This window comes from Umezawaea beigongshangensis (genome assembly GCF_016464305.1).
GTDB lineage: Bacteria > Actinomycetota > Actinomycetes > Mycobacteriales > Pseudonocardiaceae > Umezawaea_A > Umezawaea_A beigongshangensis.
The window spans coordinates 1-56,952 of sequence record NZ_JAEIOJ010000018.1 but is presented as its reverse complement, the minus strand read 5'-3'; the positions used below and the strand labels follow the sequence as shown (position 1 = coordinate 56,952).

Annotated in this window: 60 protein-coding genes and 1 rRNA gene (1 of these 61 only partly in view); 16 read left to right on the top strand and 45 right to left on the bottom strand. The window is 73.0% G+C overall.

Annotated features, from left to right (window positions below; genetic code table 11):
- Positions 1–8, top strand: partial view of an ATP-binding protein gene (locus tag IMZ35_RS28355; protein WP_199444267.1) — the 3' portion only. The gene continues 361 nt to the left of window position 1, outside the view; only the last 8 of its 369 coding nucleotides appear in the window; its start codon lies beyond the left edge, outside the window; its stop codon occupies positions 6–8.
- Positions 5–805 (top strand): SigB/SigF/SigG family RNA polymerase sigma factor, encoded by an 801-nt coding sequence (locus IMZ35_RS28350; protein ID WP_199444266.1) that lies wholly within the window; start codon positions 5–7, stop codon positions 803–805. The genes IMZ35_RS28355 and IMZ35_RS28350 overlap by 4 nt, the downstream gene beginning before the upstream one ends.
- 33 nt (positions 806–838) lie before the next feature.
- Here the strand turns inward: IMZ35_RS28350 and IMZ35_RS28345 are convergent, their stop codons facing one another.
- The 8 genes from IMZ35_RS28345 to IMZ35_RS28310 form a co-directional block, all read right to left on the bottom strand.
- On the bottom strand, positions 839–1,147 hold the full coding sequence (locus tag IMZ35_RS28345; RefSeq protein ID WP_199444265.1) for a WhiB family transcriptional regulator: 309 nt from the start codon (positions 1,145–1,147) through the stop codon (positions 839–841).
- A 100-nt stretch (positions 1,148–1,247) separates the two neighbouring features.
- Positions 1,248–1,637, bottom strand: a complete 390-nt coding sequence (locus tag IMZ35_RS28340; RefSeq protein ID WP_199444264.1) for a hypothetical protein — start codon at positions 1,635–1,637, stop codon at positions 1,248–1,250.
- A gap of 44 nt (positions 1,638–1,681) precedes the next feature.
- Positions 1,682–2,386, bottom strand: a complete 705-nt coding sequence (locus IMZ35_RS28335) for a M50 family metallopeptidase (protein ID WP_307868953.1) — start codon at positions 2,384–2,386, stop codon at positions 1,682–1,684.
- A gap of 126 nt (positions 2,387–2,512) precedes the next feature.
- Positions 2,513–3,154, bottom strand: a complete 642-nt coding sequence (locus IMZ35_RS28330) for a DUF4383 domain-containing protein (protein ID WP_199444263.1) — start codon at positions 3,152–3,154, stop codon at positions 2,513–2,515.
- Between the two features lie 592 nt (positions 3,155–3,746).
- On the bottom strand, positions 3,747–4,451 hold the full coding sequence (locus IMZ35_RS28325; protein ID WP_199444262.1) for an anti-sigma factor: 705 nt from the start codon (positions 4,449–4,451) through the stop codon (positions 3,747–3,749).
- Positions 4,448–4,999 (bottom strand): sigma-70 family RNA polymerase sigma factor, encoded by a 552-nt coding sequence (locus tag IMZ35_RS28320; RefSeq protein WP_199444261.1) that lies wholly within the window; start codon positions 4,997–4,999, stop codon positions 4,448–4,450. The genes IMZ35_RS28325 and IMZ35_RS28320 overlap by 4 nt, the downstream gene beginning before the upstream one ends.
- Before the next feature lie 76 nt (positions 5,000–5,075).
- Positions 5,076–6,014 (bottom strand): DUF1996 domain-containing protein, encoded by a 939-nt coding sequence (locus IMZ35_RS28315; RefSeq protein ID WP_307868950.1) that lies wholly within the window; start codon positions 6,012–6,014, stop codon positions 5,076–5,078.
- Between the two features lie 165 nt (positions 6,015–6,179).
- On the bottom strand, positions 6,180–6,659 hold the full coding sequence (locus IMZ35_RS28310; RefSeq protein ID WP_199444260.1) for a hypothetical protein: 480 nt from the start codon (positions 6,657–6,659) through the stop codon (positions 6,180–6,182).
- A gap of 173 nt (positions 6,660–6,832) precedes the next feature.
- On the opposite strand from IMZ35_RS28310, the gene IMZ35_RS28305 reads away from it, so the two are divergent.
- On the top strand, positions 6,833–7,717 hold the full coding sequence (locus IMZ35_RS28305) for a dihydrodipicolinate synthase family protein (protein WP_199444259.1): 885 nt from the start codon (positions 6,833–6,835) through the stop codon (positions 7,715–7,717).
- A gap of 13 nt (positions 7,718–7,730) precedes the next feature.
- On the opposite strand, the gene IMZ35_RS28300 is transcribed toward IMZ35_RS28305, so the two are convergent.
- The 4 genes from IMZ35_RS28300 to IMZ35_RS28285 form a co-directional block, all read right to left on the bottom strand.
- A complete protein-coding gene (locus IMZ35_RS28300; RefSeq protein ID WP_307868949.1) occupies positions 7,731–9,539 on the bottom strand; it encodes an AMP-dependent synthetase/ligase in 1,809 nt (602 codons plus the stop codon).
- Between the two features lie 217 nt (positions 9,540–9,756).
- Positions 9,757–10,071 (bottom strand): hypothetical protein, encoded by a 315-nt coding sequence (locus tag IMZ35_RS28295; RefSeq protein ID WP_199444258.1) that lies wholly within the window; start codon positions 10,069–10,071, stop codon positions 9,757–9,759.
- A gap of 49 nt (positions 10,072–10,120) precedes the next feature.
- The gene (locus IMZ35_RS32015) at positions 10,121–12,955 is read right to left on the bottom strand and encodes an ATP-binding protein (RefSeq protein WP_199444257.1); all 2,835 of its coding nucleotides are present in this window, start codon (positions 12,953–12,955) and stop codon (positions 10,121–10,123) included.
- A 13-nt stretch (positions 12,956–12,968) separates the two neighbouring features.
- The gene (locus IMZ35_RS28285; protein WP_199444256.1) at positions 12,969–13,124 is read right to left on the bottom strand and encodes a hypothetical protein; all 156 of its coding nucleotides are present in this window, start codon (positions 13,122–13,124) and stop codon (positions 12,969–12,971) included.
- 52 nt (positions 13,125–13,176) lie between these two features.
- Between IMZ35_RS28285 and IMZ35_RS28280 the strand changes: the two genes are divergently transcribed.
- From IMZ35_RS28280 to IMZ35_RS28255, 6 genes are all read left to right on the top strand, one after another.
- Positions 13,177–14,175 carry a PHP domain-containing protein gene (locus IMZ35_RS28280; protein WP_199444255.1) on the top strand — a complete coding sequence of 333 codons (999 nt, stop codon included), beginning with the start codon at positions 13,177–13,179 and terminating at the stop codon, positions 14,173–14,175.
- Between the two features lie 21 nt (positions 14,176–14,196).
- Positions 14,197–15,156, top strand: coding sequence for a pentapeptide repeat-containing protein (locus IMZ35_RS28275; protein ID WP_307868946.1), 960 nt, complete (start codon positions 14,197–14,199; stop codon positions 15,154–15,156).
- 282 nt (positions 15,157–15,438) lie between these two features.
- Positions 15,439–15,888, top strand: coding sequence for an ATP-binding protein (locus tag IMZ35_RS28270; protein WP_199444254.1), 450 nt, complete (start codon positions 15,439–15,441; stop codon positions 15,886–15,888).
- Positions 15,885–16,625, top strand: coding sequence for a SigB/SigF/SigG family RNA polymerase sigma factor (locus tag IMZ35_RS28265; protein WP_307868943.1), 741 nt, complete (start codon positions 15,885–15,887; stop codon positions 16,623–16,625). The genes IMZ35_RS28270 and IMZ35_RS28265 overlap by 4 nt, the downstream gene beginning before the upstream one ends.
- 60 nt (positions 16,626–16,685) lie before the next feature.
- Positions 16,686–17,117 carry a DUF4383 domain-containing protein gene (locus IMZ35_RS28260; protein WP_199444253.1) on the top strand — a complete coding sequence of 144 codons (432 nt, stop codon included), beginning with the start codon at positions 16,686–16,688 and terminating at the stop codon, positions 17,115–17,117.
- 296 nt (positions 17,118–17,413) lie between these two features.
- Entirely contained in the window at positions 17,414–18,313 is a 900-nt protein-coding gene (locus IMZ35_RS28255) for a baeRF2 domain-containing protein (RefSeq protein ID WP_307868941.1), read from the top strand.
- 5 nt (positions 18,314–18,318) lie between these two features.
- Here IMZ35_RS28255 and IMZ35_RS28250 read toward each other — a convergent pair whose 3' ends face one another.
- Positions 18,319–19,320 carry a DNA topoisomerase IB gene (locus IMZ35_RS28250; RefSeq protein WP_199444252.1) on the bottom strand — a complete coding sequence of 334 codons (1,002 nt, stop codon included), beginning with the start codon at positions 19,318–19,320 and terminating at the stop codon, positions 18,319–18,321.
- Between the two features lie 181 nt (positions 19,321–19,501).
- On the opposite strand from IMZ35_RS28250, the gene IMZ35_RS28245 reads away from it, so the two are divergent.
- Complete coding sequence (locus IMZ35_RS28245; RefSeq protein WP_199444251.1) at positions 19,502–19,888, top strand: STAS domain-containing protein; 387 nt, start codon at positions 19,502–19,504, stop codon at positions 19,886–19,888.
- 7 nt (positions 19,889–19,895) lie between these two features.
- Here the strand turns inward: IMZ35_RS28245 and IMZ35_RS28240 are convergent, their stop codons facing one another.
- From IMZ35_RS28240 to IMZ35_RS28230, 3 genes are all read right to left on the bottom strand, one after another.
- Positions 19,896–20,264: a hypothetical protein gene (locus IMZ35_RS28240; protein WP_199444250.1), complete on the bottom strand. Its 369-nt coding sequence runs from the start codon at positions 20,262–20,264 to the stop codon at positions 19,896–19,898.
- A 74-nt stretch (positions 20,265–20,338) separates the two neighbouring features.
- Positions 20,339–20,791 carry a nucleoside deaminase gene (locus tag IMZ35_RS28235; protein ID WP_199444249.1) on the bottom strand — a complete coding sequence of 151 codons (453 nt, stop codon included), beginning with the start codon at positions 20,789–20,791 and terminating at the stop codon, positions 20,339–20,341.
- Between the two features lie 68 nt (positions 20,792–20,859).
- Positions 20,860–23,535 (bottom strand): CHAT domain-containing protein, encoded by a 2,676-nt coding sequence (locus IMZ35_RS28230; RefSeq protein ID WP_199444248.1) that lies wholly within the window; start codon positions 23,533–23,535, stop codon positions 20,860–20,862.
- 256 nt (positions 23,536–23,791) lie between these two features.
- Between IMZ35_RS28230 and IMZ35_RS28225 the strand changes: the two genes are divergently transcribed.
- The 3 genes from IMZ35_RS28225 (at position 23,792) to IMZ35_RS28215 (ending at position 26,018) form a co-directional block, all read left to right on the top strand.
- Positions 23,792–24,841 (top strand): S8 family peptidase, encoded by a 1,050-nt coding sequence (locus IMZ35_RS28225; RefSeq protein ID WP_307868940.1) that lies wholly within the window; start codon positions 23,792–23,794, stop codon positions 24,839–24,841.
- A 132-nt stretch (positions 24,842–24,973) separates the two neighbouring features.
- Positions 24,974–25,591: an RNA polymerase sigma factor gene (locus tag IMZ35_RS28220; RefSeq protein ID WP_199444246.1), complete on the top strand. Its 618-nt coding sequence runs from the start codon at positions 24,974–24,976 to the stop codon at positions 25,589–25,591.
- Entirely contained in the window at positions 25,566–26,018 is a 453-nt protein-coding gene (locus tag IMZ35_RS28215; protein WP_307868938.1) for a hypothetical protein, read from the top strand. The genes IMZ35_RS28220 and IMZ35_RS28215 overlap by 26 nt, the downstream gene beginning before the upstream one ends.
- 148 nt (positions 26,019–26,166) lie before the next feature.
- Here IMZ35_RS28215 and IMZ35_RS28210 read toward each other — a convergent pair whose 3' ends face one another.
- The 6 genes from IMZ35_RS28210 to IMZ35_RS28185 form a co-directional block, all read right to left on the bottom strand.
- Positions 26,167–26,709 (bottom strand): snapalysin family zinc-dependent metalloprotease, encoded by a 543-nt coding sequence (locus IMZ35_RS28210; protein WP_307868937.1) that lies wholly within the window; start codon positions 26,707–26,709, stop codon positions 26,167–26,169.
- A gap of 141 nt (positions 26,710–26,850) precedes the next feature.
- Positions 26,851–28,011, bottom strand: a complete 1,161-nt coding sequence (locus IMZ35_RS28205; RefSeq protein ID WP_199444243.1) for an alkaline phosphatase PhoX — start codon at positions 28,009–28,011, stop codon at positions 26,851–26,853.
- A 123-nt stretch (positions 28,012–28,134) separates the two neighbouring features.
- Positions 28,135–28,731: a GTP-binding protein gene (locus IMZ35_RS28200; RefSeq protein WP_199444242.1), complete on the bottom strand. Its 597-nt coding sequence runs from the start codon at positions 28,729–28,731 to the stop codon at positions 28,135–28,137.
- Positions 28,732–28,766: 35 nt separating this feature from the next.
- A complete protein-coding gene (locus IMZ35_RS28195) occupies positions 28,767–29,189 on the bottom strand; it encodes a roadblock/LC7 domain-containing protein (RefSeq protein ID WP_199444288.1) in 423 nt (140 codons plus the stop codon).
- A 5-nt stretch (positions 29,190–29,194) separates the two neighbouring features.
- The gene (locus tag IMZ35_RS28190; RefSeq protein WP_307868935.1) at positions 29,195–32,179 is read right to left on the bottom strand and encodes a nitrate- and nitrite sensing domain-containing protein; all 2,985 of its coding nucleotides are present in this window, start codon (positions 32,177–32,179) and stop codon (positions 29,195–29,197) included.
- A 459-nt stretch (positions 32,180–32,638) separates the two neighbouring features.
- Complete coding sequence (locus IMZ35_RS28185) at positions 32,639–33,685, bottom strand: ABC transporter substrate-binding protein (RefSeq protein ID WP_199444240.1); 1,047 nt, start codon at positions 33,683–33,685, stop codon at positions 32,639–32,641.
- A gap of 186 nt (positions 33,686–33,871) precedes the next feature.
- Between IMZ35_RS28185 and IMZ35_RS28180 the strand changes: the two genes are divergently transcribed.
- The gene (locus IMZ35_RS28180) at positions 33,872–35,038 is read left to right on the top strand and encodes a 4-hydroxybenzoate 3-monooxygenase (protein WP_307868933.1); all 1,167 of its coding nucleotides are present in this window, start codon (positions 33,872–33,874) and stop codon (positions 35,036–35,038) included.
- A gap of 410 nt (positions 35,039–35,448) precedes the next feature.
- Here IMZ35_RS28180 and IMZ35_RS28175 read toward each other — a convergent pair whose 3' ends face one another.
- The 9 genes from IMZ35_RS28175 to IMZ35_RS28135 form a co-directional block, all read right to left on the bottom strand.
- Positions 35,449–36,327, bottom strand: coding sequence for an ABC transporter ATP-binding protein (locus tag IMZ35_RS28175; protein WP_199444238.1), 879 nt, complete (start codon positions 36,325–36,327; stop codon positions 35,449–35,451).
- Positions 36,327–37,157, bottom strand: a complete 831-nt coding sequence (locus tag IMZ35_RS28170; protein ID WP_199444237.1) for an ABC transporter permease — start codon at positions 37,155–37,157, stop codon at positions 36,327–36,329. The genes IMZ35_RS28175 and IMZ35_RS28170 overlap by 1 nt, the downstream gene beginning before the upstream one ends.
- Positions 37,154–37,921, bottom strand: a complete 768-nt coding sequence (locus tag IMZ35_RS28165; RefSeq protein ID WP_199444236.1) for an ABC transporter permease — start codon at positions 37,919–37,921, stop codon at positions 37,154–37,156. The genes IMZ35_RS28170 and IMZ35_RS28165 overlap by 4 nt, the downstream gene beginning before the upstream one ends.
- 145 nt (positions 37,922–38,066) lie before the next feature.
- On the bottom strand, positions 38,067–38,813 hold the full coding sequence (locus IMZ35_RS28160) for a pseudouridine synthase (RefSeq protein ID WP_229373537.1): 747 nt from the start codon (positions 38,811–38,813) through the stop codon (positions 38,067–38,069).
- Entirely contained in the window at positions 38,806–39,495 is a 690-nt protein-coding gene (scpB, locus tag IMZ35_RS28155) for an SMC-Scp complex subunit ScpB (RefSeq protein ID WP_307868929.1), read from the bottom strand. The genes IMZ35_RS28160 and scpB overlap by 8 nt, the downstream gene beginning before the upstream one ends.
- Complete coding sequence (locus IMZ35_RS28150; RefSeq protein ID WP_199444234.1) at positions 39,492–40,331, bottom strand: segregation and condensation protein A; 840 nt, start codon at positions 40,329–40,331, stop codon at positions 39,492–39,494. Before IMZ35_RS28150 ends, scpB begins: the two co-directional genes overlap by 4 nt.
- On the bottom strand, positions 40,328–40,657 hold the full coding sequence (locus IMZ35_RS28145) for a hypothetical protein (protein ID WP_199444233.1): 330 nt from the start codon (positions 40,655–40,657) through the stop codon (positions 40,328–40,330). The genes IMZ35_RS28150 and IMZ35_RS28145 overlap by 4 nt, the downstream gene beginning before the upstream one ends.
- Positions 40,654–41,607 (bottom strand): ParA family protein, encoded by a 954-nt coding sequence (locus IMZ35_RS28140; protein ID WP_438816914.1) that lies wholly within the window; start codon positions 41,605–41,607, stop codon positions 40,654–40,656. Before IMZ35_RS28140 ends, IMZ35_RS28145 begins: the two co-directional genes overlap by 4 nt.
- Positions 41,608–41,760: 153 nt before the next feature.
- Entirely contained in the window at positions 41,761–42,081 is a 321-nt protein-coding gene (locus IMZ35_RS28135; RefSeq protein ID WP_199444231.1) for an ArsR/SmtB family transcription factor, read from the bottom strand.
- A 154-nt stretch (positions 42,082–42,235) separates the two neighbouring features.
- Between IMZ35_RS28135 and IMZ35_RS28130 the strand changes: the two genes are divergently transcribed.
- Positions 42,236–42,856: a DUF1707 domain-containing protein gene (locus IMZ35_RS28130; protein WP_307868928.1), complete on the top strand. Its 621-nt coding sequence runs from the start codon at positions 42,236–42,238 to the stop codon at positions 42,854–42,856.
- 9 nt (positions 42,857–42,865) lie between these two features.
- On the opposite strand, the gene IMZ35_RS28125 is transcribed toward IMZ35_RS28130, so the two are convergent.
- Positions 42,866–43,267 carry a DUF2752 domain-containing protein gene (locus IMZ35_RS28125; protein WP_199444230.1) on the bottom strand — a complete coding sequence of 134 codons (402 nt, stop codon included), beginning with the start codon at positions 43,265–43,267 and terminating at the stop codon, positions 42,866–42,868.
- A 93-nt stretch (positions 43,268–43,360) separates the two neighbouring features.
- Between IMZ35_RS28125 and IMZ35_RS28120 the strand changes: the two genes are divergently transcribed.
- Positions 43,361–44,143: an SDR family oxidoreductase gene (locus tag IMZ35_RS28120; RefSeq protein ID WP_307868927.1), complete on the top strand. Its 783-nt coding sequence runs from the start codon at positions 43,361–43,363 to the stop codon at positions 44,141–44,143.
- 29 nt (positions 44,144–44,172) lie between these two features.
- Here the strand turns inward: IMZ35_RS28120 and IMZ35_RS28115 are convergent, their stop codons facing one another.
- From IMZ35_RS28115 to rrf, 13 genes are all read right to left on the bottom strand, one after another.
- A complete protein-coding gene (locus tag IMZ35_RS28115; protein WP_199444229.1) occupies positions 44,173–44,796 on the bottom strand; it encodes an NUDIX domain-containing protein in 624 nt (207 codons plus the stop codon).
- Positions 44,793–46,493: a CTP synthase gene (gene pyrG / locus IMZ35_RS28110; RefSeq protein ID WP_199444228.1), complete on the bottom strand. Its 1,701-nt coding sequence runs from the start codon at positions 46,491–46,493 to the stop codon at positions 44,793–44,795. The genes IMZ35_RS28115 and pyrG overlap by 4 nt, the downstream gene beginning before the upstream one ends.
- 149 nt (positions 46,494–46,642) lie before the next feature.
- Positions 46,643–47,578, bottom strand: coding sequence for a copper transporter (locus IMZ35_RS28105; RefSeq protein ID WP_199444227.1), 936 nt, complete (start codon positions 47,576–47,578; stop codon positions 46,643–46,645).
- Complete coding sequence (steA, locus tag IMZ35_RS28100) at positions 47,575–48,759, bottom strand: putative cytokinetic ring protein SteA (protein ID WP_199444226.1); 1,185 nt, start codon at positions 48,757–48,759, stop codon at positions 47,575–47,577. The genes IMZ35_RS28105 and steA overlap by 4 nt, the downstream gene beginning before the upstream one ends.
- Before the next feature lie 265 nt (positions 48,760–49,024).
- On the bottom strand, positions 49,025–49,657 hold the full coding sequence (locus IMZ35_RS28095) for a hypothetical protein (protein WP_199444225.1): 633 nt from the start codon (positions 49,655–49,657) through the stop codon (positions 49,025–49,027).
- A 210-nt stretch (positions 49,658–49,867) separates the two neighbouring features.
- Positions 49,868–51,649, bottom strand: coding sequence for a DNA repair protein RecN (recN, locus tag IMZ35_RS28090; protein ID WP_199444224.1), 1,782 nt, complete (start codon positions 51,647–51,649; stop codon positions 49,868–49,870).
- A gap of 110 nt (positions 51,650–51,759) precedes the next feature.
- Positions 51,760–52,668, bottom strand: a complete 909-nt coding sequence (locus IMZ35_RS28085; RefSeq protein ID WP_199444223.1) for an NAD kinase — start codon at positions 52,666–52,668, stop codon at positions 51,760–51,762.
- Positions 52,665–53,474 (bottom strand): TlyA family RNA methyltransferase, encoded by an 810-nt coding sequence (locus tag IMZ35_RS28080; RefSeq protein WP_199444222.1) that lies wholly within the window; start codon positions 53,472–53,474, stop codon positions 52,665–52,667. Before IMZ35_RS28080 ends, IMZ35_RS28085 begins: the two co-directional genes overlap by 4 nt.
- Positions 53,475–53,478: 4 nt before the next feature.
- Entirely contained in the window at positions 53,479–53,652 is a 174-nt protein-coding gene (locus IMZ35_RS28075) for a hypothetical protein (RefSeq protein ID WP_199444221.1), read from the bottom strand.
- A gap of 17 nt (positions 53,653–53,669) precedes the next feature.
- The gene (locus tag IMZ35_RS28070; protein WP_199444220.1) at positions 53,670–54,482 is read right to left on the bottom strand and encodes an HAD-IIA family hydrolase; all 813 of its coding nucleotides are present in this window, start codon (positions 54,480–54,482) and stop codon (positions 53,670–53,672) included.
- Positions 54,479–55,555: a tetratricopeptide repeat protein gene (locus tag IMZ35_RS32360; protein ID WP_438816912.1), complete on the bottom strand. Its 1,077-nt coding sequence runs from the start codon at positions 55,553–55,555 to the stop codon at positions 54,479–54,481. Before IMZ35_RS32360 ends, IMZ35_RS28070 begins: the two co-directional genes overlap by 4 nt.
- Complete coding sequence (locus tag IMZ35_RS32355) at positions 55,483–56,757, bottom strand: hypothetical protein (RefSeq protein ID WP_438816911.1); 1,275 nt, start codon at positions 56,755–56,757, stop codon at positions 55,483–55,485. The genes IMZ35_RS32360 and IMZ35_RS32355 overlap by 73 nt, the downstream gene beginning before the upstream one ends.
- 125 nt (positions 56,758–56,882) lie before the next feature.
- Positions 56,883–56,952, bottom strand: a 5S ribosomal RNA gene (gene rrf, locus IMZ35_RS32350); the annotation flags it as partial.

The window sequence follows — 56,952 nt, the reverse complement described above, 5'->3', positions numbered from 1 at the left end:
ATGAGTGACGGGATCGGACGAGGGCGCCAAGCGGCCCACCGGATCCGGTTCGCACGGTGACTACGACCACCTGGCACCGCTGTTCGCGGAACTCGCCACGTTCGACGCGGGCGACCGTGCCAGGGAGCCGCTGCGCGATCGTCTGGTGACCGAGCACCTGCCGGTCGCCAAGCACATCGCACGACGGTTCGGACACCGGGGCGAGCCCTACGACGACCTGGTCCAGGTGGCCACGGTCGGCCTGATCAACGCGGTGGACCGCTTCGACCCGGAGCGGGGCAGCGACTTCCTGTCGTTCGCCGTGCCGACGATCATGGGCGAGGTGCGGAAGTACTTCCGCGACTCCAGCTGGTCGGTGCGGATGCCCAGGCGGCTCAAGGAGCTGCACCTGGCGATCAACGGCGGGTCGTCGCGGTTGTCCCAGCAGCTCGGCCGGGCGCCGACGCCCAGCGAGCTGGCCGAGCACCTGGGGCTGACCCGCGAGGAGGTCCACGAGGGACTGGCGGCGGGCAACGCCTACCACAGCTCGTCGCTGGACGACCTGCTGCTCGACGAGGACAGCTCGATCTCGCTGGGCAGCACGCTGGGCGAGGAGGACCCGGAGCTGGAGATGATCGAGCAGCGGGAGGCGTTGCACCCGCTGCTGGAACAGCTGCCGGAGAGAGAACGCAAGATCGTCGTCATGCGGTTCTTCGGGAACATGACGCAGACGCAGATCGCGCAGAAGATCGGTATCTCGCAGATGCACGTGTCGCGACTGCTCGCGAAGACGCTGCGCCAGCTGCGAGACGTGCTGGAGGAGTGACGAACGCCCGTCCCGGCGTTCGCCGCGGGGCGGTCACTGCATCGTCGTGACCGTCCTGAGGCGACGCCGGGACGAGGCGATGAGCCGACGGCGCTCGTCCTCGCCCATGCCTCCCCAGACGCCGTAGGGCTCCTGCGCCTCCAGCGCGTGAGAACGGCACTGGGCGAGCACCGGGCAGTGGTTGCAGATCTCCTTGGCCCTGGACTCGCGGGCGCTGCGAGCGGAACCGCGCTCGTTGTCCGGGTGGAAGAACACGGCGCTGTTCTGCCCTCGGCACAGGCCGTCCATCTGCCAGTCCCAGGACTCGGACACGGGCTTGGGGAGACGGGTGGTGCTGGTCATCGTGATCTCCTAGGACTGGTTGCCTCTGATCACGGCGTACCCGCACCCTCCGGAGGAGCAAACCTCACCACCACCGGTTTTCTCCCCGACTTGACAACCATCACTCGATCGACGCCCGGCGGTCCTCCACGACGGGATCGAGGTCGACGTCGTCCAAGGGGTCGTCGATCGGCTCGTCCACGGTCTGGTCCAGCTCCTCCAGCGGGGTGCTCGCGACCGGCGGGCGCGCGGAGTCCTCCGGCACGACGTCCGGCACCTCCTCGGCCAGCTTGTCGTCCAGGGTCTCCCCCGTGCGCTGCTCGTTCGCCGTGGTGCCGAACCGGGTGGCGGCCGACCAGTGCTCGGCCGGGTCCATGACGTCCTCCGGGTCGTCGACGCCCAGCACCTCCTCGTCGACGAACTCCGCGGCCGAGAGCGCCGAGGCGTCGTCCTCGACGGAGTCGGGTCCTCCCGCGTCCTGCGGGCTGTCGGGCGTGGGGATGTCGTTCATGACCATGCGCCTCGTCTACCCACCCGCGCCGAAGATCAACCGGACTACCGGGAGAGCAGGAGACCGCCGCCCAGGAACAGGGCGCCCAGGGAGATCGCGCCGAACAGCGCCACCCAGAGCAGGCCGGGCACGCGGGTCAGCCGGGCGAGCTGGTCCGCGTCGGAGTCGGGAGCGCGTCCTCGGCGGCGCTTGCGCTGGAGCTCGCCGACCGGTTTCACACCGCCGAGGAGCAGGAACCAGCTGAACAGCGAGGCGAAGGCGGCCTGCCACGGCGGGTCGGCGTAGAACGACACGACGAACACGATCGCGCCCGTGGCGACGACGGAGATCACGCCGAAGACGTTGCGGATCACCACGAGCATCGCGGCGAGGAAGCCGATGCTGATCCAGAGCAGCAGCCGCACCTGCCCGTTCGACGCGAGCGCGGCCGCGCCCAGGCCCAGCAGCGACGGCGTGACGTACCCGGCGAACGCGGTCACCACCATGCCCGGCCCGGTGGGCCGTCCGGCGGACACGGTCACGCCGGAGGTGTCGGAGTGCAGGCGGACGCCGGACAGCCGCCGTCCGGACAGCAGGGCGAACAGCGCGTGCCCGCCCTCGTGGGCGATGGTGACGACGTTGCGGCTGTACCGCCAGACGCCGTGCACGACCACGCCGAGCAGGGCCAGCAGGCCGGTGGCCCACGCCACGGCCGCGTTCTCACCACCGGCCAGTTCGGCGAGGCGGTCCAGGATCTCGTTGGTCGACACCGGCCCCAGGATGCCAGTCCTCGCGATCCTCCCGCGCCAGCGATGCGCGTCGAGCGGCCGGGCACCGCGAGACGCGTTCGGGACACGGCCGGACCGCTGCCGTGTCCCGAACGCTCGACCGGTGGATCAGGAGTTGTGGGGGTGCCGGGTGCTCCGGTGGGTGGGGACCTGCTCGGTGAGCGGCTCCTCGCGGGTGGCACCGTCGCGGATCGAGCTGTCGCGGTGGGCGTTCTCCCCGGTGTGCAGCGGGGCGGTGCGGTCCGCGGTCTCCTCCGGAGCGGTCCGGGTGGCCGGCTCGGCGGGCGCGTCGATCGGAACGATCTTGCGGCGCGCGGGCAGCACGGCGATCAGCAGGCCGAGCGCCGCGAAGCCGAGGTGCAGCCACGTGTCGGCGGAGTTGAGGTTCAGCGGATTGCCCAGACCGGACACCGGATTGGTGGAGATGATGCCGTCGAGCATCAGCCCCCACACGAACGCGGCGCCGTAGCCCAGGAACAAGATCCAGCCGTAGGTGCGCGCCAGTCCGGATCCGGTGGACATCAGAAGACCGAGCACACCGAGGGCGAGGTGGACCACGTTGTGCAGCGGGTTGATGGCGAATCCGAGCAGTGTCGCGTGGTGCTCGCCGGTGAACTCCCCGAATCCCGTGCGCACGAAACCGGCGACGCCGATCACGACGAACGCGATGCCCGCCAGTCCAGCCAGCACCTGGGCGGGCTGGAGGCCGGCGACTCGGACACGAACACGACCGGCGGTCGAGTGGCTCATGACGCCCTCCCGTGGGAATCACGAGCCCGCCAGCCGGGCCCGCGACACCACGCCGAGTACCCGGGTGACCACGCTCGCAAACACCGTTCCACCACCGGGGGGACCACTGTTCACCTGGGTGGCGAGTCGCCGAGCACGTGCTGGGGGTCGCCCGGCCCACCCCGTGAGGACCGGGCGGTGACGCGCACCGGAGACGAGTGCGCGTCACACCCCCGACGGACCGTTCCGCCGAATTCCCGACAAGAACGGCGCCGTTTCACACCACCATCGCCGATCGACGAATCAATGTGCGTCAGCGCGGGTGGACGTGTTCTCCGTCAGCGATTCTCGATCGCGACGGATCGCCGTTCCACGAAGTCCCCCCGGACCTCCTGCCGATGTTCACGACGTTCCCCCCTCTCGTTGTTCTGACACAACTGTGCAGCACGGAGGAATCGACGGTCAAAGCATTTTCAACGCATTGCCGGAGTTTTCGGGGGGTCTGTTCGGGGCCTCTCTCGCGGGCGGGACCACGGGGTGCGGAGCAGCGGAGGAACACCCGAACGCGAACCGGCGGGCTCCCCCGCGTGGGAGGAGCCCGCCGGTCCGCCGGTCAGACCTGGACGCTGGCGAACCTCGTGCCGTCGAAGTTCTCGACCTCGACCGCCACGACGTCCGCCGGGTCGATCAGGGCCGAACCGTCGAGGTTCGTCCCGTCCGCCTCGCCGACCGCGGACACCAGCCAGCTGCCGGCCTCCTCGCGGCTCCCGTCGCGGGACACCACGACGAGCTTGCACTTCTGCCCGGCGGGAACCCCCGCCACGGACGCGTTGACGCGCACCCAGCCGGCCGCCGGTCGGACCTGCACCGTCATCCTGGTGCCGGTGCTCGGATCGGTCGTCGTGCCGATCTTCGTCCCCGGCGGTGGTGCGGGCTGCGACGTCGCGGGCGGCTGCGCGACCGGCGACGGCGCGGTGCTGCGCCCCACGGCCACACCGCTGCCCAGCACGGCCGCGGTGATCACGGCCGCCGCCGCTCCGGCGGCGAACTGCCTGCGGCGGACCTGTCCGCCGCGCTCCTGGCGCACCTGGCGCAGCGTGCGCTGCAACAGCAGGTCGCCTCCCTCGGGGGGACCGTCCAGCATCGCCTCGGGCGGGAGTTCGCCGAGGAAGTCCTCCATCTCCCTCAGCTCCGCGACCTCGGCGCGCGCTTCGGGGCTGGTGGCCAGGTACTCCTCCACGGCCCGCGCCTCCTGCTCGTCGAGCGCGCCGAGCACGTAGGCCCCGAGCAGGTGCTGCGGTTCGTGCTGCGCGGTCATCCCGCCACCCCCTTCAACGCGACGTGCTGACCGGAGAACGTCTCCCGCAACGCCCGCAGGGCGTAGTGCGATCGGGACTTGACGGTTCCCGGTGGCACCCCCAGCGCCTGTGCCGCCTCCGTCACGCTGCGTCCCCGGAAGTAGATCTCCACGAGGACGTCCCGGTGATCGGAGGAGAGCTGGTCGAGCGCCTCCAGCACCACGACCGAGTCGACGACCGACTCGGCGTGATCGCGCTGGACGGGGGGAGTCGCCGGAGATTCGGCCACCTCCTGGGGCCGGGACGCCTTCGCCCGGTACCGGTCGGTGACGATGTTGCGCGCCACGGTCAGCAGCCAACCGCGCACCGAGCCCTTGCCGTTGACCAGCGAGTCGGGGTGTCGCCACGCGCGGACGAGGGTCTCCTGGACCACGTCCTCGGCAGCCGCCCGGTCACCGGTGAGCCGCGTCGCGTAGGCGAGCAGAGCCCGACCGTGCTCCTCGTAGAGCGATCGGATCAGCGCCTCGTCGGCCGCGGCCTCCCGTTTGCGGGACCACAGTGCCGCCATCCACCCACTCCTCCCAGACCTGCACGGACCTCTCACCGCACACACGGACGGCGGCGCGAGGTGGTTCACACCACTTTCAGGAGCAGCGTCGCCCCTCGTTGACGCACCGCGCCGCCTCGGCGGCGAGCTGGTCCGGCATGACGTTCACGAAGAGCGCGTGATCGGTCGAGGAGTCGCGGAACTCCTCGGGAAAGCTGTCGATCAGGAACCGCTCGCCGGGCGGGACGTCGTAGGCCACGACGACCTCCAGGCGCGTCACGGGGAACGTCCGCGGCGGACACGTGCCGCCGCCGTCGGGGAAGACCACGTGCGTGCGGTGCGACGCGCTGTCGGTGTTGCGCCCGTCCCAGCAGCTGGGGAAGTCGTAGGAGCGCAGCACCAGGCCGCCCTCAGGACAGCGCGGGTAGCTCGTCGTGCGGCGCTCCTCGAACCCGGAGCAGCTCCACGCGGCCCGGACGTGCTCGGCCGACCCCCTGGTGACGGCCATCGGGTCGCCGGTGACGAGCTTCAGCCCGCGCGGCAGCGGCAGCACGGGTCCGACCGGGCTGCCGTGCAGCGTCACCGTCACCCGGGACGGCGGCAGGATCTCGCCGGTGTTGCCGTGCACCCCGCCACCCGCGGCGTGCCCGTCGTGGCCCGGCCGGTCCGGCAGTCGCAGCACGGGCCAGTAGTAGGTCGACCTGTCGTCGTCCGCGCACGTGGTGGACGCGGCGGCGAGACTCCGCTCGGTGGAGTTGGCGTCGGTGGACGTGTTCCCCACGTACTCGTGCACGTGGTGCGCGCCCCCGACGATCCCCGGTGACATGACGGGGTTGTCGGCGTTGAGGTGGCGCTCCTCGTTGCGGCCGCAGTGCGAGGTCCAGCTCCCGGTGGACGCCCCGCTCGCCGAGGCGACGGGGCGCGGTGACGCGGGTACCTCGGAGATGTCCACGTACCGGTCGCCCACCGAGGAGCAACCGGTCAACACCCCCGCTGTCGCGGCGAGCGCGAGCACCATGCGGAACAGCACGAGCACAGCTAACCACCACCCGCCGCGGAACCCGTCGCGCAGGAGCGGGTGGCGTCGGCCGCCGCGCGCGATCGGCCCTGGTCCCCGAGCCGCTCGGGGGGAGAGGCCGCGCCGGAGAGCCCGGACGGCGCGACCGGAGGGGAAGCCGAGCGTTCCCGTGCGCACCCGCGCTCAGCCGGTCGTGCTCACGAGCACCCGCCCGTCCACGGTCACCACGCTCACCGCGCCGAGGTCGGCCACGTCGACCAGCGCCGCGCCCGCGAGCGCCGTGTCGCCGCGAGCGCCCTCCGGCGAGGCCACCCAGTTGCCCGCCACGTGGCGCTGCCCGGTCCTGGTCGTCACGACGAGCCGGCACCTCTCCCCGTCGGGCACTCCGTCGACGGTGGCGGCCAGGCGCACCCAGCCCTCTGCCGGAGTGACGACGGCGGTCACGTGCACTCCCCCGGTGGTCGTGCCCTCCAGCACCAGGGGGACGTGCGGTGCCGCCGCGGTCCTGCCGAGCGCCACGCCGCTCACCAGCGCGCTCGCGCAGAGCACGACCGCGCCGGTCACGACGACGCTCCCGCGCCGCCGGTCCGACCGCGCACGCTCCCCCCGCACGGTGCTGAGCGTGCGGTCCAGGAGCAGGTCGACGTCGCGTTGGTCCGGCATGTCGGCGCGCCATCCGATCGGTGTGGGGTTTCGCACGGCGGCGGTCATGCCCTGAACACGCACGCGCGACGCGTCCGGTTCAGCGGATCTCCGGCGCGGTCTGGCCCGTCGTGATCGCGTGGTCGACGATGGGCGGCGGCACCGGTCCGGTCGAGTCGTCGAGGAGACGCTTCATGGCGTTCGAAGAGCTGTCCGCGCGGCTGGCGGGAGTCGTCGCGACCGCGGTGACCCCCTTCTCCTCCGACGGAGGGGTCGACGAGGCCGCGCACACGGCGCTGCTGGAGCGACTGACCCTCGCCGGTGTCCCGGCGATCGAGGTCAACGGCCGTGCGGGCGAGTTCGACGCGCTGTCGGCCGGGGAGGCGGCACGGGTGCTGGAGGTGGCCGCTCGGGTGGCCGGCCCGCGCGCGGCCGTGCTCTGCGGGGTCGGCCGGGACGTGTCGACGGCGACCGCGGCGGCCCGGCACGCGCGGGACGCGGGCGCGGACGCGGTGTCCGTGCACCCCCCGGCGCCGCACGCCGGACCCGGCGCGGGCTGGATCGCCTACCACGCCGCCATCGCCTCGGCCGTGCCCGAGATCGGCGTGGTGGTGCACCTGGCCGACGAGCGGCTGAGCGGGTCGCTGCTCGCCCGCCTGGGCGAGCGGTGCCCCAACGTCGTGGGCGCCGTGTGCTCGGTGCCGGACCCGGTGTGGTTCGCGTCCTTCGCCCGCGACGCCGGTCTGGAGCGCTTCGTGTGGCTCACCGGCGGCGGCGAGCTGGCCGCCCCGGCGCACGCCGCCGTGGGCGCACGCGGCTTCACGTCCGGGCTGGCCACCGTGCGGCCCGATCTCGCCCTGGCCGTGCAGACGGCCCTGGTGAAGGGCGACCTGCCGGAGGCGATGCGGCTGTGGGAGGTCGTCCGCCCCTTCGAGGAGCTGCGCGCGCGGGCCGGTGCGGCGGTGGTCAAGGAGGCCCTGACCGCTCAGGGCCTGTGCCACCGCACGGTGCGTCCGCCGCACGCCCCGCTGTCGCGCGACCAGCAGTCGAGCGTCTGGAGCCTCCTGTCGGCCTGGTGAGCGCGCGTCCGCCTCAGGAGTAGAGGTCGGCGTAGAGCTTCTCGTGCACGGTGTGCACGACCCGGCGCTTGACCTTCGACGTGGGCGTCAGCTCGCCGTCGGCCTGCGACAGGTCCCGGTCCAGCACGTGGAAGCGCTTGACCTGCGACACGGACGCGAAGTGCGCGTTGGCCCCGTCGACGACGCCCTGCACCAGCGCCCGCACCTCGGGGTGACCGGCCAGCGCGGGAACGTCCTCCGGCAGTCCGCGCTCGCGCGCCCACGGCACGATCTCCTCGGCGTCGAGGGTGATCAGCGCGACGAGGTAGGGGCGGCGGTCGCCGAAGACGACGGCGTGGGAGATCCAGCGGGACCGGCGCAGCGCGTTCTCCACGTTGGCGGGCGCGATGTTCTTGCCGCCCGCCGTGATGATGACGTCCTTCTTGCGGCCGGTGATCGTGACGAAGCCGTCCTCGTCCACCGTCCCGAGGTCACCGGTGCGCAACCAGCCGTCGGCGAGCACCTGCGCGGTGGCCTCCGGGTCGCGCCAGTACCCGGCGAAGACGTGCGGGCCGCGCAGCAGGATCTCGCCGTCGTCGGCGACGCGGACCTCCAGCCCGGCGCGGCCGTACGTGCCGACCGAGCCGATGCGGAAGTGGTCGAGGGTGCTGAACGTGCCCACGGCCGTCGACTCGCTCATGCCGTAGCCCTCCAGCACGGGCACGCCGGCCGCGTGGAAGAACTCCAGCACGTCGGTGGAGATCGGCGCGGCGCCCGAGAGCGCCCGGCGCAGGCGTCCGCCGAAGACGGCGCGCACCCGGCTGAAGAGGGCCTGGTCGACCTGCGCGAACTGCTCCGCGAGCTCCGGCGGCACCGGCTCCGCGGCGCGCTCGCGGCGGCGCACCTCCAGTCCCAGGCGCACGGCGCGCTCCAGCGCGTCCGGGGGCACGGGCCCGGCGGCCAGCGTGTAGATCTTCTCGAAGATCCGCGGCACCGACGGCAGGTAGGTGGGCCGCACCTCGGCCAGGTCGGGGACGACCCGCTTCGGGTCGCCGAAGACCAGCGTCCCGCCCACGAACATCGTGGAGAACTGCACGATCTGCGCGAACACGTGCGCCAGCGGCAGGAACAGGTACACCACGTCGTCGGAGTCGGTGTAGGACAGCTCCTCGACGAGGCGGCACAGCGTGATCCAGTTGGTGCTGGTGAGGACGCAGCCCTTGGGCGGGCCGGTCGTGCCCGAGGTGTAGACGATCGTGGTGGGGTCGTCCGGCCCCACCGCGGCCCGACGGGCCGACAGCTCGGCGTCGGCCGGCTCGGCGCGGCCCAGCTCGCCCAGCTCGGCCACGGTGGTCAGGCCGCGCTCCCCCGCGTCGATCACGACGATCCGGCGCAGCTCGGGCAGGTCGGCCGCCACCGACTCGATCTTGGCCGCCTGCGCGTCGTCCTCGCAGACGACCAGCACCGCGCCGGAGTCGGCCACGATCCAGCGGCACTCGTCCGGGGAGCTGGACGGGTAGACGGGCACCACGACGGCACCGGCCACCAGGATCGCGAGGTCGACCAGCGACCACTCCCGGCGCGTCTCGGCCAGCACGCACACCCGGTCGCCCGCCCGCACTCCGGAGCGCACCAGTCCGGCGGCGAGCGCCCGCACCCGATCGGCGACCCCCGCGAAGGTCAGGTCGCGCCACTCGCCGTCGTGCCGGTAGCGCCAGGCGACCCGGTCGCCGTGCTGCCCGGCCACGAGGAACGGCAGGTCGGCGACGACGCGCAGCGCGTCGGCCCGGTGCGCGCTCCCGGTGGCCGGGACGGACTCGGGGTGGGTGGGCACCGGCTGCACTGGGCGACTCCTCTTCGTGGAGGTCCTGACGTGGCGCGGGTACCGGTGACGCGCGAGCGCGTGATCACCTCCCGCCCGGTCGAGACAACCCGGTGCCGCCGCGGCGGGGTAGTGGGGAATCCACGACAACTAGTGCCGTCCGCCCACCGGTCGGTGCGGCCCGGCGGCCGGGGCCGGCGTTCCGGTCCGGGGCACGCCGGGGGCCAGGTCGCCCCGTTCACCGGGAGGTGCCGCAGTCCGGGGCCGAGCGGCCGAAGTCCGCCGTCGACCCGGTCGCACCGGACCCGTGGTACGGGCAGAACTCGCCCACCTCGCAGATCCCGTCGCGGAGCGTCGGCGCACCGACCTCGCCGGGGGTGACCGCGGTGGCCGGGGCGGTGGCCGACAGCGCGAACGCCGGTGCGCGCAGCGCGCCGAGCGCCCGGACGGGCGACGACTTCTCCGGTGTTCGTCGTGGTCTCCCCCTCTTCCTGTCGTCGACGGTGCCGCGAACCGGTGCACGCGCCAGCGCTCCGCCGGTGGTCCCCCGCACGCGGAGGGACGGCCGAGCGCGTCGGCGTGCACTCCCGCTGGCACCGGGGTCACGCGCTGGAGGCGCGGTCCAGGGCGTCCAGGGCGCGGGCCAGCTCCAGGCGCGAGGAGACGCGCAGCTTGCCGTAGATCCGCGACAGGTAGACCTCGACGGTGCGGGGGCTGTAGTGCAGCGCGGCGGCGACGTCGCGGTTGCGCATCCCCTGCTGCACCAGGCGGGCGACCCGCTGCTCGGCGTCGGTCAGCAGACCGCGTCGCCGCGCCCCGCCGCGCGGGACCCTGGCGCCCAGCGCGCGCAGCCGGTTGCTCGCTCTGCGACGCAGGGCGTGCGCCCCGACCTGCTGGAACGTCGTGCACGCCTCGCCCAGCGCCTCGGTCGCGGTCGGTTCCAGCTCGCCCAGGACGAGCTGGGCGCGGGCGCGTTCGAACACCAGCCCGCCCTCCTCGGCGATGCCCACCGCCTCCCGCACGGCGTCCACGTCACCCGTGGCCAGGCCGGTCACCCGGTGCAGGGTGGTCCGCGACCACGGCGACACCCGCCGGGCGGAGACCTCGCGCAGCAGGTCCAGGTCGGCGGGCGACCGCTGGTGCGTCTGGACGCCCAGCTCGACGAGGCGGCCCAGCAGGATGCAGCTGTAGGCGGCCATCGCGGGTTCGCCGAGGCCGTCGACCATCACCTGCCGGGCCCTCGCGGTGTCCCCGCGGGCCATCAGGTGCCCGGCCACCGCCAGCGCGTGCAGGCTCACCACGTTGGGGCTCGTCGGCGCGGGCAGCGCGGCCAGGCGGGCCGCCACGTCCAGCTCACCGCGCCAGGTGCGGATCTCCAGCTCGACCGCGCGCAACGCCTCCAGCAGCATCACCTCCTGCCGCGCCTCCAGGTCGGCCACGGCACCGGCGAGCAGGTCGATCGAGGAGTCCCACCGGCCGCCCAGCCAGTCCAGGACGACCCGCGTGGTCTGGAGCTCGCCGCGGAACACGTGGTCGCCGACCTCGTCCACCAGCCGCTCGGCGCCGGCCAGCCGCCACCGCGAGTCGTGCACGAGGCCCGCGAGCGCCGCGGCCGACGAGCACACGGCGAGCGCCTGGAGCTCCAGCGCCGGGTTGCCCTCCGCGGCGCGCAGGGCGCGGTCGGCGTACCCGACGACGTCGTCCGGCCGCACCAGGGCCGAGCTGAGCACGGAGAGCTGCTCGAACACGACGACGCCCTCGGCCGCCGAGGTCCTGGCCGCCGCCTCGGTGCGGGCGATCTCCCGCACGGCCTCGTCGTGCCGCCCGGTGAGGGTGAGCAGCATCGCGCGCTGCGCGCGCACGGCGGCGGGCACGGGCCCGGCGGCGATCTCCCGGTCCGCGACGGCCAGCGCCTCGGTCATCCGGCCGAGGGAGAACAGGCTCGACAGCAGGGCGACGAGCGCGCGGGTGCGCTCGCGGCCGGGCGGCAGGCCCGCCAGCGCCGCGTACCCCGGCGCGACGGCGTCGGCCGGCCGGGACGCGCCGGCCAGCACGCGGCACAGCAGCGCGTGCAGCCCGCCGCGGGCGGCGTGCTCGCGGGGCAGCAGCTCCAGCGCCCGTTCGCACAGCGCCACCGCCGTCTCCGGCGCGCTGGTCCTGGCGAGCAGCGCCGCCTCGGCGAGCACCTCCGCGGCGGTCTCGTCGCCGGGGACGGCGGACTCGGCGACGTGCCGCGCGAGCCCCGGCAGGTCGACCGGCAGCCCCCGCGCGCGGTCGTCGAGCAGCCGGGCGGCGACGAGGCCGTGCAGGCGCCTGCGCCGCGCCGGCCCCACGTCCTGGTAGAGGGCCTCGCCGACGAGGGCGTGGGAGAAGCCGTAGCCGCGTTCCTCGTCGCGCACGACGACGCGGGCCCGCAGCAGGTCGTCGAACGCCGCGACGACCGTCTCCTCCGGCAGCCCGGCGACCCCGGCGAGCAGGCCGATCTGGTCGAGCCGCACCCGGCGCAGGACCGCCACGGCGCGGGCGACGGTCCCCGCGTCGCGGCCGAGCGGGGCGACCCGGCGCAGCAGCGCGCCGGCGCGGGTCAGCCGGACGCGGTTCGGCGGCACGGTCAGCCGGGCGCACCCGCCGTCGAGGGCGAGCAGGTCCAGCTCCCGCAGCGAGCGGGCGATCTCGGTGGCGAAGAACGGGTTGCCGTCGGCACGCCGGTGCACCTCGCGGACCAGCCCGTCGTCCGGGGGCACGGCGAGCACGGACTCCACGACGCGGCCGACGTCGTGCGCCGACAGCGGGGGAAGCTCCACCCGCACGACCTCGCCGAGCTGCTCGGCCCGGTCGAGCAGCGCCGCGGCGGCGGGGTTCGGCTCGGCGGGGTGGGTGCGACCGGCCACCACGAGCGCGAGGCGCGCGGCGGACGCGCGGCGCAGCACCAGGGACAGCAGGGTGAGGGACTCCTCGTCCACGTGGTCGAGGTCGTCGAGGAGCACGGTGACGGGCGCCAGCGGGATCAGCAGTTCCGCGACGCGCTCGCAGGCCCGGCCGAGCCGGGCACCCCCCGGTTCGTCCGGCATGGCGGCGGGGTCCAGGGCGTCCAGCGCGGCGCGGCGTGCCCGCTCCGGCGCACCGGGGAGGACGGCCGAGCGCAGCGCCTGCGCGAGGGCGGCGTGCGGGACGTGCCGGGCGGCCGCGTCCCCCTCGGCGGTGAGCACCGCGTGTCCCGACGCGCGCAACCGGTGCGCCACCTCGGCGAGCAGCCGGGTCTTGCCGATGCCGGGTTCGCCGGTGACCACCGCGGTGACGAGTCCGGGCGCGGCGCTCCGGCGGACCGCGTCCAGCACGAGGGCGAGCTGCGGCTCCCGGCCGACGAGGAGCGGGCGCGAGTCGGCGATGACGGTGACCTCCCGGCTCCGGTGTCGGTGTCCTCCCGAGTGTCGCACCGCACGCGGTCGCTCAGGCGGGCAGCGGCTCGGCCGCCGTGCAGCGGACCGTCGTGGTCGGCACCGGGCCCACCGGCCGGCAGAAGTCGACGTCCACCTGGTCGCAGGCGTCCGCCGCGCGGTCGAACACCCCGGCGACGACGGCCTTCACCTCCTCGGGCGTGCTCACCCGCGTCGTTCTGCACGCTGCGGAAGCGGTCGCGGGAGGGTACACAGAGGACGTGGATGCCGTGCGGGCGCTGCGCCAGGTCGCCTTCCAGCTCGAACGCGCGAGCGCCCCGACGTTCCGCGTCGCCGCGTTCCGCCGGGCTGCGGCGGTCGTCGCCGCGCTGCCGGCCGGTGAGCTGGCGCTGCGCGCCGAGCGCGGCACGCTGACCGAGCTGCCCGGCATCGGGAGGTCCACGGCCGGGGTGATCGCCGACGCGCTCGCCGACCGCGAACTCGCCTACCTCAGCCGCGTCCCGGAGCCGGTCGAGCGGGGCGGCGACGAGCTGCTGGCCGCGCTGCGCGGCGACTGCCACACCCACTCGGACTGGTCCGACGGCGGCAGCTCGATCCGGGAGATGGCCCTCGCGGCGCGGGACCTGGGCCGCGAGCACGTCGCGCTCACCGACCACTCGCCGCGGCTGCGCGTGGCGAACGGCCTGTCCGCGGACCGGTTGCGTCGCCAGCTCGACGTGGTGGCCGAGCTGAACGTGGAGCTGGCCCCGTTCCTGATCCTCACCGGCGTCGAGGTCGACGTCCTGGACGACGGGGCGCTGGACCAGTCCGACGAGCTCCTCTCCCGGCTGGACGTCGTCGTGGCGAGCGTCCACTCGGCGCTGCGGATGCAGGCCTCCGAGATGACCGAGCGGCTGCTGACGGCCGTGGACAACCCGCACGTCGACGTCCTGGGCCACTGCACCGGCCGCCTCGTCACCGGCGAGGGCCGTCCGGAGTCGCGGTTCGACGCGAAGGCCGTGTTCGACGCGTGCGCGGAGAACGGCGTCGCGGTGGAGATCAACTCGCGGCCGGAGCGGCTGGACCCGCCGCGCAGGCTGCTGCGGCTGGCCGCGGCGGCCGGGTGTCGCTTCGCGATCGACAGCGACGCGCACGCGCCGGGCCAGCTCGACTGGCTGCGCGCCGGGTGCGCGCGCGCCGAGGAGTGCGGCATCGGGGCGGACCGGGTGATCAACGCGCTGAGCGCGGGCGATCTGCTGGAACTGACCCGCTCGCGCTGAGCGTGCCGCGATGATGATCCGGTGGCTCTCCCCGAACGACGCCGCCAGGCGCTCCTGCTGTCCGCGACCCTGCTGATCGCCGTCGCCGCGACCGCCGCCATCGGGGCGTGGGTGCTCGCGGCCGACGAACGCGCCGGCGTCGCCGAGGCGATCAAGACCGGTGGTCTCGCGGGCGCGGCGGTGATCGCGCTGTACGGGCTGTGGCTCAACGACCGGCGGCGGCGCGTGGAGGAGGACCGCCAGCACGTCGAGGAGCGGCGGCTGGTGGTCGAGGGCGACCGGATCTCCCACGAGCGCTTCGCGCGGGCGATCGAGCTGCTCGGCAACGACGCCGACCAGGTGCGGGTGGGTGCGATGCACGCGCTGGTCGGCCTGGCGCGCAGCACCCCGTCCTACACGCGGACGGTCGTCGACGTGCTGTGCGCCTACCTGCGCCGCCCGTTCCACCACCACGCCTACGACGAGGCGCACGACCCGGACCGCTCCGACCTCGCCGCCCCGGCGCTCGGTGCGCTGCCGCCGGAGAAGGCCGCCGCCGACCGCGAGCGGCAGGTGCGGCTCACCGCCCAGCGGGTCCTGCTGGACCTGCTGCCCCCGGCGGGCGCGGACGGCGGCGAGTCCTACGACCTCGACCTCACCGGCGCGTCCCTGGAGTACCTGGACCTGGCGGGCAGGCGGGTCGGCGGACTGCTGGCCAGGCGTGCCACCTTCTACGGCATCACCCGGCTCGCCGGCACCCGGTTCGACGGCCGGGTGATGTTCACCGGCGCCGCGTTCCTGGGACGCGTGTCGCTGGCGGGCGCGCGGTTCGGCGGCGGGGTGTCGCTGCTGGAGGTCCGCTTCGCGCAGCAGGCCGACCTCAGCGGCGCGACGTTCACGAGCTTCGCCGACCTGCGCTGGGAGGAACCGGCCGCGGTGCTCCAGGAGAACACCACCGCCGAGCCCGGCACCGGTGTGAAGCGCAATCCCGCCGACGACTGACGGCGGGGGTTTCGGACCGGTCGGGACGGGCACACGGAGGCCGTGGACGACACGGTGGAGCAGCTCGGAGAACCGGTCGCCGACGACCGGCGCACCGCGGTGCTGCGGGGCCGGCCGCGACCCGTCGTCCGGGGCGGACGTGCGGGCGGAGGACGTGGCCGCGGACGTGCTGGCGCAGTGGGAGCGGCACGCCGCCCGAGAGACGGCCGACCGCGTGTGAATCCGGTGCGACCGGGTAACCGCAGAGCACCGGACCAGCGCGGGAAGGGGGCGTGGATCGTGGTGTCCCACTCGTCGCGAGCCACCTCCGGCACCCCCCTGGCCCGGACCGCTCGGAACGTCGTTCCCCCGGACGGGATCGAGATCCGGCTGCGCGCCACACCCGCGCACGTCCGGTTGATCAGGAGGGTGACCGCCGTCGTCGCCCGCAGGGCGGACCTCGGCGTCGACGACGTGGCAGATCTGGCGCTCGCGGTGGACGGCGCGTGCTCGTTGCTCGTGGAGAGGGCGGTGGAGGGGGCGGATCTGCTGTGCCGGTGCTGGGCGGACGTGCGGGGAGTGCACTTCAGCGCGGAGGTGAGCGCGCGGACGAGCCGGGTCCCGGACCCGCGGTCGTTCGGCTGGCGGCTCGTCCGGGCCATGACCACCACCGCGACGAGCTGGGTCGAGCCGGTGCGCGCCGCCGGGCACCCGCTGCACGTGGAGCTCTGGCGCAGAACGGCCGCGCCGTGACGGCTCCGGACCACGCCCTGGTGGAAGCGGTGTTCCGAGAGCTGGCTGCGACGCCCCCGGCGAGCGCGCGGCACGCGGAGCTGCGTCGCCACCTCGTGACGCTCCACCTCCCGGTGGCCCACCAGCTCGCGCGGCGCTTCGACGAGCGCGGCGAGCACCAGGAGGACCTGCGTCAGGTCGCGGTGGTGGGCCTGATCCACGCCGTGGACCGCTTCGACGTCGAGCGCGGCACCGACTTCCTGACGTTCGCCATCCCCACGATCACCGGCGAGATCCGCCGCTACTTCCGCGACCTGTGCTGCTCGGTGCGGGTGCCGCGGCGCTTGCGGGAGCTGGCGCGGGCGGTGGAGACCGCCACCTCGGAGCTGGCGCAGCAGACGGGCCGCTCGCCGACGCCGAGCGAGATCGCGTGGCACCTGCGGGTGAGCCTCGACGACGTCTTCGACGGCCTGCGGGCGGGCGGCGTCGACGATCCGGTGTCCATAGAGGACGACGAGGTGGTCGCCGAGACCCTCGGCGCGGAGGACCCGGCGCTGGAGGGGGTGGAGAACCACGAGTCCCTGTCGCCGATGCTCCGCTCGCTGCCGCGGCGGGAGCGTGACATCGTGGTGCTGCGCTTCTTCGGGAACCTGACGCAGTCGGAGATCGCCCAGCGCGTCGGGATCTCGCAGATGCACGTCTCGCGGCTGCTGGCGCAGTCGCTGTCGCAGTTGCGGCGGACGCTCGTGAGCGAATGACCCGCACGGACGTCGGCGCGGTGGTACTGGCCGATCCCCGCAGACGAGGGCTGGTGGAGCATGGCGCGCACGCGGAGGAACTCCAGAACCCTGCTGTGGCCCCAGTGGACGGCGGTCGCGCTCGGCGTTCTGCTGGCACTGCTCGGAACCGCTGATCTGCTGGCGACCGGCCTGGACGCGCCGACCGGCCAGCCCGACGCCCACGTGCTGGGCCTGCGGACCAACCCGCTTCAGGGTCTGCTGCACGTGGTGACGGGTGTGGCCGCGGTGCTCGCGGCGCCGTGGCTGCGCACGGAGCGCACGGCGTCCACCCTGCTCTCGATCGTCTACCTGGCGGCCGCGGCGGCCGGGACCTCCGGTCTGGAGCAGCCCGGCACGAACTTCCTCAACGCGAACGCCGGCGTCGTGGTGCTGCACTTCGCGGTCGGTGTGGGGTTCTTCGCGATCGCGCAGAGCTGCACCTGGTGCCGTCAGTGCGGGCACACCCCGTAGCGCTCGGCGGACGCGTCGGTCGACGGCGCGCACGATCGTCGGCTCGAAGTCCTCGTCCCGGTCCGCCGGGCGCGGAACCCGCTCCTCGACGCGAGTCTCCGGCACGACCGGCCCCGCACGCCGTCACCGCCGAGTTCCCGCGACACCGCGTCCCTCCACGTCGTGGTCGTCGACCGTTCTCCTCCCGTTCCCCCGCTGGTCTCGACCAGATCATCGATCGGACGGTCCGTGGTGTCGCGGACCCGTCCGCCGGGTACCGCTCTGGTGCAGAGCAGACCACCGGTTCGGAGGATCACGTGGACACGAGAGCACTGCGCGTGCTCGCCGCCGCCGAGGGTCCCTTCGTGTCGGTCTTCTTCGACGTGGAGCAGGCCGCGGACCTGCGGTGGACGGCGTTGCGAGACCAGTTGGAGGCGAGCGGCGCACCGCCGCTCAGCCTGAGCGCGGTGGACCGGCGGCTCGCCGAGCGGCCCTCGCCGCCGACCGTTCCCGGCCGGGCGCTGGTCGTGGCGCACGACCGCGTGCTGCTCGACGACGACCTGCCGGTGCGGCCCCGGACGACGATCGGCCGCTTCTCCTCGTCGCCCTACCTGCTGCCGCTGGCCGAGCTCGCCGAGCCGCTGCTGCCGCACCTCGTGGTGCGCCTGGGCGCCGACGGGGCCGACCTGCGCGGCGTGGACCGGTCCGGGCGACCGGTGGCGATCGGGACGGTGGGCGCCCTGGCCGGTGGGCGCGCGAGCCTCACCGACCTCGCCGACGAGGTGGTGGCGCTCGTCGAGCGGGTCGACGCGCGGGTCGTCGTGCTGTCCGGCTCACCGGCGGCGCGCTCCGAGCTGCGCACCGGGCTGCCGCCGGACTGCCGCGGGCTGTGCGTGGGCGTGGAGTGGCACGACGGGTTCCCGCTGCTGGCCAGCGGGGTGAGCGGTGACGCCGAGCTGGAGGTCGTGCGGCGCTTCCACGACGGGTCCTCCCCGGTGGCGCACGGCGTGGCCGACGTCGCGGCGGCCCTGGAGAGCGGCCGGGTCGAGGCGCTGCTGCTCACCGGGCCGCTGGTCGGCGACCGCCTGGTGCCGGGGACGTCGGAGCGGGCGGACGAGGCGCTCCCGCGCGCCGCCGCCCTGTGCGGGGCGCAGATCGTGCTCACCGGCGGCAGGGTCGCGCTGCGCGAGGACGTGGGGGCGCTGCTGCGGTCCTGAGGGCGTCAACCGGCCCTGCGCAGCATCTGCACCACGGCCCGCTCGGCGACCTGCCGCTCGTCGCCGCCGCGCGCCCGGCGCAGCGCGGCGCGGATCGTGGTGCCCTCCTCGAACGACCGCACCACCCTGGGGTCCACGTACGACCTGCGCGCCACGGCCGGGGTGTTGCCGAGGTGCTCGGACACCTCCCGCATCACCTCGGCCTCCGCCCGCCGCAGCCCGCGCTGCGAGGACGGCACGTCGGTCCGGGCGAACGCGACGGCGGCGACGACGGTGGCGTGCCAGGTGCGCAGGTCCTTGACGCTGAACTCGGAGCCGACCAGCTCCTTGAAGCGCTCGTTCACGTCGTCGGCGGTGACCTCGTGCCAGCCGTTCGGCGTGCGGTGCACCAGCAGGCGCTCGCTGCCGGAGCGGGCGCGCAGCAGCGAGCGCACCGCGGCGGCGAGCGGCGCGTCACCGGTGATCTGCTGGGACAGCTCGACGCCGCCCTTGGCCGGGTAGCCCAGCTCCACCGCGTCCCGCCGGACGGACGCGTGCTCCCGCAGCATCGTCGCCACCCCGTGCGTGCCGTTGTCCTCGGCGTACTCCTCGCCGCCCACGCGGAACGCCCCGCGGTCGAGCAGGCGCAGCGCCACGGCCCGCACCCGCGAGCACGTCAGCCCGCCGGTCTCCAGGTCGTGCGCGACGACCTCGCGGAAGCCCGGCAGCAGCGGTGCCAGGGCCAGCACGCGGTCGTGCTTCTCCAGGTCCCGCTGCACCCGCCACTGCTCGTGGTAGAGGTACTGGCGCCGGCCGGCGCTGTCCGTGCCTACCGCCTGGACGTGCCCGTTGTGCTGCGGGCAGATCCACACGTCCTGCCAGGCCGGCGGGATCGCGAGGGCGTCGATCCGCTCGCGGACCTCCGCGTCGGTCAGCGGCGCCCCGTCGGCGTCGGCGTAGCTGAAGCCCCGCCCGCGGCGACGACGGTGCCAGCCGGGTCCGGAGAGGTTGCTGCGCTTGAGCCTCATCAGGGGATGATTCCCACCGCGCACGGCGGTAAACGGCGTCGACCGCGGCGTCTCCCGGACGGTGAGAACGACCGGAGAACGCGGCTGGACGGACCTTGCCTCGCACTGCGGGCGCATCCACGACTACCGTGACCAGTGCACCAGGACGAGAAGGTCGTCTCGGACCGAGAGGAGAAATTCCGTGCCCGACCCCGCAGCAACGGACACGACCAAGCCCCAGCCACCGCTGGCGACGGTGCTTGTCGACCGGGTCGCACGCGACGTCGTGGTGTTGCAGGTGAGCGGAGAACTCGACACCACCAGCGCCGTCGAGCTCGTGCGCCCGCTGGAGACCCACCTCGTCGACGCCAACCGCGCCGTGATCGTCGACCTCGGCGGCGTCCGCTTCCTCGGTTCGGCCGGTCTGGAGGCGCTCGTCGTCGGCCAGCAGCGGGCGAAGGAGCACGACGTCGAGTTCCTGCTGGTCGCCGGGAGCCGCGCGGCCCTGCGGCCGATCCAGGCCACGGGCCTGGACGCCGTGTTCACCATCGTCGGCTCCACGTCCGAGGCCGTGGAGCGCTTCGTCTGACCTCGCGTCAGACGAGAGCCCGGCGCACTGTTCGGATGGCGCAGCGCACCGCGCTGACCAGGGGCAGTGCGCCGCGCTCGGCACGCTCGTGCTGCGGGCCCGGTGCCACGACCCAGCGGGTCGACGGCGCGGGAACCCGCCGCGGCCCCTGCCAGCACCGCACGTCGGGCGGCAGGACGGCCGGCACGGCCGTGACGTCCGGTGTGGCGAGGAACAGCCAGCGGGTGCGACCACCGGGAACGGCCAGGATCGGGCCGAGGGGACCGGCGAACGTGAGCTGGTGGCTCACCTCGCCCGCCCAGCTCGCCGGAACCTCCACCGCCGCGACACCCTCGCGCAGCACCAACGCGTCGCCTTCGAGGCACCAGGTCTCCATGCCCGGCGATCCTCGCCCCGGCTCGTGTCGGCTCCGTGTCCGGAGGGGCCGCGCGGTGTAACGGCCGGTAACGCTCAGTCCCGGCCGATGTCCTCGAACCACAGCTCCGGGTGCGCGGAGACGAAGCCGGTCATCAGGGCGACGCACTCGTCGTCGTCGAGGACCGTGATGCCCACGCCGTGCTCGGCGAGCCAGTCGTGGCCGCCGGAGAACGTGCGGGCCTCCCCGATCACCACCTGCGGGATGCCGAACTGGCGGACGAGCCCGGAGCAGTACCAGCACGGCGACAGCGTGGTCACCATGATCGTGTCGCGGTAGGTCGCCCTGCGACCGGCGGCGCGGAAGGCCGCGGTCTCGGCGTGGGTGGACGCGTCGTCGTCCTGCACCCGCCGGTTGTGCCCCCGCCCCAGCAGCGTCCCGTCGGAGGAGAACAGCGCGGCCCCGACGGGGACGCCGCCCGAGGCGAGACCGCGACGGGCCTCCTCGCGGGCGACGGCCAGCAGTTCCGCGGCGAATCCCGTGTCCATGCACGCACCCTGTCACCCCGGCACCGGATCTTCCAGGGGACGGCGCGGCCCGGACCCGGTGACCCGGTCTACCGCCCGGCGCCGCCCCGCGTCCGACCGCCCGCTCCGAAGCAGACGAACCCCGCGCTGGCGGCGAACGCGCCGTCGTCGCCCCCCGCCGAGTGGACGAGCTGCGCCGCGGCCAGCGCCGCCGCGGGGCCGAGCCCGGCGGTGAGCCCGCGGTGCAGCTCCACGACGAGCGGCGTCGTCACCTCGGTCGGCACGGGCAGCACGGGCGCGACGAGCGTCCGCGTGCCGAGTCCCAGCAGCGCCGCGGTGAACCCCATGAGCTCGTCACCGGGCCGCACGGCCGACAGGCCCGTGTCGCACGCCGACAGCACGACCCGCGACGGGGGCGTCCGCACCCGCTGCTCCAGGTCGTGCACGGTCAGCGGGCCGTCGGCCAGCTCCAGCGAGGAGAACAGCGGGTTGTCGGTGCGGAACGAGCCGTGCGCCGCCACGTGGGCCAGCGGCGCGCCGTCCAGCGCGGACGCGACGGCGTCGACGGTGGCGTCCGCGCCGATCAGCACGCGCGCCCCGGCCCCGCGCTCGCCGATCGCGGCGATCTCGGCGATCTCGGCGGGAGCGCCCGGCAGGTGGGGACCGGCCGCGAGCACGGGCCGTCCCGTCTCCGGCTCGTCGGTCAGCTCCGCCCGCAGCCACACCGTCGCCGAGGGGGCCACCGACACCGGCCGTCCGCGGCACGACGGCAGGACCGACCAGGGCAGCCCGTTGACCGCCGCCGTCGGCACGACCACCAGCGGCCGGTCGCCGACGCGCCGGGCCAGCGGCGCGAGCAGGCGGGCGTCCAGCAACGCGGCGGCGTGCTCGGCGCTCGCCCGCACGGACGCGCGGCCGGGGACGTCGTCCGGCAGCGTGACGAGCCGCTGCACGGCGAAGCGCAGCAGCCGCAGCTCCCGGTCCAGCCCCGCCACCCCGCCGAGCCGGTGCAGCGTCGCCCGGCCCGCGACCACGACCACCGCGAGCAGCTCGTCGTCGCTGGTGACGAACTCGACCAGGGCGTCGTCGCCGAGCTGCTCGGCGAGTGCCCGCACGGTGGGGGGTCTGCTCACCGCGCCCCCGCCGCCGCTGACCCGGCGGGTCAGCTCGCGCACCCGCTGCTCCAGGCGCAGCTGCCGCTGCCGCAGGCTCCCGGTGGCGCGACCGCTCGTCAGCGCGGCCTCCAGGTCGGCGGCGACCACGCGCAGCTCGGCCAGCGCGTCGGCCAGCCGCGGGTCCTCCGGCGGACGGACGGGCGTCATCCGCAGCGCCCCGGCCCGCCAGCTCTCCGCCCAGGTCAGCACCTCCGACGGCCGTCCGGCGGTCACCGCCGCCCGCAGCCCCTCCTCGGCCAGCGCCTTGCCGTGCGCACCGGACAGCGCCCGCAGCTCGGAGGCGCCCAGCGACGCCCGGTGCTCGTCGAGCAGCAGCAGGCCGCGGCGCAGCGCCCGCTGCGACCCCCGCACGTCACCGGCCAGCCCGCGCCGCAGCCCCTCGGCGTACCAGCCCGTCGCCCGCTGCGCCGCCGGGCCGCCGCGCCGGAAGCGCGCGGCGGTCTCCAGCTGCCGCGAGGCCCGCCGCGTCGCCCCCAGTGCCACCGCGACCAGCGCCGCGTCCACCCGCGCCTCCAGCGCGGGCACCGGCCAGCCCAGCGCGTCCAGCCGGTCCGCCACGCCGATCAGGGCGGTGCACAGCCGGGTGTCGCGCCGGCCGCTGAGGTAGGCGGCCCGCAGCTCCACGTGCCGCGCGCTGGCCTCCCACACCCCGCGGCCCTCGCGGCGGAACCCTCCCCGCGCCTGCGCCGCCCTGCTCGCCGCCAGGTCCAGGTCCCCCGCGGCCAGCGCCACCCTGGCCCCGTGGAACAGCGCCTCGGACCTGGCCAGGACCTGGGCCGGTCCGCGCAGGTCGACCAGCGCGCGCTGCACCGCGGCTCCGGCCTCCTCCAGCAGCGGCACCGACACCAGCAGCTCCAGCCGGTTGACCAGCAGCGCGGAGCGGGGCACGTCCAGCCGCCGGTACTCCTCGTCCGCCTCGGCGAACAGCGTCAGCGCCCGCGGCACGTCACCGGCGCGCGTCGCGGAGATCCCCGCGTTCCACACCACGTCGGCCCTGGCCAGCTCCAGCCCCAGACCGCTGTAGATCTCCGCGGCGCGGGCGAAGTCGTCGTCGGCGGCGCGCAGCCCGCCGCAGTAGGCGCGCAGCAGGCCGCGGTTGTTCAGCGCGCGGGCCTCCACCAGGCGGTCGCCGAAGCGCCGCACCACCTCGATGGCGTGGTTGTACTCGCGCAGCGCCTCCTCGTAGCGGCACAGGTAGTGCAGCACCACCCCGCGCTGCATCCGCGCGTGTCCCGCGTCCACCCCGTGCAGCACCGGCACCGCGGCGTTGACCTCCCGCAGCGCCACCCCGTGCCGACCGGTGTTGGACAGCACGAACGCCAGGCTCATCCGCGCCAGCGCCGCGTACCGCCGCGATCCCGCCCGCTCGGCCGTGCGCACCGCGCGGCGCAGGTGGCGCAGAGCGCCGTCGAAGTCCTGGATCTCGCGCAGGCACAGACCGATCGCCCGCTGCGCCGCGGACGCCTCCTCCGCGTCACCGCGGGCGCGGGCGAGCACCAGCGCCCGTCGGCCCACCTCGGCCGCGGCGCGCGGATCGCGCTGCCTGGCGTCCAGCGCGGCTGCTGCGGAAACGACGGGAACGGACGCCACCAGCGCATTTTACATTCAACCTATTCGGGTGATGCCGCTGTGGTAGCTTGCTCGCGCTCGTTGATCGACCTCTCGTACACCCTCAACTCGCAGTGGGGTCGTCGTGTCGAAATCCGCTGATCGCGCCGAGCTTTACCTCAAAGCTTTTGGCGAGGTCCTCGCACGGGACAAGAACATTCGCCTGCACGCCGAACGAGGACGGGAGTTCCTCTTCAGGCCGGGTCAATTGCTCGTCACCGAGCAAGACACCGAACGGGTGATTCAGAAGTTGAGGCAGAACGGTTTCGCGGTCGAACGCGGGCGCGGGTTCGCGGGTGTGTCGCGCCTGCTGCTGCCGCGCAACCCCGACGACGTGCCGACCGTGGTGCGGCTGCTCCGCTCCCCGGAGACGTGGCCGGGCGAGCGCGTGCCGCACGTCCAGCCGCACCACCTGGTGATCGGCAACGGCGGCAACATGCACGGCAACCCCGGCCAGCCGCCGCGCCCCGCCCCGCCGCTGGCCGATCCCGACCCGGAGCACGCGGGCGACGGCGAGGGCGTCGCGGTGGCCGTGCTCGACACCGGCATGTCCGGCACGGCCGCGACCGACCACCCCGTGTGGATCGGCACCTCCTACCTCGCGCGCCCCGACGAGGTGGACGCCGCCTACTCCACCGAGGACCTGTTCGCCCTGGAGGGCGGGCACGGCACGTTCGTCGCCGGTGTGGTGCGCCAGGCCGCTCCGGCGGTGCGCGTCGACCCGGAGAGGGTGCTGGACCCGAACGGCATCGGCGACGAGGAGGGCCTGGTGCTGGCGCTCGGCTCGTTCGACGAGCAGGTGCGGGTGGTGAACATGTCGCTGGGCTGCTTCACCCAGGACGACGTGGCCTCCGAGCCGCTGCGCCGGGCCCTCGCGGCGGTGCCGGAGGAGGTCGTGCTGGTGGCGTCGGCGGCCAACCAGGGCACGACCCGCCCGAACTGGCCCGCGGCGTTCGACCGCGTCGTGGCGGTCGCCGCGGTGGCGCGCGACCTCGACGGCGTCCTCACCCCCGCCTGCTACAGCAACCACGGGCACTGGGTCGACGCGTGCGCGGTCGGCAACCGCACGAGCACCTACCTGAAGGGCCGCTGGTTCCTCCCCGGCGACCCGGCGCCCGAGCAGTTCGACCTGCACGCCTACTGGCTGGGCACGTCGTTCGCCGCGCCGCACGTGGCCGGCCGGATCGCGGCGCTGATGACGACCGGGGGCCTGTCGGCGACGCAGGCTCGCGACCAGTTGCTCCTCGGTTCCGAGTTCTTCCCCGGTTACGGTGTCCTGGTGGACTGACACGAGGGACCCGTCACGTATCCGGAGCGCTCCGCCGCGCTCCGTACTGCGTGACGGAACCTCGGCGCGTTGCGCGATCAGCCCCGCGGGGCAGCCCGGCGGAGGCCGCTCTGCTGGACGGGAGGAGAGGCCGTGACCCGTGCACTGCCGACGGCCGCGCTCGTCACCGCGGCCTCGGAGGGCGATCAGGGGGCGTGGAACGAGATCGTCGAGCGCTACACGCCGCTGGTGCTGTCGGTGATCTACAAGCACCGGCTGAGACCGGCGGACGCCGCGGACGTCAACCAGACGCTGTGGCTGCGGCTGGTCGAGCAGATCTCGCGACTGCGCGACCCCGACGCGCTGCCGGGCTGGATCACCACCACGACGCGCAACGAGTGCCTGCGGGTGCTGCGGTTGCAGCAGCGGACGCTGCTGTTCGACCCGCTGGCCCCCGACGAGCAGCCGCCGGCCGCCGTGGTCGACGATCCGGACGCGGACATGGTCGCGGCGGAGCGCGGCCAGGCGCTGCGGGAGGGCTTCGCGCAGCTCTCCGAGCAGTGCAGGGCCCTGCTGTCCCGGCTGCTGGCCGATCCGCCGGCGAGCTACGCCTCGATCAGCGGACAGCTCGGCGTGCCGATCGGCAGCATCGGCCCGACCCGCATCCGCTGCCTGGACAAACTGCGCAAGACGCCGGCCGTGATGCGGTGCGTCGACGCCTCGGAGACCGGAGGAGGTGTGCTCGGTGCCTCACGCGTGGGACAGCGATGAACGGCTGCTGGAGGATCTGCGCGACGCCGTGACCGGACCCGGTCCGGTGCCCCCGGAGTACCTGGAGGCCGGCAGGGCGGCGTTCGCGTGGCGCACGATCGACGCGGACCTGCTGCTGCTGACGAGCTACGACTCGGTGCTGGACCCGGAGCTGGCGAGCCGGGCCCGCTCGGCGCTGGCCGCCCGGCAGCTGGTGTTCGACGCCGACGGGGTGTCGGTGCAGGTGGAGGTGACGGCGGCGGGGATCGCCGGGCAGCTCGTGCCTCCCGCCCCGGCCCGCGTGCGGCTGCTCACCGCGACCGGCTCCGCCGAGGAGACGGAGGCGGACGAACTGGGGTTCTTCGTGCTGGGCACGCCACCGCCGGGACCGGTCCGGTTGCGCTGCGCGGGAACGTCGACGTTCGTGACCGACTGGTTCCTCGTCTGAGCGGTTCGTGTTCTCGCGAACGGGCGCTGCCGCTCTCCCCGGCCCGTTCGCGAGAACCGGCCGGACGAGCTGGCGGGGTCCGCCTCGCGGTGGTGCGCGGCTGGTCCGGCGCGACGGGGAGAGGGCGGAGCTCCCCCCACCGCGGCTGTCAGCCGACGAACTCCCGCTGCCAGTCGAGAACGGTCCTGCCACCGCCGAAGTTCGCGTTCACCTCGGCGATCTCGGCGGCGTTGGGATTGGGGTTGGTGCACGCGACCCCGGCGCTGCTGCCCGACATGAGGCTGGTGCACGGGCCCGGCTTGCGGTCGGGCAGGCCGAGGATGTGGCCCAGTTCGTGCGACGCGATCCGCACCGGGGCGTAACCCTGGTTCGTGGCCTGCCGGCCCATCCACACGCGGCCGTTGCCGAGACTCGTCGTCTGGGCGCGCGGCCAGCCGTCGTCCGCGACGATCGTGACGTTCGCCGGGCTGCCGGCGACGAACCGGACGGTCGTGACCCTGCTGTTCCAGATGGCCGCGCCCTGGTCGACCGCCGACCTGAACTCCGCGGCGCCGGAAGCGTTGTAGTAGATGGTCCTGGCCGCGGCGGCCTGCGGCTGCGGCGCGGCGGTGGCCGTGCCGGAGTGCAGACCCGTCAGCGCGAGCGCCGCCACGGAGGCGGCGACGAACGCCCTTGCTGTGCGCAGTAGCACGATGAACTCCTCACCGTTGCAGGGAAAAAGAACGGCCCCGACATGTGCAGGGTTTTGGGGCCGCCTTCTCCGCAACGTATCGGCACTCCGGAGGACCGTCAACGCGACCATTGTCCGAACGTTGCCGCGGTCAATTGTGAATCAGCGGCGAAACGGTCCGGAGACCTCGTAGGTGATGCCGCCGCTGCTGCTCCCCGTCGTCCCCCGCTGCGAGGAGAAGTACAGGCGGTCCCCGGCCGGGGTGAACGCCGGTCCGGTGATCTCCGAACCGCTCTGTCCCGGCACCCGCAGGAACGGTGCCACGACACCGGACGGTGTGATGAGGCAGATCTCCATGTTGCCGCCGTCCTCGGCGACGAACAGGTCGCCCCCGGAGGAGCGGGTCACGTTGTCCACTCCCGTCAGGGGCGCGGACCCCGAGGTGACGAGCGAGTCGTCGTAGGTCAGGGCGATCGTGCTCGACGCCGCGTCGTAGGCCCAGACCCGGTTGTCGCCCTTGGTGGTGAACCAGCAGGTCCCGTCGGCGTAGTAGCAGCCCTCGCCGCCGTTGAAGCGCTTGGCCGCCGGAACCTGCGAGCGGGTCGCGGTGGGGCTGCCGTCGGGGTCGGGCACGCGCTGCCAGGTGACGGCCCCCGAGGTCTGCGAGGACGATCCGCACAGCACCTCCAGCACACCGCTGCCGAGATCGCCCCACGTCGTCGGGCGGAAGCGGTAGAAGCAGCCGTCGGGGACGTCCTCGGTCAGGTAGAGCACTCCCCGGTCCGGGTCTGCCGCGCACGCCTCGTGCTTGAACCGCCCCATCGCGGGCCGCGCGACCGCCGCGGTGCGCCCCCACGGGTCCGTCTCCCACACCTGTCCGCGGTCGACCTCCTCGCACGAGAGCCAGGTGTTCCACGGCGTCGCACCACCCGCGCAGTTGACGTTCGTGCCCGACAGGGTGCGGTAGGCGTCCACGACCGTTCCGTCGGGGCCGAAGCGGATCGCGCCCGCTCCCCCGGTGCTGGAGACCTCGCTGTTGGACGTGTAGATCCAGCCGTCGCCGTCGGCGAAGCACGCGCCGCCGTCGGGCGCCGGGTGCCAGGTGTAGGAGGTGCCGGGGACCCGCTGACCGGTGCGGGCCACGACGCGGCCGGTGAACCCGGACGGCAGCGCCAGACCGCTGGGGCCGACCGGCTGGAGCGGGCCGTAGGGGCTGGGACCGGGCTGTGCGCCCGCCGCGAGGGCCTCGCGCCACGAGGCTCCGCCGAACGCGGCGGCCGCTGCTCCGACCACCGCGACGCGCAAGAAGTTCCGTCGTTCCACCGTGCACTCCGTTCGTCGCCGACCGTGCCTCTCAGCATCGCGGCGACGAACGGGTGCGCGGTGAACTCCGCCTGAAAGTCCCCCGAAGAGTCGTGGGTTCCGGTCAGGAGTCGACGAGAACCGTCACACTAACGTCGGTTGACGCAGCGCGTGTTCCACGAGGGTGATCAGGATCTGCTTGGTGGACTGCCGGTTGCGCGCGTCGCAGGTCACGATCGGCACCTTCGCGTCGATCGTCAGCGCTTCCCGCACGTCCTCCACCCGGTGGTGCAGCAGGCCGTCGAAGCAGTTCACCCCGACGACGTAGGGCAGTTCCCTGTCCTCGAAGAAGTCGATCGACGCGAACGCGTCGGCCAGCCTCCTCGTGTCGACCAGCACGACGGCGCCGATCGCGCCGCGCACCAGGTCGTCCCACATGAACCAGAACCTGTGCTGACCCGGCGTGCCGAACAGGTACAGGATCAGGTCCTGGTCGAGCGACACGCGACCGAAGTCCATCGCCACCGTGGTGGTGACCTTGTTCGGCGTCGCGGACAGGTCGTCCACCCCCGCGCTCGCCTCGGTCATCACGGCTTCGGTCGTCAGCGGGACGATCTCCGACACCGAGCCGACGAAGGTCGTCTTGCCGACACCGAAACCACCGGCCACCACGATCTTCGTCGACGTGACGGCCGTGGTGGCGCTGGGTGACCCCGGCCTGCCGGGAACACCATCGCTCATCGCAGGTCTGCTTTCTCTTCAGTGTCCCGGCAGCCTCAGCCGCGCATCGAGACGTGCAGCTGGGCGCGGATCTCCGGTGTCAGCTGGATGCCGACCCGCTCGACGAGACGGGTCATCGCGTAGCCGATGAGCCCGATGTCGCAGTTCGGCGCGGCGAGCACCGCCAGGCACGAGCCGTCGCTGATCGACATCAGGAACAGGTAGCCCCGCTCCATCTCGACGACGGTCTGCTTGACGTCACCGGCCTCGAAGCAGCGAGCGGCGCCGATGTTCAGGCTCACCAGACCCGACGCCACCGCGGCGAGCTGCTCCGCGCGGTCGATGGGCAACCGCTCCGAACCCGCCAGCAGCAGACCGTCCGCCGACACCACGATCGCGTGCGCGACGCCCGCGACCCGGCTGACGAAGTCATCGACCAGCCAGCTGAAGTTCTCCAGCTCCTCGGACGCTCCCGTCACGGTGGTCACCCCTGCTCCTTCTGTGTTTCACGGTGGGACTCCGGGAAGAGCGGCAGGTCGCCCGCCGCGCTGTCCTCCAGCGAGCTGCGGCCCATCTGCACACCGCGCTGGTAGGTCGCGAAGCGCTGCCGCAGCGCGTCGGCCGACCGGCCGCGCGCCACGATCGGGGCCACGGGTGCGGTGGCGGTCGCGACTCCGCCGGACGGCGTGGCCGCGGAGGACGATGACGTCGAGGACGGCGACGTCGAGGACGGCGACGGCAGCGCGCCGGGGATCAGCCTGGCCTTGGGCGTGCGCTTGGGCAGGCCCGCGGTCGTCTTGTCCTCGGTCTCGGTCTTGAGCGCCTTGGCCGCGGCGTTCCAGCCGTCGTCCGCGGTGCCCCAGTCAGCGGTGCCCCAGTCAGCGGTGCTCCAGTCCGCCGCACCTCCCGCCGCGGGACGGGGAGCGGGCGTGTCCACCGGCTTCGCGGCCGGTGGCTTCGCGGGCAGCGGCGCGACGGAGCGCGGCACCGGCGGCACGCGGGGGGCGTCGGCGACGGGCTCGGTGATCACCGCGTGCTGACCGGTGTGACCGTTCGACGCGGCCCGTGCGGAACCGGCGCCGTCGACCGGGGCTCCGTGCTGGGGAGCGCCGGGTGGCGTGGTCCCCCCGGCTCCGGCCGCGCCGCTCTGGAACCAGCGGGACAGCACGTCCTCGTAGATCGGCAACCGCTCGGTGGCCGGGTCCGGCCGGGGCTCGGGCACGACCTCGGTGCGCGGGATCTGCCTGGTCGTGCTCGACAGCGACGCCATCGAGCCGGTGTGCCCACCGGGCGTGTAGGAGTGGTCGACCTCCTCGGCCGGCGGGTAGGAGTAGTCGGGCGCTCCGCCGCGCACCGGGAGCGGGGAGGACTCCACCGGTTCCAGCGCCGTGAACAGCCCGGAGGGATCGGACTCCTCGACCAGGTGGTGCGATCCGCCGTCCTCCTCCGCCGTGCCGAACACCGGCGGGAAGGTGCCGGAGGACACGGCGCTGTCCGGGTTCCACTTGGGCAGACCCGAGATCACGCCGGCGCCGGTCTCCTCGGCGGGTGCCGGACGCCGGGCGAGCTCGGAGGCGCGCTGCTCGCGAGCCGGGGCCGGGAGGGGAGCCGCGCCGCGGTGCAGCAGCACCGCCGGCAGCACCACCTGGGCGGTGACACCACCCTCTATGTCGTCGTTGTTGCTCAGCGACACCGTGATGTCGTGCCGCTTCGCGAGCTGACCGACCACGTACAGGCCCATCTCGCGCGCGACGGACACGTCGACCTCGGGCGGCTCGGCGAGGCGGTGGTTCGCCTCGACGACGTCGGACTCCTGCATGCCGACACCGCGGTCGTGGATGCGGATGGAGACCTCGCCGCGCCTGGTCTCCACGGCCCGCACCGTGACCTTGGTGGTCGGCTTGGAGAACGCCGTGGCGTTGTCCAGCAGCTCGGCGATGAGGTGCGCGAGGTCGTTGACCACGCGTCCCTGGACCTGGAGCTCCGGTGCCGGCGCGATCTGCACGCGCGCGTACTTCTCCACTTCGGACACCGCGGCGCCGAGGACCTCGGCGATCGGGACCGGCCTGGTGACGCGGCGGGTGACCGTGGTGCCGGAGAGCACCAGCAGGTTCTCGCTGTTGCGGCGCATCTGCGTCGCGAGGTGGTCCAGCTCGAACAGGCTCGCGAGCTGGTCGGGGTCCTGCTCGTCCTGCTCCAGCCGGTCGATCACGGTGATCTGGCGCTCGACGAGGGCCTGGCTGCGGCGGGACAGGTTGATGAACATGTCGTTGACGTTCGCGCGCAGCGCCACCTGCTCGACCGCGAGGCGCACGGCCTCGCGCTGCACGGCGTCGAACGCGCGCGCCACCTGGCCGAACTCCTCGGTCGTGTCGACCGGCACCGGCACCACCGACTCCTCCGCGGCGCGGTTCGGGTCGCGGTGGGTCCGGATCCGCTTGATCGCCTCCGGGAGGTGGACCCTGGCCACGTCGAGCGCCGTGCGGCGCAGCAGCCGCAGCGGCAGGATCATCGACCGGGCGACGACCGCCATGAGACCGAACGCGAGCACCAGGGCGAGCGCGACCAGCGCCGCGTCGCGCCAGGCGTCGGTGCGGGCCTGGTCGATCGCGGCGACCGCGGCCGCGTCCGCCTGGCGCTCGACGTCGTCGGCCACGCCGCGCAGCAGGCCCGTGGTCTCCTCGCCGACCCGCATCACCTCGGTGTCGTTCGCGGCGACCTCGTCTCCGGCGGCGTCCTGGACCAGCGACAGCGTGATGAACGCGTTGCGGCCGTCCACCGAGCCGCCGCTCACGCGGTCCTGGTAGAGCTGCCGGTTCGCCTGACTCGTGACGTCGCCGTAGTCGACGAGAGCGGCGTCCACACGGGACTGTGCGGCGCGCAGCGCGTCCGCCTGTCCCGGTGCGAACGATCCCGTCCTCGCCGCGCCGATCAGGATCGCGTTCTGCTGGCCCATCTGCTCCTTGGCGCTGTAGAGCGCCTGGGCCGACAGCGCCAGCGGCGTGATGTCGGAGTCGCTCAGGCTGCTGACCGTCGCGCGGTGGACCTGGCTGAGCACGCCGAGGACCTGGTTGTAGGCGCTGATGACCGACTGGTACGGGTACTTCGACGTCAGCAGCGTGGTGCGCAGCGACGTGAGGCCGTCCAGCGACTGCAACGACTTCCGGTAGGACTCCCGAACAGCGCTGTTGGTGCCGGAGAGCACCTCGGCGACCTCGCGGTAGCGCCCGACCTCCGCGTCGGACTTCGCCACCCTGGCGGCGTGCTCACCGCTGTTGCTGGACCTGCCCCCCGCCACGTAGGCCACGGCGGCGTTGCGCTCCAGCTGGAGCGCGTCCTCGACCTTCGCCGCCTGAGCGCTGAGCTGCAACTCGCGCTGCACGCGGTCGAACGTGCCGACGTCGTCGAGCTGCGTCTCCAGGCGGAGTCCCGCGAGCGCGAGCGTGCTCAGCGCGGGAACCAGCAGCACCACCGCGAGCTTGCTGCGGAGTCGCCAGTTCCGGAGCCGCCACCGGCGTACCCCCCTGATCGTGGAGACCTGCCGACCGGAATCGTCCGTTGTGGACGGAGACGGAGGGGCGGCGGACTCTTCGCCCGCATCGTTGTAGCTTCTAGCTCGGTCCGGATCAGGTCCGGACGCGTGGTCACCCTGACCGCGCACGGTCACACACTCCCCAAGCCCCCCGGCCAGTGGAACAACATTTGTGCAGAAACCTGGTGGATCTTCGAGGAAAAGAAGCCGAAGTCATACCGCCGTTCGGAGCAGGAACACCGGACTTGTCGAACCGTGCAGCGAACGGTCTTCCACCAAACGATCGCCGACGTTGCTGCTGAGCCATTTCGTCTGGGCTGCGCGATGTGGAAACGAGCAGGGGGAGCACGTGCATCCGCACCACGTGCTCCCCACGGCTCAGCGGAACTGGTCCGATCAGCTGCCCGAGGGCACGACCAGCATCGGCTTCACGTCGAGGTCGTTCTCCAGCGCCCCGTAGGTCTTCATCAGGTCCGCGACCCGCTGAAGACGCGTGGCGTCCAGCGAGGTCGGGTAGTCGCCGAAGTGCACGAGACTCGCGGTCTCCTTGTCCACTCCCGCGTATTCCACCAGCAGGGGCTCGACCGTGGGGCGGTCGGCGGCGTCCTTCTGGCCCTTGGCCATCGCGCGCTGGAACGCGGCGACGGTCTTCGGGTTGGCCGCGGCGAACTTGCCGGTGGCCGCGTAACCCGCGATCGGGATGCCGTCGGTGGGACCGGAGGCGGCGTCCAGCACGGTCACCTGACCCTCCTCGCGGCTGGCCTTGGTGATGAAGGGCTCCACCATGAACGCGGCGTCGACCTGGCCGTTCTTGACCGCGGCCTGCATGTCGGGGAAGGCGATCTCCTTGAACGTCACCGACTTCGGGTCGACGCCGTTGGTCTCCAGCGTGGCCTTGGCGGTCAGCTCGGCGATGTTCGCGAAGGTGTTGATGGCGACGGTCTTGCCCGCCAGGTCCTTGGCGCTCTTGATGTTCGAGTCGCCCTTCGCGAGGATCAGGAACATCTCCGGCTTGGCCTGGTAGCCGTCCGAGACGATCTTCAGGCCGTCGGCGTCGCTGACCGCGCCCTTGGCCTGCGCGGCGAAGAACGACACGAAGTTGCCGAAGGAGAAGTCCAGGTCACCGTTCTTGAGGCCGGGGATCGCGGCGGCGCCGCCCTGGATCTTCGTGACGTTGACCTCCAGCCCCTCCTCCGTGAAGTAGCCCTTCTTCTGGGCGATGTAGACCGGAGCCGTGTCGATCACGGGGATGACGCCCAGCGTGATCTTCGACTTCTCGACCTGACCGTTTCCGCTCTCGGCCGGTGCGGTGGTTTCCGCCGAGGGACCACCGAGCATGCCGCAGCCGGAGACCGTGGCGAGCAGGGTGAGGGCGGACAGACCGCCGACGATCGCGCGCAGGGTGGCGAACGATCGCGCCGAGCGGCCGGATCTTGGAGCCATGGGGGCACTCTCCTGTTGGAGCTCGAGCCGGTGAGGGGGCAGGATGCTCGATCGCACGAAGCAGCAGATCCACTCAGAGCGATTGACGTGGTTCTGCAAACCCCAGTCGATCGACACTCGAAGGTGTGAACGAATCACCTTCGGTGAGCATGATTGCACAGGCTGTCTAGAGCTAGGGGGACACGGGTGAACACCGCAGTTGGCATTGTGGGCGCTGGACCTTCCGGACTGCTGCTCGCGAACCTGTTGCAGCAGGCGGGAATTCCCTGCGTGGTGCTGGAACGGGGTACGCGGGAGTACATCGAGACCAGACCGCGCGCCGGAGTTCTGGAACACCGGTCGGTCGAAGCGCTGAAGCGTCACGGCCTGGCGGACCGCCTGCTGGCCGAGGCCGACCGGCACGGTTCGTGCGAGTTCCGGGTGAACGGCCGACCGTTCCAAGTGGACTACGCGGATCTCTACGAGGGCCGCACGCACTACATCTACCCGCAGCAGGAGGTGGTGAAGGACCTGCTCGGCGCGTTCCTGGCGGGCGGCGGGGACGTGCGTTTCGAGGTGCCCGACGCCGAGCTGCACGACCTGACGAGCGAGCGGCCCTCTATCACCTGGACCTCCCCCGACGGTACCGCCGAGAGCCTGACCTGCGACTTCGTCGCCGGGTGCGACGGGTTCCACGGCGTCTCGCGGCGCAGCGTCCCCGAGGGAGCGGTGTCGAACGTGGTGCTGCACCACGGGATCGGCTGGCTGAGCATCCTCGCCGAGGCGCCGCCGTCGACCAGGAGCGTCATCTACGCGCTGCACGAACGCGGCTTCGCCGGCCACATGCTGCGCAGCGCCACCGTCAGCCGCTACTACCTCCAGGTGCCGGTGGACGAGTCGCCCGACGACTGGAGCGACGAGCGCGTGTGGTCGGAGCTGAACACGCGCATGGCGCTGGCCGAGGGGAATTGGCGGCTCACCGAGGGAAAGATCGTGGAAAAGCGCGTTCTGGACATGCGCAGTCACGTCGTCGAACCGATGAACCACGGTCGCCTCTTCCTGCTCGGCGACGCCGCACACATCATCACGCCGGTGGGCGGAAAGGGGATGAACCTCGCGCTGCACGACGCGTCCGTGCTGGGCGACGCATTCGCCCTGCACTACGGAAGCGGTGACGAATCGCTGTTGAAGAGCTACTCCGACGTGTGCCTGCGTCGCGTGTGGCGTGCGCAGGAGTTCTCGCATTGGATGGCGGGAATGATCCACACGTCGGCCGAGCCGTTCCACGCCCGTCTGGCTCAGTCACGACTGGAGCACCTGCTGGAGTCCAAGGCCTACCGCTCGACCTTCGCCCAGAACTACGTGGGCGTCTAGGAATGCGCGGGATCTGACGCGCGTCACGGGATTCGGTGCCGACCGGCGCGGGCCGGCACCACCCCGCGCCATTCGGCGTCGGCGCGGCGCGCACACCCGCTCCGGTTTCCGCGAGTTCCGCGTTCCGCACTCGCGACGCACCGGATCACCACCGCGGAAGAATGCTCGCCCCCGCCAGTCCGCACCGTTCACGAGCACGTGCCACCGACCGTCCACCTGCAACGGTCGTTGCTCGGACGTCCACCTGCAAGAGCACAATCGTACACAGTGGACGGTCGTGGCCGCCGTGCCCGCCGCGGCCGGGACCGGATCGCCACGGCCCGCACGGCCCCCAGAACGCGCGTGAGGGCCTGCCGCGCGCAGCACGCGCGGCAGGCCCTCACGAGGACGTGCTCAGCAGGCGGACCCGCTCAGTCGGCGACGGCCTCCCGGTCCGCCCTCTCCCGGTTGGCGGCGCGCTCGGCGGCGACCCACTTCGCGGCCTGCGCCTCGTCGGACCTCCGCTTCGCGGTGATCGCCTCCGTCTTGCCCACGTTCAGCAGCCGCGCCACCTCGGCGCGCAGCTCGACGAACTCCTCGGCCTCGCGCGTCGTGATCTGGTCCCGCACCGCGGGCAGGTTCACCGGCAGGTCGGCCACGACGGACGCCGGTGACTTCGTCAGCACCAGGACGCGGTCGCCCAGGTACACGCTCTCGTCGATGTCGTGCGTGACCACGACGACGGTGGTGTCGTGCTCCCGCTTGACCTTCAGCAGCAGGTCCTCCAGCTCGAAGCGCGTCTGCGCGTCGACGGAGGCGAACGGCTCGTCCATGAGCAGCAGGGCGGGCCGGTAGGCCAGCGCCCTCGCGATGGCCACGCGCTGCTGCATGCCGCCGGAGAGCTGCCACGGGTACTTGCCGCCCGCGCCGGACAGGCCGACCTGATCCAGCGCCTCGGCCGCGCGGGCGCGGCGCTCGGCGCGCTTCAGGGTGCGCTTGAGCGGGAACTCGACGTTGCGCTGCACCGACAACCACGGGAACAGCGAACGGCTGTAGTCCTGGAAGACGACCGCGAGGTCCTCCGGCACGCCGCGCACGGCGTCACCGTGCAGGGTGACGTCACCCCTGGTCGGACGGATCAGGCCGGAGATGGTGCGCAGCAGCGTGGACTTGCCGCAGCCGGACGGGCCGACGACGCAGACCAGTTCGCCGGCGTCCACGCGGAACGACAGACCGTCGATGGCGGTGTGCGCCCCGGACTTCGCCTGGTAGGTGTGGCCGAGGTCGGCCACTTCGAGCATCGTCGTCATCACTTCGCTCCTGCCGTTGCGACGGCGGCCGGTGTGGTGGTGGTGCCGGTGGGGGCGTGCTCCTGCTTCGGCTGCCACGCCAGTGCGCGGTGCTCGACGGCCAGCAGGACGGTGTTGAACACGTAGCCCAGAACGCCCAGCAGCACGATCTCGGCCCACATGTCGGGGAACTCGAACTCGCGCTGGGCCAGCAGCATCTGCGCGCCGATGCCGTTGTCGGTGCCGACCAGCTCGGAGATCACCATGAGCACGAGCGACAGCGACAGGCTCACCCGCAGTCCGGCGAAGATCTTCGGCGCCGCCGCGGGGAGGACGACGCCGAAGATCCACTGCGTCCTGGGGACGCGGAAGACCGCGGACGTCTCGACCTTGGTCCGGTCGACCGAGCGCGCCCCGTCGACGGTGTTGAGCAGGATCGGCCAGACGATGCCGAAGACGATCGTGGCGAGCTGCATCTGCGTGCCCAGCGTGAAGATCAGCAGGAACACCGGCACGAGCGCCGGTGGCGGGATGGACCGCATGAACGTCAGCAGCGGCCCGCAGTACTGCATCGCCCGCTCCGAACGGCCGAGGGCGAGCCCGAGCGCCACGCCGACGACACCGGCGATCACCCAGCCGATCAGCAGCCGCTGGACGCTGGGGACCACGTGGTCGAACACGACGTCGGTGAGGAACAGCGTGTCGGCCGTGCCGGAGAACCACAGCTCGGCCGCCGCTTCCGCGATCCGCGACGGCGGCGGGAAGTACGCGTCCTCCGCGAAGCGCGCCGCCGCCTCCCACAGCGCGACCAGGACGACGAACACGCCCCACCGCTGGAGGAACCCGCTCACGACGCCTCCCCCGTGACCGAGCTCCAGCCGACCCAGCGCCGCTGGGCGCGCTCGAACGCCTCGTTGAGCAGGTAGCCGATGACGCCGGCGACGACGGTCCCGGCGAGCACGAGGTCCATCCGCCCCGCGCCGGACCGGGCGACCATGATGAACTCGCCGATCCCGCCGCTGCCGCCGACGAGCAGTTCGACGCTGATCAGCACCACCAGGCCGGTCGTGGCGGCGAGGCGGACGCCGGTGATCACGAACGGCAGCGCGCTCGGCAGCGCGACGAAGAACAGCACGCGCAGGCGGTCGGCGCCGAACACCCGCGCGGTCTCGACGAGCAGCGGGTCCAGCTCGTCGAGCGCGTAGATCGTGTTGAACAGCAGCGGCCACACCGCCGCGTACACCGCGAGGGTGATCTTGGTCTCCGGCCCGATGCCGAGCACCACCACCGCCAGCGGGATCAGCGCCACGGACGGGATGGGCCGGAGGAACTCGATCACCGCTCTGGTGGCGTGCCGCACGGCGGGAACGCTGCCGAGAACCAGTCCGAGCGGAACCGCTATTCCCACCGCCAGAGCGATCACGATGAGCAGCGCCAACAACGTGGCTATCACGACCCGAACAAATGCTTCAGTGGCCAACAATTCGGCCAATCGGCCGAACACCGTTGATGCAGGTGGCAGCGTACCGCTGCTGACCAGGCCAGATCGGCCGAAAAGTTCCCACACGACCAGGAACGCAACGACTCCGAGTAATCCTCGGGTGAGCGCACGCACGCGCAACGCCTCTTCCCAGTTGATCAAACCCGACTTTCGGGCATCACCCTAGAGGGGGAAAAGACGTCAACACAATGCGTACCGAGGGAACTACAATCGCCGCTCGGTTAATCCGCTGTCCGCTCGGGCGCTGACCAGCGCGAACTCACAGGCCGACGGCCTTGTAGAGCGCGCCGACCTCCTGCCGGTTGAGGACGCGCATCGAGCCGGGACGCTGGTTGCCGAGGTACACCTGGTCGATCGCCGTGCGCACCAGGCTCTGCACCGGGTAGCCGACCTCCTCCAGCAGGCGACGCACGATGTGCTTGCGGCCCTCGTGCAGCACGAGTTCCACGAGCGCCTTGCCCGGCATGGAGTCGACGAGCTTGAACGAGTCGACCTTCACCGGCCCGTCCTCCAGGACGATGCCCGAGCGCAGGCGCTTGCCCACGTCGCGCGCGACCGGCCCCGGCACCTCGGCCAGGTAGGTCTTGCTGACGTTGTAGGACGGGTGCATCAGGCGGTGCGCCAGCTCGCCGTCGTTGCTGAGCAGCAGCAGGCCCTCGGTGTCCGCGTCGAGGCGCCCGACGTGGAACAGCCGCTCCTTGCGCTGGTGCAGGTAGTCGCCGACGCAGGGGCGGTGCGTCTCGTCGTGCATCGTCGACAGCACGCCCTTGGGCTTGTTGAAGGCGATCGTCACGACCTCGTCGTTCAGCACCACCCGCACGCCGTCGACGTGCACCACGGCCTTGTCGGGGTCGATGCGGCGGCCCTGCTCGCGCACCACCTTCCCGTCGACCTGCACACGCCCCTGGTCGATCAGCTCCTCGGACACGCGCCGCGAAGCGATGCCCGCTTTCGCGAGCACCTTCTGCAGCCGCACACCCTCGGCCGGGGAACTGAGTTCAGACATCGTCGATCGCATCCACTTCGGGCAACAGGGGAGCGATCGGGGGCAGGTCCGCCAGTGAGGACAGCCCCAACCGCTCCAGAAACAATTCGGTCGTCCGGTAGAGGATGCCACCTGTCTCGCCGTCGGTGCCCGTCTCCCCGATCAGGCCGCGCGCCACGAGGGTCCGGATCACCCCGTCGACGTTCACCCCGCGGACCGCGGCGATCCTCGCCCTGGTGACCGGTTGCCGGTAGGCGATCACCGCCAGGGTCTCCAGCGCGGCGCGCGTGAGCTTGGCCCGCTGGCCGTCGAGCAGCAGTTTCTCCACGAACGGCGCGTACCGGTCGCGGGTGTAGAACCGCCAGCCGTCACCCGCTCTGCGCAGGTCGATGCCGCTGCCGGACCCGGTGTAGCGGTCCGCCATCCGCCGCAGGGTCGCCGTGACGCGATTCACCGGCTGACCGAGCGCGGAGGACAGCAGTTCCTCCGACGCGGGCGAGTCGACGACCAGCAGCACCGACTCCAGGGCGCCCTCGAACTCGGCGTCGTCCTCCAGGTCGGGCAGCGCCGAATCCTCTCCGACGTCACCCGCTCCGGTGACATCCTTCTCGGCGTCGTCCTTCTCGGTGTCGTCCTTCTCGGTGTCGTCCTTCTCGGTGGACATCACCCCGGCGGGCTCGGCCGGTGTCTCGGAGTCGCTCACCCGTACTCCTCCTCCTCCTCGTCGGTCCGGCTCGGCCCGCCGTGCGCGAGTGCCTCCGCCAGCGTTCCGCCGATCCAGCGGACGTGCAGCTCCTCCAGCGCGTCCGGCTGCTCGAACGCCAGCACCTGCTCCCGGTACAGCTCCAGCAGCGCGAGGAAGCGGGCCACGACCTCCAGCGTCTCGGCGCAGTCCGCGGTCAGCTCGGCGAACGTGGCCTCGCCGACCTCGGCGAGCCGGACGCGCAGCAGCGCGGCGTGCTCGCGGACGGACACCCGCGCGACGTGCAGGTGCGACAGCGACACCGACGGCGGCGGCTTGGGGCGGAACACCGCGGCGGCGACGTCGGCGAACTGCGCCGGTCCGACGCCCAGCATCACCTCGGGCAGCAGTCCCTCGAAGCGCTGCTCCAGCGCCACCGAACGGGGGTAGCGGCGCAGCGCGCCGCGCTCCAGCTCGGCGAACAGCGCGGCGACCTGCTTGTACGCCCGGTACTGCAACAGCCGCGCGAACAGCAGGTCCCGCGCTTCCAGCAGCGCCAGGTCCTCCTCGTCCTCCACGTCGCCCGCGGGCAGCAGCCGTGCCGCCTTGAGGTCCAGCAGGGTCGCGGCGATGACGAGGAACTCGGTGGTCTCGTCGAGGTCCCACGCCTCGCCCCTGCCCCTGAGGTGGGCGATGAAGTCGTCGGTGACGGTGTGCAGCGCCACCTCGGTGACGTCCAGGGTGTGCTGCGAGATGAGCTGGAGCAGCAGGTCGAACGGACCCTCGAAGTTGGTGAGCTTGACGGTGAAGCGGCCCTCGGCCACCTCGTGCGCCACCGGTCCTGGTCGTTCGCTCACCGCTGGTTCTCCTGGCGCAACCCGCGCACCAGGAGCGAGTCCGCGCCGCGGGACTCGAAGTCGGCGAGCAGCACGGCGACGGCCTCGCGCACCACCCTGCCCCGGTCGGCGACCAGGCCGTGCGCGGCGCGCAGTTCCAGCCTGGCCCGCTCCAGGGCGAGCAGCTCCTCGTCGGACACGTAGACGGTGATCTTCGTGTCGTGCTTCTGCCGCCCGCTGCCCCCGCGCTCGGGCGCGGCCTCGCGCGGTTCCTGCGAGGTGGTGCGTGCGAGACCGGTCGGGCGGAACAGCTCGGACGCGCCGGGGAGGGAGGCGCGGCGGGTCACCTGACGGCCACCTCGCGGGCCAGGACCTCGCGGGCCAGCGCCCGGTACGCCTTCGCCCCGGCCGAGCGGGGCGCCCACTTGGTGATCGGCTCACCGGCGACCGTGGTCTCCGGGAAGCGGACGGTGCGGTTGATCACCGTGTCGAACACCACCTCGCCGAACGCCTCGACCACCCGCGCCATCACCTCGCGCGAGTGCAGCGTGCGCGGGTCGTACATGGTGGCGAGGATGCCGGTGATCTCCAGCTTGGGGTTCAACCGCTCCCTGACCTTCTCGATGGTGTCTATCAGCAGCGCGACACCGCGCAGGCTGAAGAACTCGCACTCCAGCGGGATGAGCACCCCGTCGGCGGCGGCGAGCGCGTTGACCGTGAGCAGGCCGAGCGAGGGCTGGCAGTCGACCAGCACGTAGTCGTACAGGTCGATCACCGGGCGCAGGGTGCGGACCAGCGTGTGCTCGCGGCCGACCTCGGACACCAGCTGGATCTCCGCGGCGGACAGGTCGATGTTGCTGGGCAGGAGGTGCATGTCCTCCACGCCGGTGTCCATGATCACGTCCTGCACCCCGACGGAGCGCTCCATGATCACGTTGTAGATCGTCTGGTCCAGGTGGTGGGGCTGCACGCCCAGGCCGACGGACAGGGCGCCCTGCGGGTCGAAGTCGACCAGCAGCACGCGGCGGCCGTACTCGGCGAGCGCGGCGCCCAGGTTGATCGTGGACGTGGTCTTGCCGACGCCGCCCTTCTGGTTGCAGATCGCGAGGATCTGCGCCGGGCCGTGCCGGACGACGGGCCGCGGGTCGTCGACGTGGCGCAGGGGCCGGCCGGTGGGACCGATCTCGCCCTCCGCCTGCTCGTGGGCGTCCTCGTCCACCGGGGCCGCGTGGGGCGCGAGGCTCAGGTCCACCGACGCGCGGGGCACACCGGGGTGCGTCGGCGGTGGGGTGCGCATCTCCCCGCCGTGCACGTGCTCCGGTGATGACATGGCCCCTGCCGCACCCTCTCGACGCTCGGTCCGCTCGCTCCGGCGCAGCCTAGGGCGAGGACGGCGGTGCGGCAACGCGCCTCGCCGGGCGGACGCCGGCCGATCCGTCGCGCACGCCGATCAGACGGGCACACCGGGCCGGGACACGGCGGTGAGCACCACGTCGAGCAGTCCGGGGAACAGCTCGTCCAGGTCTTCGCGGCGCAGCGACACCCACCGCTGGTTCCCGCAGCAGCGCGTCCTGGTGATGCCGTTCTCCCGCAGCACCCTCAGGTGCTGGGACAGCGTGGACTTCGCGACGCCGACGGCGAAGTCGCCGCACAGCTGTTCGCCGTTCGCCTGGATCTGACGCACCACCCTGAGCCTCGTCGGGTCGCTCAGCGCGTGCAGGACCCCGGCGAGTTCGATGTGCGATCTCTGCGGCTCCTCCAAGTTCGGCACGAAAACACCGTACCGGTGCGACGACGGCTGTGACAGGAACTCCGTTACGAAGTGACACGAAATGTCCCCAGACCTGTCCAGCGCACGTCGTCGCGCGCGCCGGTTTCCCGTCACAACGCCCCGCTGAGCGGGGACGATCCGTTACCGTGAGCGGGTGTCAGCACCCTTCGACCCGAACTCGATGCGCATCGGCGACGCCGAGCGGGAGTCCGCGATCCGCGCGTTGAACGACCACTACGCGGCGGGTCGTCTCGCGCTCGACGAGTTCGAGGAGCGCGTCGGCCGCGCCTCCGCCGGTCAGACGCTGCCCGAGCTGGGCGCGCTGTTCGCCGACCTGCCCGCGCCGCACCCGGCGTTCCTCGCGCCGCCCGTGCCGCCGCTGGGCTCGATGCCGCCCACCGCGACGTTCGGCCCGCCGTCCGGCCCGCACGCGTTCCCCGCGCCTCCCCCGCACGTCGGGCCGCCCAGCGGCCCGCACGGCTACCCGACCACCCGGTACGGCCCGCCGCAGCCGGTGGGGTACGACCCCGGTGCGCCGTGGGGCCGGGACCCGCTCACCGGCCAGCCGCTGTCGGAGAAGTCGAAGATCGTCGCGGGAATCCTCCAGCTCTTCCTCGGCTACTTCGGCATCGGCCGCTTCTACACCGGCCACACGGTCCTGGGCGTCCTGCAACTCGTGACCTGCGGCGGATTCGGGATCTGGTCCCTGGTCGACGGGGTCGTCCTGCTGGTCAACGGCGGCACGGACGCGCAGGGCCGCAAGCTGCGCGACTGACCGCCGGTCTCACCACCCGGCGAGGTTGCGCACCACGGTCCAGCCGACCGCCACCACCAGCGCGGGGACGACGACCGCCCGCGGCACCTGCGGTGTCCGCTCGCCGCGCCGCGCCGCGCGCAACCACCGCACCCACAGCCACGCCAGCAGCGGCAGGCCCACCACGAGCAGCAGGGCGTTGAACCCGAACGCGGCGGCCAGGTCGCCGTGCAGCAGGGCGTGCGCCATACGCGTGCCGCCGCAGCCGGGACAGTTCAGTCCGGTCAGCGCGTGGAACGGGCAGCGGGGCAGCCACGACCCCGGCTCCGAGGGGTCGACGAACAGCAGCACGCCCGCGCTCGCGACCGCGCCGAGCGCGACCGCGAGGGGTCCCGCGGCCGATCGTCCGGATCGAGCACCGGCACCCGCCATCTCCTCTACCCTCCCCCTGGTGATCCACCCGCGACAGCCTCCCCCACCGTACGGGCCGACCCGTCCAGGCCCCCCGTCCTCCGAGAGCACCTCGTGACCTCGCTGCGGGGCCGCGTCGCCCTGATCACCGGCGTGAGCAGGCGAGCCGGCATCGGCCACGCCGTCGCCACGCGGCTCGCCGAACTGGGCGCCGACCTGTTCCTGCACCACCACGTGCCGCACGACCGCGAGCAGCCGTGGGGCGCCGACCCGGACGGTCCCGACGCCATCGCCGCCGATCTCACCGCCGTCGGCGTCCGCGTGCGGCACCTGGGACTCGACCTGACCGCTCCCGGAGCGCCCGAGCACCTGGTCGACGCCGCGGTGTCCGGGTTCGGCCACGTCGACGCGCTGGTGTGCAACCACGCGCTCAGCGGCGGCGACGGCCCGCTGGGCACGCTCGACGCGGCGATGCTGGACGCCCACCACGCGGTCAACACGCGCTCGTCGATCCTGCTGGCGCAAGCGTTCGCGGCGCAGCACGACGACCGCGACGGGGGCCGGGTGGTGTTCCTGACCTCCGGTCAGGACCTCGGGCCGATGGTGGACGAGATCGCCTACGCGGCCAGCAAGGGCGCGCTGGCGTCGATCACGCCGACGATCGCCGACGCGCTCGCCGACCGGGGCATCACCGTGAACGCGGTCAACCCCGGCCCGGTGGACACCGGCTACGCCTCGCCGGAGGACCTGCACCGCGTGGCTCGCCGCTTCCCCGGCGGTCGGTGGGGGCAGCCCGACGACCCGGCCCGGCTGATCGCCTGGCTGGTGTCGGACGAGGGCCGGTGGGTCACCGGTCAGGTCGTCAACAGCGAGGGTGGCTTCCGCCGCTGGTCCTGACACGAACGCCAGGACCAGCGGCGCGCTCCCTAGCGGGACGCGAAGCGCGTCGGCCGGTCGGTGAAGGGCGCGTCGGCCGGCCGGGGCCGCGCGCGCCCGGCCAGCACGGCCTGCGCGGCCAGGAGACCGGCCACGGCCGCGCCGTTCACGATCTCCCCGGCCAGTGCCATGTCCACGGCGCGGTCCAGGGGCACGCGCTCGGCCTCCAGGTCCGCCTCCTCCTCGCCCATGACCTCGCGGTCCACCTCGCTCAGCCCGCGGGCCAGGAACACCCGCACGACCTCGTCGGTGAACCCGGGCGAGGCGGCCACGTCGACCAGCGTCGACCACTCCGCCGCGGCCAGCCCGACCTCCTCGGCCAGTTCGCGGCGCGCGGCGTCGACGGGGTTCTCCCCCTCGGCGTCGAGCAGCCCGGCCGGCAGCTCCCGGATGCGCTTGCCCAGCGGGTGCCGGTACTGGTGGATCAGCACGACGCGGTCCTGCTCGTCCACGGCCGCCACGGCCACCGCGCCCAGGTGCTCGACGACCTCGCGCTTCGCGGTGCCGCCACCGGGCATGGCGACCTCGTCCACCCGCAGCGCCACGACGCGACCCACGTGGACGTCGGTGCTGGACACGGTCGTGAACTCGTGCCTGGCCCCCGGTGCGCTCACTGGCCGACCCCCGCCTTCTCCGGCAGCTCCACGGGCAGGCGCTCGGCGAGCCGGTAGTCCAGCGCGGCCCGCACGAACGCCGCGAACAGCGGGTGCGGCTTCGTCGGGCGGCTCTTGAGCTCCGGGTGCGCCTGCGTGGCCACGAAGAACGGGTGCACGTCGGCGGGCAGCTCCACGAACTCGACCAGGCGGCCGTCCGGGGAGGTGCCGGAGAACACCAGCCCGGCCGCGGACAGGCGGTCGCGGTAGGCGTTGTTGACCTCGTAGCGGTGCCGGTGCCGCTCGGAGACGTCGGTGGAGCCGTAGGCGGCGGCGGTGACGGACCCCGGCAGGAGCTTCGCCGGGTACGCGCCCAGCCGCATCGTGCCGCCCATGTCGCGCTCACCGGCCACCACGTCCTGCTGGTCGGCCATCGTGCTGATGACCGGCTCCGGCGTGGTCTCCTCGAACTCCGCCGAGTTCGCCTCGGCGATCCCCGCGAGGTTGCGCGCCGCCTCGATGACCACGCACTGCAACCCCAGGCACAGCCCCAGCACGGGGACGCCCCTGGTGCGGGCGTGGGTGATGGCGTCGATCTTGCCCTCGATGCCGCGCACGCCGAACCCGCCGGGGATCAGCACGCCGTCCAGGCCCGCCAGTGCCTGCGCCGCACCGCTCGGCGTGCGGCAGTCGTCCGACGGCACCCACACGACCTGCACCTTGGCCCGGTGCGCGAACCCGCCGGCGCGCAGCGCCTCGGTGACCGACAGGTACGCGTCGGGCAGGTCGACGTACTTGCCGACCAGGCCGATGCGCACGGTCTCCGACGGGTTGTGCACCCGGTCCAGCAGGTCGCCCCACACCGTCCAGTCGACCTCGCGGAACGGCAGGTCGAGACGGCGCACGACGTAGGCGTCCAGGCCCTCGGCGTGCACGACCTTCGGGATGTCGTAGATCGACGGCGCGTCGACGGCCGCGACGACGGCGTCGGTGTCCACGTCGCACATCAGCGCGATCTTGCGCTTGAGCGCGTCGGGGATCTCCCGGTCCGCCCGGCACACGATGGCGTCGGGCTGGATGCCGATGTTGCGCAGCGCGGCGACGGAGTGCTGCGTCGGCTTGGTCTTCAGCTCACCCGACGGCGCGAGGTAGGGCACCAGCGACACGTGCAGGAAGAACACGTTGTCGCGGCCCACGTCGTGACGCACCTGGCGGGCGGCCTCCAGGAACGGCAACGACTCGATGTCGCCGACGGTCCCGCCGACCTCGGTGATCACGACGTCGGGCACGAGGCCCTCGGCGTCGGGTTCGGCCATCGCGCGGATGCGCCGCTTGATCTCGTCGGTGATGTGCGGGATCACCTGGACGGTGTCGCCCAGGTACTCGCCCCGCCGCTCCTTGGCGATCACCTCGGAGTACACCTGACCGGTGGTGACGTTGGCTTCGCCGGACAGGTCACGAGCCAGGAACCGCTCGTAGTGACCGATGTCCAGGTCGGTCTCGGCCCCGTCCTCGGTGACGAACACCTCGCCGTGCTGGAACGGGTTCATCGTTCCGGGGTCCACGTTCAGGTAGGGGTCGAGCTTCTGCATGGTGACCCGCAGTCCGCGCGAGGTCAGCAACTGACCGAGGCTGGACGCGGTGAGCCCCTTGCCGAGGGAGGAGGCGACGCCCCCGGTGACGAAAACGTGCTTGGTCGTACGTGCTTGAAGCACCAACGAGGCTCCCGTGGTCCACAGCCGAGGCTGGTTCTAGATTTGCCGGGAGGCTTCGACGTCCTCCCTGTCCACGGGCCCCAACGCTAACACGTCCCCGGTCACCCAGCGCACCACGACCCGGCCCGCCCGTCACCCGTACGGCGCAGCGCTCAGCTCGCGACGCCCGGAGACGCGGCCTCCGCGTTGCCCGCGACCCCGTAGCGGCCAGCTCCGCCGTCCAGCTGCTCCCGCAGCGCGAGCACCACGACGATCCGCCCGGCCGGCGTGTCGAGGCTGTCGACCGTGGACAGCACGGACGTGGCCGACGTGTCGGCGCGCACCGCGCCCACCGCCCCGGTGCCGTCGGCGCAACCGCCGCCGCCCGCGAGGACCGCGCCCGCGCCCGAGCGGTCGAGCTGCGTGGCGAACCGGGCGATCGTGGCCGCCCGGTCGGCCGCGGAGTCCGCCGCCACGGCGCCGCCGGTGAGCACCACGGCGAGGTGGGCCGGGCGCAGACCGGGCCCCTGCTTGACGAACCCGGCGCTGGACAGGCCGCTGAGCGCGGCGGCGGTCTCGTCGGCGGACGCCTGCGGCTCCGACTTCTCGTTCAGCAGCAGCAGCGACCCCAGCAGCCCGCCGGCGCGCGTGCCGGGATCGGCGGCCGTGGGCAGGCGGGTGCCGGCCGGTTGCAGCCGCGCCACCAGGTCCAGCAGCTGGTCGGCCTCGTCCGGGTCGGTGAAGGACTCGGTGAGCTGGAGCTCGCCGGTGACGGTGGCGCCGGCGGACTCCAGCAGCTCGGCGAGCGCGTCGCGGTCACCGGGACGGGCGTCGGAGGTCGTCACGACGACCACCGTGCGATCGGTGAGCTGCCCCCGCACCGCCAGCGGTCCCACGGAGGTGGCGAACAGGTCTGCCTCGGCGAGCTTCGCGCCCAGCGCGTCGCGCTCGGCCTGCAACCCGCTGATCTCCTCGCCCAGCGAGGTGTTGTCCTCGCTGAGCCCGGACAGCAGACGACCGCTGATCGCCGTGGAGCCCAGGACGACGCCCGCGGCCAGCGCCAGGAAGACCGCCGCGACGGAGACGAGGTGGTAGCGCAGGGAGATCACGACTGCAGCTCCTTCAACCGGTCGAGCAGGGAGTTCCAGTTGTCGGCGGCCAGGTCCGCGTAGGCGGGGCCGACGCCGGAGACGGTGAGCGCCGCGAACATCACGACCACGGCGGCCAGCACGAGCAGGGCGAGGACGCCCGCGGACACGCGGTCGCGGTGCAGCGTCGCGACGGCCTCGCCGTCGACGAGCTTGCCGCCGAGCTTGAGCCTGGTCAGGAACGTGGAGGGGGTGGAACCGCAGTTGCCGCGGTCGAGGAACTCCCGCAGTCCCGCCCGCAGCCCCACGGTCACCACGAGGCTCGCGCCGTGCGCCTCCGCGAGCAGCAGCGCGAGGTCCTCGGCGTTGCCGCTCGCGGGGAACGTCACCGCGCCGATGCCGAGGTCCTGGATGCGGCCGAGCCCCGGCGCGTGCCCGTCGGTCTGGGCGGGCACGACGACCTCCGAGGCCGCCTTCAGGGTCGCGGTGCCGATGCCGTCCGGGTCGCCCACGACGACGTCCGGCACGAGCCCCGCGTCGAACAGCAGGTCGGCGCCCGCCTCGACGCCGACGAGCACCGGCCGGTGCTCGCGGACGTACCGGCGCAGCGCGCGCAGCTCCGGCGCGTGCCCCGGACCACCGGCGACGACCAGCACCTGCCGGTCCTTCATCGGCACGTACAGCTCGGGCACGCCCACGCCGTCGAGGATCAGCGACCGCTCCCGCCGCAGGAACTCGATGGTGTTGGCGGAGAACGCCTCCAGCTGGGCCGCCATGCCGGCCTTCGCCTCGATCATCGCCTCGGCGACCGAGTCGGCGGTCTGCTCGACGCCCCTGGCCAGCTCGCGGCCCCCCGCGAGGACGACGCCGTCGAGCAGCCGCAGCTTCGTGCCCTCCTTGATCCGGCGCAGCGCGACTGCGCCGATGCCGTCGATCAGCGGCACGCCCGCCTCGATCAGCAGCTCCGGCCCCAGGTTCGGGAAGCGGCCGGAGATCGACGGCGAGGCGTTGACGACCCCGGCCACCTCCGCGGCCACCAGCGCCTCCGCGGTGCGCCGGTCGATGTCGAGGTGGTCGAGGACGGCGACGTCACCGGGACTCAGCCTGCGGAGCAGATCGCTCGTGCGCCGGTCGACGCGGGCGATCCCGGTGACGCCGGGCAGTTCCTGGTTCGCGCGGTGCATCAACCCGGAGAGCTTCATGGCTCCGATGGTGACAAATCCACGACGCCTCACCGTCGCGCCACGCCGAGAGAAGATCTACCCAGGTCAACGACCGGTCAGTTCCACTGTGGACGTCCAATTCGCCCGGTCGTGCAGTTGATTCCCTTGCTGTGGTGGGTTAATCGCACACGCTCTCGGTGCAACCGCTGCACGACCCGTCCACGAACGCGCAGTTCCAACGGGTCACCACGACACTCCGCACGAACGCACAGCGACCGTTCGGGAGTGCCGGCCGACGAGACGATCACCTGTCGTCGGATCGCCCCGGCTCGTCCGGGAACAGCGACGGGTAGCGCCGCGCGTGCTCCTCCGGATCGTCGAGCACGTGCACGGCCGGAGCGACGAGCCTCCGCTCGGTCAGCGGGCGCGGAAGCACCAGCACGGCGCCCAGCACCGCCAGCGCGGACCCGCCGAGCAGCGCCCGCGCACCCCCGCCCAGCTCGATCGCGATCATCCCGCCGGAGAACTGCCCCCGCATCGCCGCGTAGTTCGCGAACACCGCCCAGGTGGCGCTCACCACGAACGCCGCCGCCACCGCCGCGCTCGCCCGCGCCGCCGCCAGCACACCGGCCGAGGCGTGGCTCGCGACCAGCAGGAACACCACCGCCACGATCATCAGCACCCCACCGACGAGCAGGGGCGCGCCGTAGCGGGACGTGCCGCCTCCACCTATCGGCCCCGACTGCACCACCGCCCACCCCGTCGTGGTCACCTCGAAGTCCTGGTCGCTGCTGCCCACCGTGCCCTCGCCCGCCACGTTGACGATCGACCACAGGCGGCCGGACGTCCCGCCGATCACCAGCGCCGCACCGGCGGTCAGCGCCAGCAGCCCGACCTTCCACCAACGGGTGAAACCACCACCCACGACGGTGAACACCGGAACCTCACCGGTGTCGGCGTCGGCAGCGGCACCGGAATCGACGGGCTCTCCGTTCGGGCGCACCGGTCCGTCACCCGCCGACCGCGTCGTCGAGCAGCCCGGCTGTCAACGCGGCAGACGGGCGAGCGGGCGGCAGCCCGTGGTCGGCTTCGACGGCGTCCACAGATCTGGTCACCGGACGATCGTCCCACGGAAGACCCGATCCGCTCAGCCCTTCTTCCCCCCGCGCCGCACCACCGGCGCGCTCTCCTTGTCGGCCTTCGCCGCCGCCAGCAGCTCCTCCGCGTGCGCACGACCCGTGTCCGTCGAGTCCATGCCCGCCAGCATCCGCGCCAGCTCCACCACGCGCTGCGACTCGTCGAGCCTGCGCACCGCGCTGCGGGTGAACACCCCGTCAGCGCTCTTGTCCACCACCAGGTGCCGATCCGCGAACGCCGCCACCTGCGGCAGGTGCGTCACCACCACGACCTGGTGGCTGCGCGCCAGCCGCGCCAACCGGCGGCCCACCTCCACCGCCGCCCGGCCACCCACACCGGCGTCGACCTCGTCGAACACCAGCGTCGGCACCGGATCGGAGTGCGACAGCACGACCTCCAGCGCCAGCATCACCCGCGACAGCTCACCACCGGACGCGCCCTTGTGCACCGGCAGCGCCGGAGCACCGGGGTGCGCGACGAGCCGCAGCTCCACCTCGTCCACACCGCTGGCACCGGCGTGCAACCGCACCCGGCCCACCTCCAGCGCCTGCGCGTCGCCCTGCTCCGCCGTCCGCGGCCGCACCGACACCTCGACGGTGGCGTGCGGCATCGCGAGCCCGTCCAGCTCGTCGGACACGGCCCTGCCCAGCTCCTGGGCCGCCGCCGTCCGCGCCGCCGTGACCTGCTGCGCCACCACCGCCAGCTCCGCGGCCAGCTCGTCGCGCCGCGCCGCCAGCGCCGACAGCGCCTCCTCCGACGTGTCCAGCCCCGACAGGCGCTGCTCGGCCTGCTCCGCCCACGCGATCACGCCGTCCACGTCCGCGGCGTACTTGCGGGTCAGGTGCTTCAGCTCGGCCTGCCGCGCCAGCACCTGCTCCAACCGGCCCGGATCGGCCTCCAAGCGCTCCAGGTAGGCGCCGATCTCCGCGCCCACGTCCGCCAGCAGCGCCGCCGCCTCCACCAGCCGCGGCTCCAGCTCCCGCAGCGCCGGGTCCTCCGACGTCGCCAGCCTGCGCCGCGCCTCCCCGATCAGCCCCAGCGCACCGGGCGTGTCCGGATCACCGTCGAGGGCACCGCTCACCGCGTACTGCGCGCCCGTGGCCGCCTCGCGGAGCTGATCGGCGTCGGCGAGCCTGCGCGCCTCCTCCACCAGCTCGACGTCCTCGCCCGGCTTCGGCGCCACCGCGGAGATCTCAGCCAGCCCGTGCCGCAGCAGGTCCGCCTCGCGAGCGAGCTCGCGCGACCGCTCGGAGCGCTCCGTCAGCTCCGTCGCGACCCGCAGCCACTCCCCGCGGATGCGCTGGTACTCCCGCAACGACCCGGCGACCTCGTCCCCGGCGAAGCGGTCCAGCACGGCCCGCTGCTCGGACGGGCGCATCAGCCGCAGCTGGTCGTTCTGCCCGTGCACCGCGAGCAGCTGCTCCGCCAGCTCGGACAGCACGCCCACCGGAACCGAACGTCCACCGAGGTGCGCGCGCGACCTGCCGTCGGCACCCACGGTGCGGACCGCGATCAGCGTCCCGTCCTCGTCGGCCTCACCACCGACCTCGTCGGCGACCTTCGCCGCCGGACTCCCGGCGGGGGCGAGGAACCTCCCCTCCACGATCGCGCGATCGGCACCGGTCCGTACTCTCGACGCCTCCGCTCGGCCGCCACCGAGCAGGTGCAGCCCGGTCACGACCATGGTCTTGCCCGCTCCGGTCTCACCCGTCACCACGGTGAAACCCGGGTCCAGTTCGAGGGTGGCCTCATCAATCACGCCGAGGCCCTGAATGCGCATCTCGGCCAGCACAGGGCGAACCCTAGTCGCCCCGGCCGACATCGGGGAGACGGGCTCCGGCTCAGTGGCCGAACGCACCGGCGAACCGTGTCCGAACGGAGCGGTTCCGCCGCCCCGCGAGGTCACTCCCGAGCGGGGCCCCGCCAGCCCTGCACGGGCAGCGTGAACTTCTCCACCAGCCGGTCCGTGAACGGGTCCTCGCGCAACCGCACCAGCTTGACCGGCACCTTTCCGCCCACGACCTCGATCCGGCTGCCCGGCGGCAGGTGGAACGTCCGCCGGCCGTCGCAGCACAGCACGGCCGGGTGCCCGCTCGGATCGACCTCCAGCGCCACCACCGACACCGGCGACACCACCAGCGGACGCGCGAACAGCGCGTGCGCGTTGCTCGGCACCACCAGCAGCGCCTGCACGTCCGGCCACACCACCGGCCCGCCCGCCGAGAACGCGTACGCCGTCGACCCGGTCGGCGTCGCGCACAGCACGCCGTCGCAGCCGAACGCCGACACCGGGCGGCCGTCGACCTCCACGACCACGTCGAGGATGCGCTCCCGCGCGCTCTTCTCCACACTGGCCTCGTTGAAGGCCCACGTGTCGGCCAGGACCCTCCCGCCCAGCGTCGCCGTCACGTCGAGCGTCATCCGCTCCTCGACGCGGTACTTCCGGTTGATCGCCGCCTGCACCGCCTCGTGCAGCGCGTGCGAGTCCGCCTCCGCGAGGAACCCCACCCGGCCCAGGTTCACCCCCAGCACCGGCACCCCCGCCGGGCGCGCCAGCTCCGCCGCGCGCAGCAGCGTGCCGTCACCGCCCAGGACGAACACCAGCTCGGTGCCCTCGGCCGCCTTGTCGTCGGCGGGGACGACCTGCGTGTAGCAGGACGGGTCCAGCTCGGGAGCCTCGTCCTCCAGCACCCGCAGCCGCACACCACCCCGCGCGAACGTGTCAGCCACCATCTGCGCCAGGTCGATGTTGCTCCGGCGTCCGGTGTGGACGATCAGCAGGACCTCGCGGTCCTCGTCGGGCAGTGTCATGTGGGTCCCTCGCTCACCGCTGTTCGCACGAGTTCGGCGGCGGATTCCTGCTCCAGGGGCACACCCCGGCGCAACCAGACGAAGAATTCGACGTTCCCGGACGGCCCCGGCAGAGGACTCGCGGTCACACCGTGCAACCGCAGACCCAGTTCCGCCGCGGCGGCCACGACCTCCAGCACGGCCTCCGCGCGCAGCGCGGGGTCCCGCACCACACCACCGGAGCCCAGCCGCTCCTTGCCCACCTCGAACTGCGGCTTGACCATCGGCACGAGATCACCGCCGTCGGCCAGGCAGCTCGCCAGAGCGGGCAGCACGATCCGCAGGGAGATGAACGACAGGTCGGCGACGACCAGGTCGACGGGCCCGCCGACGTCCTGCGGCGTCAGCGCCCGCACGTTGGTCCTGTCCTTCACGACCACCCGCTCGTCGGTGCGCAGCCGCCAGTCCAGCAGCCCGCGACCCACGTCCGCGGCCACCACCTGCGCCGCGCCGGAGCGCAGCAGCACGTCGGTGAAACCACCGGTGGACGCCCCCGCGTCGAGACAGCGGCGCCCCCGAACCACGAGCCCGTCGAACGCCTCCAGGGCACCCACGAGCTTGTGCGCGCCCCGCGACGCCCAGTTCGGGTCGTCCACGTCCTCGCGCACCACCACCGGCGAGTCCAGCTCCACGGCCGTCGCGGGCTTCGTGGCCACGGTGCCGCGCACCGTCACCCGCCCGTCTGCGACCAGCTGACTCGCGTGCTCCCGCGACCGCGCCAGACCGCGGCGCACCAGTTCGGCGTCGAGCCGAGCCCTGCGTGTCACCGGATCAGACCTTGTCGATGCTCGTCAGCGCGTCGGTCAGCGCCGCGTGGGCGATGTCGAACCTCGCCACGTGGTCCACGACCTCCAGCTGATCGAGCCCGTCGAGACCGGCCAGAGCGCGGTCGATGCCGTCCACCGGGTCCGGTGGCGGTCCGGGCAGAGGAACGTCCGGGTGCACCCGACCAAAGTAGCCGATCAGCGCGGCCGGAGTCCGTCCGCGGGCAGCACCAGCGCGGACAGGTCGTCGGCGACGTAGGTGGGCCGCTGGCCCTCCGGCAGCGCCAGCGCCTCGGCGCGCGTGGACACACCCGTGAGCACGAGCAGCGAGTCCATCCCCGCGTTGACCGCGCCCAGCACGTCCGTGTCGAGCCGATCGCCCACGACCAGCGGCCGCACGGCGCCCACCGACTCGGCGGCCCCGGCCAGCAGCGGCGCGGCGGGCTTGCCCGCGACGAGCGGCTCCACCCCGTTCGCGGTCCGCAGCACGGCCACCAGCGACCCGTTGCCCGGCAGCAGACCGCGCTCGGTCGGCAGGGTCGCGTCGACGTTGCACGCCACCCACAGCGCGCCGGCGCGGATCGCCACGGACGCGTCGGCGAGCTGGGCCCAGCCGATGTCCGGGGAGAAGCCCTGGACCACGGCCGAGACCCCCTCGGGATCGCGCACCGGTTCCAGCCCCCGCAGGCGGACCTCGTCCGCGAGCGCCTCAGCGCCGAGGACGAGGACCTTCGAGCCCGCGGGAATCCGGTCGGCCACCAGGGCCGCACCGGCCTGAGCACTGGTGCTGACCTCCTCGGCGGTGGCCGTGAAGCCGATCTCGCCGAGGTGGTCGGCCACCAGCTGGGGCGGGCGGGAGGCGTTGTTGGTCACGAACCGGATCGCCGTGCCGTGCCGACGCGCCGAGGCCACGGCCTCGGGCGCGCCGGGAACGGCGTCGTGCCCCCGGTAGACGGTGCCGTCGAGATCGAGCAGCAGTGCGTCGTACCGCGCCAGCAACGTCTCGCTCACTTCGCCTCCGGCTCCCCTGCGTTCTCCTGCTCGCCGTTCCCGGCACCGTCGGTGCCAGCGGCGTCGTCCTCGGCATCCTGCACGGGCGCGACCAGGCCGGGCTCGGCCGTCAGCTCGAACGCCCGCTCCGCCGCGTCCGTCTCGCCCTCGTCGTCGACCTCGGCCGCGTTGAGGAACCACTTCACAGCGTCCTCGGTGCGACCGGCAGCCGCCAGGTTGTCCGCGTAGGCGTAGAACAGCCGGGCGCTCCACGGGTCGCGACGCTCCGGGTCCAGGTCCGGGCCCTGGAGCGCGACGACCGCGGCGTCCAGCTGACCCATGTCCCGGCGAGCGCCTGCCGCGACGATCCGCAGCTCGACCGCCTCGTCCGCGGCCAGCGGCTTGCCCTGCGCCTCACGAGCCAGCTCGATGGCCCGCTCGGGACGGCCCAGCGCGCGCTCGCAGTCGGCCATGACCGCGACGTGCCCGCCACCGGAGGACATCCGGCGTGCCGCACGCAGCTCCGACAGCGCCTCGGCCCACTCACCCGCGTGGTACGCGGTCAGACCGGCCGCCTCGCGGATGACACCCACCCGCGCCGCCTTGGCACGGGCGAAGCGCGCGTGCTCCAGCGCCAGCTCGGGGTCCTCGTCCACGAGGAGACCCGCGGCCGCCAGGTGCTTGCCGACGATCTCGGCGAGTCCCTTGGGCAGTCCGCGCAGCTCCTGCTTGACGTCGGGGTCGAGCAGCGAGATGTCCGCCTCGTCCGGCAGTCGCGGCGCCCGGACGCGCACGAAGTCGTCCCGGTCGTCACGACGCTCGTCACGACGGTCGTCCCGGCGCGGAGCCCGCTCCTCGCGGGGCTGCTCCACGGCGACGGGCTCGCTCGACGCGGGCTCGACGGACTCCCGCACCGGCTCGACGACGGGCTCGGTCACCGGCTCGGCGTCAGCGGCCCGGTCGGCGTCCGCGTCCACGGTGCCGGGAACGACCTCCTCGGCGAGCGAACCAACCTCGGCGATCACCTCGTCCCTGGTCGCCTCGACACCCTCGACCGCCTCGACGGCGGCAGCGGTCGGGTTCTCCGGCTCCACCGCGGTCTGCTGCCCCTGGAAGCGGGCGGCACGCTGACGGCTGCGCTCGTCGCGCTTGTCGTCAGCGGGACGGTTCTCCCGCGCAGGAGCGGCCGACGAGCGGTCGTCACGGCGGTAACCGCCGCGGTCGCCACCGGACCGGTCGTCACGGCCCCGGTACCCGCCCGAGGGGCGATCGTCGCGCTTGTAGCCGCCACGGTCAGCGGACGGACGGTCGTCGCGACGGTAGCCACCACGGTCACCCGAGGGACGGTCGTCACGCTTGTAACCGCCACGGTCACCCGAAGGCCGGTCATCACGCTTGTAACCGCCACGGTCACCGCTGGAGCGATCGTCACGCTTGAAGCCACCACGATCACCCGTGGGGCGATCATCGCGGCGGTAGCCACCACGATCACCCGAGGGACGGTCGTCACGCTTGTAGCCACCACGGTCACCCGAAGGCCGGTCATCACGCTTGTAGCCGCCACGGTCACCGGACGGACGGTCGTCGCGGCGGTAACCGCCGCGATCACCGCTGGAGCGATCGTCACGCTTGAAGCCACCACGGTCACCGGACGGGCGGTCGTCGCGGCGGAACCCGCCACGGTCACCCGAAGGCCGATCATCACGCTTGAAACCACCACGGTCACCCGAGGGACGGTCGTCGCGACGGTAACCGCCGCGGTCTCCCGCAGGCCGGTCGTCACGGCGGTAACCGCCGCGATCACCGCTGGAGCGATCGTCACGCTTGAAGCCACCACGGTCACCCGAGGGACGGTCGTCGCGGCGGAACCCGCCACGGTCACCCGAAGGCCGATCATCACGCTTGAAACCACCACGGTCACCCGAGGGACGGTCGTCGCGACGGTAACCGCCGCGGTCTCCCGCAGGCCGGTCGTCACGCTTGTAGCCACCACGGTCACCGGACGGACGGTCGTCGCGGCGGTAACCGCCGCGATCACCGCTGGGCCGGTCGTCACGCTTGAAGCCACCACGGTCACCCGAGGGCCGATCATCACGCTTGTAGCCGCCACGATCGCCCGTGGGACGGTCGTCGCGGCGGAACCCGCCACGGTCACCAGCCGGCCGGTCGTCACGCTTGTAGCCGCCGCGGTCACCCGCGGGACGGTCGTCACGGCGGTAGCCACTGCTGCTGCTGGGCTTGCGCTCGCCTTCAGTTCGGCCACCATCGGAACGGCGCGGTCGGTCTCCCTGGCCACGCTGACGGTCGCCGGGACGTTCCCCGAACCTGGACACCTAATTCCTCCTATGGACACGCCGAAAGGGCTTGTGATTAGAGCACACTCGTGTGTGCCCCCATCACAAGCCCTTTCAGGGAAAAATTGTCCGGCGGTGACCTACTCTCCCACACCCTCACGAGTGCAGTACCATCGGCGCAGGAGGGCTTAACTTCC

Coding starts and splice junctions, on each gene's coding strand:
- IMZ35_RS28345 (WP_199444265.1), bottom strand. CDS start 1,147: ATGACCAGCACCACCCGTCTCCCCAAGCCCGTGTCCGAGTCCTGGGAC.
- IMZ35_RS28340 (WP_199444264.1), bottom strand. CDS start 1,637: ATGAACGACATCCCCACGCCCGACAGCCCGCAGGACGCGGGAGGACCC.
- IMZ35_RS28330 (WP_199444263.1), bottom strand. CDS start 3,154: ATGAGCCACTCGACCGCCGGTCGTGTTCGTGTCCGAGTCGCCGGCCTC.
- IMZ35_RS28325 (WP_199444262.1), bottom strand. CDS start 4,451: ATGACCGCGCAGCACGAACCGCAGCACCTGCTCGGGGCCTACGTGCTC.
- IMZ35_RS28320 (WP_199444261.1), bottom strand. CDS start 4,999: ATGGCGGCACTGTGGTCCCGCAAACGGGAGGCCGCGGCCGACGAGGCG.
- IMZ35_RS28310 (WP_199444260.1), bottom strand. CDS start 6,659: ATGCCGGACCAACGCGACGTCGACCTGCTCCTGGACCGCACGCTCAGC.
- IMZ35_RS28305 (WP_199444259.1), top strand. CDS start 6,833: ATGGCGTTCGAAGAGCTGTCCGCGCGGCTGGCGGGAGTCGTCGCGACC.
- IMZ35_RS28260 (WP_199444253.1), top strand. CDS start 16,686: ATGGCGCGCACGCGGAGGAACTCCAGAACCCTGCTGTGGCCCCAGTGG.
- IMZ35_RS28250 (WP_199444252.1), bottom strand. CDS start 19,320: ATGAGGCTCAAGCGCAGCAACCTCTCCGGACCCGGCTGGCACCGTCGT.
- IMZ35_RS28240 (WP_199444250.1), bottom strand. CDS start 20,264: ATGGAGACCTGGTGCCTCGAAGGCGACGCGTTGGTGCTGCGCGAGGGT.
- IMZ35_RS28235 (WP_199444249.1), bottom strand. CDS start 20,791: ATGGACACGGGATTCGCCGCGGAACTGCTGGCCGTCGCCCGCGAGGAG.
- IMZ35_RS28200 (WP_199444242.1), bottom strand. CDS start 28,731: ATGAGCGATGGTGTTCCCGGCAGGCCGGGGTCACCCAGCGCCACCACG.
- IMZ35_RS28185 (WP_199444240.1), bottom strand. CDS start 33,685: ATGGCTCCAAGATCCGGCCGCTCGGCGCGATCGTTCGCCACCCTGCGC.
- IMZ35_RS28175 (WP_199444238.1), bottom strand. CDS start 36,327: ATGACGACGATGCTCGAAGTGGCCGACCTCGGCCACACCTACCAGGCG.
- IMZ35_RS28160 (WP_229373537.1), bottom strand. CDS start 38,813: ATGTCTGAACTCAGTTCCCCGGCCGAGGGTGTGCGGCTGCAGAAGGTG.
- IMZ35_RS28140 (WP_438816914.1), bottom strand. CDS start 41,607: ATGCGCACCCCACCGCCGACGCACCCCGGTGTGCCCCGCGCGTCGGTG.
- IMZ35_RS28125 (WP_199444230.1), bottom strand. CDS start 43,267: ATGGCGGGTGCCGGTGCTCGATCCGGACGATCGGCCGCGGGACCCCTC.
- steA (WP_199444226.1), bottom strand. CDS start 48,759: ATGAAGCTCTCCGGGTTGATGCACCGCGCGAACCAGGAACTGCCCGGC.
- IMZ35_RS28085 (WP_199444223.1), bottom strand. CDS start 52,668: ATGACACTGCCCGACGAGGACCGCGAGGTCCTGCTGATCGTCCACACC.